Genomic DNA, 44,639 nt, shown 5'->3' on the forward strand with positions numbered 1-44,639 from the left:
TTGACGGAGAAAGGCCAGAAGTTCTCTTGTTCACTGATGACCGCTTCAGCCCTTGATATTAAAGCACTTACGGAAATGGCGGCATGAAAAACACGCATAAAAAACAAGAAATTGATGGATAGTAGTACAAAGAACACGAAGGAAAACTTACAAAAAAAGAAGTTTTTACAGGGTAATACTATAGGGAACGGGAAGCCAAAAAGTAAGACATTAAGCATTGGTTTATAAAGAGTTATATCACCTCAAAACACATATATCAACAAGAAACCATGAAAAGGGTCAAGTCTTTACTCCTGGCATCGGCCTGCATATGATTGACAGTGAGACAGGTCGCTCCTGCGGAGCCTATCGGTAATATGTTTTTCGAAAGACCAAAGTGTTGCAAGAAGTTTTTTATCTGCGCGACTCTACCTATATCTGCGGATAAAAGGTATTTTCAGGTGTGTGAAATCGACTTTTCATCCTCATGCAGTATCGGGCAATCCATCCTTGACCTTTTTTTATTCTGCGATATAATCCACGGGTGAAAATTAATCCCTTATTTTTTTCTCCAGATAGCGGGAATAAAACAATCTCCTCAAACACACTAAGGTGTTTCAAAAATTAAATTATTCAGGAAATGCGTAATGTTAAAAGAAAAGTTCGGCTTTATCGGCGGCGGTAAGATGGCGGAGGCGCTTTGCAAAGGCATTATCAGGGCAGGCCTTAGCGCCGGCAGCAACATTATTGTTAGCGATGTCCTTGCAGAGCGATGCCGTTTATTAAAAGAAGAAATTGGCGTCCAAACTACACAAGACAATCATGATATTGCCGCCTTTGCAGACGTTATTATCCTCGCGGTGAAACCGCAAATTATCGGTGAAGCGCTTGAGAATATAAAAAACGACATAACTCCCCGTCATTTAATCATATCCATCGCTGCAGGCATTCCCCTGCATTTTATTGAATCAAAACTCAGAGAAAACGTTCGTGTTATCAGGGTCATGCCTAATACACCATGCCTGATTGCCTCTTCGGCGACGGCCTTTGCACCAGGGAAACATACAACGGAAGGTGATAAGAAATTGGCGCACGCGATATTTAATGCCGTCGGAAAGGTTTTTCAACTTGAGGAAAAATATTTGGATGCAGTTACAGGGGTAAGCGGGAGCGGGCCTGCCTATGTGTATATGTTTATTGAGGCATTATCAGACGGCGGGGTAAAAATGGGACTTCCAAGAGAAATAGCAACGGCCCTTGCGGCGCAGACAGCATTGGGCGCAGCAAAAATGGTGCTGGAAACCGGGCAACATCCCGCACAGTTAAAGGACGCCGTCACCTCGCCTGCAGGAACAACTATTGAAGGTGTGAGCAAATTAGAAGATGGCGGATTACGTGCCGCTGTCATAAATGCAGTAGAAGCCGCCGCTTTAAAATCTAAAAAATTGGGAGAATTATTATAACATGAAAATAAGCGCCATACAAAAAGAAACAGCAGAACTTGCAGTCAATACATTAAAAATGCTTTCCGCCGACGCAGTTGAAAAGGCGCAATCAGGGCATCCGGGATTGCCTATGGGGTGTGCGGATGTTGCGTTTGTTCTTTGGACACAGTTTTTACAATTTAATCCGGAAGACCCGAATTGGCCCAACCGGGACCGGTTTATCCTTTCCGCAGGCCATGGTTCTATGCTGCTCTATTCCTTATTGCACCTCTATGGATATGACCTGTCGCTGGATGAAATAAAACAATTCCGGCAGCTTAACAGTAAAACACCGGGACATCCGGAATACGGCCATACCCCTGGCGTGGAAGTCACTACAGGCCCTTTGGGGCAAGGATTTGCAAATGGCGTTGGAATGGCAATAGCAGAACGTTTGCTTGCGGCACGGTTTAATAAAGTTGGCAAAAAAATTATCGGTCACACCATTTACGGGGTTGTAAGCGATGGAGATCTGATGGAAGGAATTTCCTCCGAGGCTGCTTCCATTGCGGGGCATCTTGGGCTTTCCAACATTATCTACCTTTACGACAACAACCACATCACGATAGAGGGAAACACCTCACTTGCTTTTACAGAAGACGTGGCAAAACGTTTTGAAGCATACTCATGGAAGGTTTTTAAAATTGACGGGCACAATCATAATGAAATTGCGAATGCCATACAATCTGCTCAAAATGAAAAAGAAAGACCCTCTCTTATTATCGCGACAACCCATATTGGAAAAGGGAGTCCGAATAAGCAGAACAATGCGTCCGCTCACGGGGAGCCGCTTGGAGAAAAAGAACTTGCATTAACAAAGGAAAATATCGGCTGGTCAAAAAACCCGGCTTTTTACGTTCCTGATGAAGTAAGGCAACTATGCGCTAGCCGCGTAAAAGAGTTAAAAGATGTTTACGAAAACTGGCAAAATGCCTTTCATACCCGCTTAAAAGAGGATCCGGATTTTTCCGGAGAGTGGAATGCTTATATGAATAAAGCTATCCCGGACAACCTTGAATCTAAGCTGCTTGAGACCATCAAAAAAGATTCAGTCGCAACAAGGGCTGCTTCCGGAGATATGATGCAGATAATTGCACAGCAAATACCGTCCTTCATCGGCGGCTCTGCCGATCTTAACCCCTCCACTAAAACGTTTATTAAGGGGTCGCCTGCCATCAACAAAAATTCATTTATTGGAAAAAATATCCACTTCGGGGTTAGAGAACACGCCATGGGCGCTGTTCTCAACGGCATGGCGCTTTATGGCGGCATTATTCCCCATGGTTCCACGTTTCTGATATTTTCCGACTACATGAGACCTTCTATCCGGCTTGCTGCGTTGATGAAGCTTCAGGTAATTTATGTATTTACCCATGACAGCATATTTCTCGGAGAAGACGGCCCAACGCATCAGCCGATTGAACAGCTACCCTCCTTGAGGCTTATTCCAAACCTGTTGACAATAAGGCCTTCGGACGCAACCGAAACGGCTGCGGCCTGGATAACGGCGCTGAATCACAAAAACGGTCCAACAGCACTGATACTTACCCGCCAGAATATTCCGGTTATTGACCGCTCTGTGTATCCTTCGTCAGAGGGATTAAAACACGGCGCCTACATACTAAAGGATTCCATGGGTACTCCGGATATAATCCTCATGGCGTCTGGGTCCGAGGTATCAATCGCCCTTGAAGCAACACTAAAACTGCAGGAAAAGGGCGTTGCTGCACGTCTCGTAAGCTTTCCTTGTTTAGAATTATTCAGGAACAACCCGGAGGCATATAAAGACAATATCCTTCCACCGTCATGTACAAGGCGTGTCTCCATTGAAGCAGCGGCAAAAGGAATCTGGCATGAATTTACTGGCATCAATGGCCTTATCATCGGAATTGACCACTTTGGTGCATCTGCTCCCGCAAAGGCCCTGGCAGAACACTTTGGATTTACCACAAAAAATATTTTAAATGAGATTGAAAAAAAGTGGGGTATATAAACATTGACGAACTTTGTGTACGCGCGTGTGCTTTGCGGTTAAAATCCCATTGATTGCGGCGTTATCGCTCTATGTATAATTTAAACTGGCAGAGACTTTTTGTAATAGTGTTTTTTGGTTAATTGTTCATGACTACTGAAAATGTAAAAATTTGCCCAAAATGCGAATCCGAGTATTATGCGCATATTTCTTTATGCGCCGACTGCGGAGTTCTCCTGATAATGCCGGAAGAGGTTGAAAAAGAAAGAAAGAAAAAGCCGGACATTCCCGCGTCTCACCACGATGAATTGGTCACCATCAGGGAAGAAGGGAGAGAAAGCGTTCGTGAGTTATCGGATTTACTTTTAAGAAAAGGGCTTTTTTCTAAAATTGTCTTAGCCCCTGGCTGTAGTACGGGAAAGTGTGGATGCCGGTATCTTCTCTTGACAACAAAAGGGAATGCTCTCGCCGCACATAACTGTATTGAGGAATTCCATACACAAAAGTATCCTGAAATCAAGGCCTCTCAAGACTGGGAATCGCAGGGAAGATGCCCTGCTTGCGGTTATAGTATTCGTGCTGATACGAAAGAATGCCCTGACTGCGGATTGTTACTCATCATTGAAAAGTGATTGCTTATCGGGTATAGGTTAATTGCGATTTGTCAATGAAAGGCGCTGGATTGGATCGATGACCTGGGGAAGGGTTCCTCTTATAAAATTTCCATATGCACGTTTATTAGCGTTCATTGGCGGTTATTTTATTAACCGCGATACACGCAAATAGAAGCTAATGAATAACGAATATCGAAGTATAAGAAAACTTCATAATTCGATATTCCTTGTTCGATATTAGTTATTGGAGTCCATTTAAAAAATATCAAAAACAACTTAATGCTTATGGGAAGGTGCCTCCGTATTGCACTTGATACATTAAGCGCAATACGGAGTCTCCGAAATCCATTTATATTTGTATTTACTCGTGCTTGTGGTCCTTACTTACTTCCTTTTCGCATTCAAAACAAAAATACGTTACACCGCACTTGTGACCCTCGCCCACCTCCTCCTTGCAGGCATAGCAGAAATGGGTAAGGCCGCAAATGTGTTCATCCCCGACTTCTTTTTCACACTCGTAACAATAATACGTTAAATCACAAATATGTCCAGCGCCTACTTCCTCCTCGCAGTTCAGACAAAGTGTTGTTACGTTGCAAATATGCCCATCTCCCACCTCTTTTTTGCAATCGGGACAAAAAAATGTCAAATCACAGATATGATTAGGTCCAACTTCTTCGACGCATTCATGGCAAAATTGCGTTGTGCCGCAAATATGCCCGGAACCTGCTTCCCTTCCGCATTGACTGCAATAGGTAGTAATGCCGCATATATGATTTTCTCCCACGACTTTGCCACATATGGAACAGGTGCTTGTTTTTGCAGCAGACACCTCCGTTTTTGCGGCAGAAGGTGTTTCTGTCACGACTTCTTCTTTCTTCTCCTCTGTCACAACATCTTCTTCCGGTACTTTAACCCCTAAAGGTTCTGCCGCTTCTTCTATTGTTTCTGCTTCTACCGGTTCCGGAACAGCTTCTACTGTTTCTTCCGCAGGAGCCACTTCCGTTATTTCTTCCTCTTCAACGATCCCTTCTATTTCCACTGGTTCAGCAACAGGTTCCGCCGTTTCTACCGCAGGAGCGTCATAAGGCACAACTTCTATCTTTACTTCCGGCGCCTCTTCTTCCACCTGTGTTTGCGTGGAAACGCAAGATGCGAGGGAAAACGACATGCCTATTAACGCGGCAACCACTAAATAGCCCTTTTTCATTCCTTTTTTTCTCCTTTTTAACAAATTAAAGATAACTAATCTTTCACGCTATAATTCATTATCGATTCCAGATCATCCGGTATTTCTCTCTTCTCTATATCCACTCCGGCGGCAGAGAAAAACTTCTTTCTGACAGCATCAAAAGTGATTTTCGAAAGCGATCTTTTATCTGTAACATCTCCAAATATGCCAAGTTCAATACAGCCTGCAGCCATGGTAGCATGCCCACCCGCGTTCATAAAGCCAAATGCTTTTTGCAATAATGACGCGAGATTAATCCTGGAATCTACACTCCTCGCCGATAACTGGACCTTGTCTTTGTCAATGCCGAAGACGAGCACCGTAGAAATACCTTCCATTTGCAGCATCAGTTCGGCTGCCTGCGGTAGCGCATCGCGGTCGGTTATGAATTCTACGAATGAGGTTAAGTATGCCCCTCGTACTTCACGGTTTCTTATTGCTCTTCCAATGATATCCATCGTTTCTGCGCTCATGGGGGGATTTTCAATTTGGTTTAAGAGCCCCACATCTACCAATGGAGAAAGATAGGCTGCCGCGTCAAGGTCTTCAGTGGTTGTGTTCCTTGTAAATCCACTGGTATCTACTCTTATACCATAGCGAAGTGCGGTCGCAAGCGGAACGTCCGGCGCTATTCCCAGATACCTTAAATACCTTGTCATAATGGAAGAATTGGCGCCAATACCAGGCATTATTTCAACAAATTCCCCTTTTACAAGGCTAATATCCGTTTGGTGATGATCTATAATGACATGAACGTTCGTATCGGGCGGCAATATATTATTTTTCGAAGGTATAGAGGCTTCTATTAACGCTATTTTATCAACAGAGTTAATAATACTTAGCGATTCGTCGGGAGTATTGAGTCTGATAAGGTCTGTTTGCAACAAATTGACCAGCGCCTTATTTTCCTGATGGCCAATGTTCCCCCCATAATAAATCTTTGATTTAATGCCGTATTCCCCGGCAATACGTTTGAGCGCAAGCCCGGAGGCAATAGCATCGGGGTCGGGATTGTTCTGTAAAAAAATAGCCAATCCGTTATTCGTTGCCTCCCGGAGAACTTTAACCAGTTTCGAGGCAGACCTTCTTAGTTTTGCAGATTCCAGTTCATTGAGAATCGCATCCGAAAGTATCCTGACGGATTCAACAGCACGGTCGGCTCCGGCAGCCATTGATTCAGAGGATTCTTTATCGTCTGTCACTTGCGTTAAAACAAATTTATCAGGGAATAATTCCTTGATGCGTTTTATTAAGGCAAGGTTTTCTTTAGGATTTTTTTGTAAAATAATAAAGGCTACGGGGTCTTTCCCCGGCAAAGAACTGAAGTTGTAGTCATAAATATCTGCGGTTATCGTGGTGATATTAAATTCTTTTAAGGCATTTAAGGCCTGTTCATCCTTGTCTATTACAAGTATTTCCTCTTCACCGGATTTGCTTAAATTTTTAACCAACGCCCTAGCAACACAATCGCAACCAAGGATTATATACATAATTTTATTTCCTTAAAAGATTGAATCCTATTTCATAACGCAACGCAGTAAGCAAGCAGCAAAATCCCTCGTAAGAAAACCTGCCTCTATCCATGCCGGGCATGGCAGACGTGAGTGAACAAGGGGGAGGAACAAGGGGATTGTAAAAAAAGCGAGTCCGGTAAAAAATTTTTTTACCGGACACTATCCTGATAATTCAACAAAACGTTAGCCAATTATACGAATATGTTTTTTTCAAGTCAACATTAAAAACAACGGACAATAAATTTAACCTTTTACAAATATTGAGGTTACAATAAAAACAAGGGGGCAAAATACTTGTTTTGCTGAAATTATACACTAGTTTTGCCTTGAATAAAAGGCTTGGTGTTAAGTAACATCATGTATCGAATATTTTCAAGGTCTTTTTATCAGACAGAGGCTTCATTCCGCCGCTATTTTTAACCCCTTTTTTTTCGGATATTTCACTATGTCATTAACCGAAGTCATCAAAAAAGCAGGCATTTCTGAAGACCGGTGGCAGGAATCTATTGACAAACATGATGTTGCCAGAGAAGAGTATGAGGGCATCTCCTATTACCGGATAATGAGAAAGGTCGGCCCTTTGGGAAAATGCTCAATCGTTACCTGTGCGGGCATTATTTTTGACTTTCCAAGGATTGCAAGAATATTGCATCTGGAGAACGGATTAAAGAATGCGTATGCGCAACCTTTTTATGTTGAAGAAAAGGTTGATGGTTATAATGTGAGAATTGTTTGTATCCGGGGAAAAGTACTCGTCTTTTCACGAGGTGGATATGTTTGCCCCTTTTCTACAGACAGGATAGCTGATTTTCTGGATATACAAAAAATATTTGCCGATCACCCCGACCTAATTGTTTGCGGGGAATTTGCGGGTCCCGATAATCCTTACAATATTGAATGTCCCCCTTACGTTAAGGAAGATATACGCTTTTTTGCCTTTGATTTAATGCTGAAAAATACTTCTCGAAACCTTCCTGTTGAAGAGCGGTTACGAATCTTCGATAAATATGGCATGCCTACCGTAAGGCGATTCGGGCGTTTTTCTTCTGCAGATATCCTTGCCCTAAAAGAGATTGTTAAAGAATTAGATGATGCAGGCAGCGAGGGTATTGTTTTCAAACCAACGTGTAAAGAAGAAAAGACCCTGAAATATGTTACTTTCGGGTCATGCCTGCGCGATATACGCTGCAACGCTCCACTCATGGCGGAAATAGCGTCAGAATACTTTACTCATCGTATAATCCGGGCAGCTATGTATCGTTATGAGCAATCCCATGAATTAAACCCTAAAGATTTTACTGCCCTGGGTGAAGCATTATTAAAACCCATTTACGAAAGTGTGAAAAAGGCTGCGGACGGAGAACTTATCAGGGAAGAGTTTCTTCTCCGTTTTCGTGAAGAGGAAAACATTCAACGGATGATGGATCATTTGCAGAAACGCAAGGTACATTTTGAAATACTATCGAAGGAAAAGGCAGGCTTTTATTGGCAGGTACGTTTCGCCAGGAAATGTTACGCGTCGTATGACACCCTGCAAAGCCATTTAGGTGGAATGGCACATGTAGACTGATTTTTTGCAAGCCAGCATAGCATGAGATAAAAAATACGAAGCACGAAATACGAAACAAATTCAAGAAAGCAAAATCCCAATGGAAAACCCTTGGAGCTATTCAGCATAAACATTACACGACTCCCTGCGGGTTCAGGGTTACAATCCATGGCAGACATCAGAAACTTTTTAATTGAAACAAGAGACAACCCCGAAATCTGGAGAGATAAACGCAGGCGGAACTGTGAAATAAAAGAAAACTTTTGGGGTCCTTACAAATTTGAAACACGAGTTGAAATTTTAAAACGAATTTTAAAAGCACAGCGAACAATACAGGCTACCGAATGCATTGAATTAATCACACATCAGGAAATGGTGCTGATTCAATACTATTGGTTCAGAGATAGTTTTTTCAAAACCAAAGTATCCCAAATTTATAATCACATATTCAAAACTCAAATTGAAGTGCGCAAACAAGAAGAAAAATTCAAACAAGAGGCAGGCCTGCTTAAAAAGTCCTGCAAGCAGGAGCCAAAGGATGTGGAGTTAATCCAAGACCTGTTAGCGCTGCAAAAAGGATTTCCGCTACAATCCCTAACGCAAATAACAACATAACAAGTGTGCAAGAAACATTACAGAAATATCTCAGAGCATTTGAAAAACTAAGAATAGATAGAGCACACGGCATTGCTCCGCATAAACCCATTCTTCTACTTTCTATATTACAAACATTTCAGATCGGAATAAACAACTCCCAAAGAATTTACATCAGTCCCGAATTAGTTGCTTTATTCAAATCCAATTGGAGTTTATTGGTTATTTCAAATCACGATTGCCGATTTGCATTACCATTTTATCATTTAACAAGCGATAAGTTTTGGAAACTAATTCCAAAACCGGGCTTTGAAAATATTCTTCAACTCTCTGCATCCCTGCGAAGTTTTGCAAACCTAAATGCAGCAGTTGATTTTGCTGTTACAGATGAAGATTTACTTGCTTTAATGAATGATAAAAAAAGTAATGGAATATTACAGCAGTTTTTATTGGATAAATACTTCCCTGAAACTTAATGCAATTTTGGTAATTCGTCAGGTGGGCATCAAAAACTATTTAATGATATTGAGAATAAAATTTTAAACGAACCATCGGAAGAATACAGGCAAGAAATAAAGAACTTAATGGAGCAAAAGAATGAGGAAGGGATTTTTTTAAGATGTTGTTTGTTTAAAAGAGAAATACCAAAAATCTACAACAACACTTGTTGTATTTCTGGAATGAGAATAGATGCTACCATTTCTGTATCAATGGTGGATGCTTGCCACATCGTTCCATTTAGTGCGAGTTATGATGATACAGTAACTAGATGTCATGCTATTCATAAGCTGACGGACAAACGCCTTTCGCCCTGTGTCATAATTTCCGGGCGCTCAAGAAGTTTTCCAGGCCAATATTTTTCACCCTTCCAATAAACCATGGTCATCTTTGTTTTCATGGTACGCTCCTACATTGCGCCAATAGGTTAATTTACCGTAATATTATTGCAAATAGCCTGTGATTTCAAAAACGGATGGAGAGATATACAAAACCGCTGGCTCAGCAGCTTTTTTTCGTATATTTTCTGCGCGAGCGCATTGTTTTGAAGAACTGCCGCCCTTCCCTTAATCTTCTTTTCCGTTCCACGGGGTCCTGAAGCATTTTTTTTACTATTCTCAGAATAATGCGTGGTCTGAAGTAGAATTTTTTATAGAATTTTTCCGTCCAGAGGATGATTTCTTCTGCAGGGAGGTCCGGATACTCTATGTTGCATAGCTGATGTCCGGAAGAACTTAACATAGTGCCGGTCTTTAAGTATCCGTTCTTTTCGCAATAATCATAAAATTCAGTGCCCGGATAAGGCGATGCTATAGATACCTGCATCGTGTCAGGGTCCATCTCTATGGCAAATCGGATGGTGTCTTCCATTGAAGACCTGTTCTCCCCCGGCAATCCCAGCATAAAAGTGCCATGAATTTGTATGCCGAGACTTTTACATTCGCCGGTAAACCGTTTGGCCTGATCAATCGTAATCCCTTTTTTAACGTTTTTCAGAATTTCATCATTGCCGGATTCATAGCCTACTACGAGCAATCTGAGGCCGCCTTCCTTCATCTGTTGTAACGTTTCGCGGTCGAGGTTTGCCCTTGATGTGGCAGACCATGTAATTCCAAGGTCCTTTACCTTCCGGCTAAACTCCTGCACCCTTTTTCTGTTTGCGGTAAATGTGTCGTCGTCAAAAAAAATCTCTTTCACTTCGGGAAACCGTTCCTTGCAATACATCAGCTCCCTGATAACATTATCAACGCTCCTTACGCGATACTGATGTCCCATCATCGTTTGTGGCCAAAGACAGTAAATACATTGTGAGGGACAACCCCGTCCGGAATAAATCGACAGGTACGGATAGCGCAAATAAGGGATTTCGTAATCTTTATAGTTCAAATCACGCTCATAGATTTTCGTAACAAAGGGAAGGGAGTCCAGATCGGTAGTAAATCCACGGTCAGCATTATGAACAACGCCCGAACCATTCAGGTAACTTATCCCTTTCACCTCTTGCAACGCTTTGCCTTCCGCAAGTTCCTTAACGGTAATGTCGAACTCCCCCCTTGCAACAATGTCCACAATCCTGTCCTCACGCAACGCATCTTCCGGCTGTATAGTAACGTGCGGACCAACAAAACAAATGACCGATTCCGGATTGGCAGCCTTTATCTTTTTGGCAGTTTCTCTGTCAATGGATAATGTGGGGGTATTTGTGTACATCACAACCAGCTCATAGTCCCCTGCAAGGGAAACGACCTCATCAATCTGCAGCCCTTGCGCTGGTGCGTCAACGACTTTGCTTCCAGGGATGAGTCCCGCGGTATAACACAGCCACGTGGGATACCAGAAGGAACGCACTTCCCTGCGAGCCTGATAGCGGGAGCCGGCGCCGCCGTCAAATTGGTCGAAACAGGGTGGATTTAATAAAAGTGTCTTTTTTATCATGTTTAAAATTAACGCATTTTTTTATTTGATTTGCAATCTTTTTTTTGTATTATCAACGCTTTGCAAAAATAAACATACAACCACGTGCAAGGTCTATAATAACAAATAGTTAGAAACCGGAGAGGTTTTTGCCAAACATTGTTGTTCAGGAAGTGCTTGTAAAATGTAATTATTTTACCTTCCGTATTGCAAACGATCTCCGTCGTGTGTAATTTTATCCTTTTGTTGCTTATAATGATGCATCGTTAATCAACCATGGCCGTATATTGCTTCTCCATACTCACATTCTTATCGTTTACCTATTATATTGCTGCGTTTTTATGTACTTTGACGGTATTCAGAGAGAAGGGAGAGGAAACAGAGATGCCTCATTTCGAGGGGATCAGTTTTTTAAAACCCATTACCGGCGAGGTATACAATTTATACAACAATATCAAATCCTTCCTTGATTTAAGAGCCATTCCCATAGAAATTCTGTTTGGTGTCAGTTCAAAAGACGATCCCGCCTATGGCATTTTAACAAAGCTGGAAAATGAATTTCCCGGCATCTGCAAAATAATCCTGTGCAGCAACCATAAGAAATATTCAAACGAAAAGGTGGGGAAACTCATTACCCTTACGGAACATGCACGGTATGATATCATTAATATTTCCGACGCCGATGTATTAGTACCACAGGACTTCCTGCAATCGTTGACCCACATAAAGAACGCCGGCATGGTCACCAATTTGTATCGGGGAATACACAACGAAGGGATCGGGGGGCACCTCGAGGTTATCACCATACTCTCTGATATATTCCAGGGCGTGTGTATGGCAAAAATTTTTCATGGGATAAATTACGGTTTTGGGGCTTCAATGTTTCTTACAAAACAGTCGCTGGAATCGATTGGCGGGTACGAAGCGTTAGGCAATATGCTGGCGGATGATTACCATCTCGGAAACAAAATCAGTAAAAACGGAAATCCCGTTACGCTCTCAACAATTCTGGTAAATACCGTTGTCGGGAAATCGAATTTTAAGAATTATTTTGTACGTCAATTACGATTATGCAAGACGTACAGGGTCTCAGAACCTGTCGGATATTTTTTATTTGGCATATCTTTTGGTTCTGTCTGGTCGCTGCTATTGTGTTTTTTTACCTCTTTTTCTCTCCCCGCTATCTCTCTTTTTGGCACGGCAATCATTCTGCGTTTTCTTAGCATTACCCTAACAGGAACCCTGCTGAGCAAGATTCCATTTTCATGGGTGTATTTGCTCGTTCCTATACAGGAATTTTTGGGATTTTATACATGGTTATTGAGTTTTTGCGGCAACAAAATTACCTGGAAAAATAAAAAATTTGTCCTTGGCAAAGACGGAACGATTGCTCAAATCAACCCTGAGTAACAAGGTAAACGCCAAATACTATCACTGCGGTCCCTGCCCACCTGAGAGGGCTAACCTCTTCTCCGAGCATGAATGTAGCTAAAAAGGCGGTCATTATATAACAGAGAGACGTCAGTGGAAGCACCAGGCTTAATTTCGAGAAAGAAAGAATATACATCCATGAAAAAAATCCGATCGCATGAAAAAATATCCCGAAAACGATCCACGGATTTCTCATGACAACCAGGGCGTAAAAAAGTATTTCCCTTACACTGTACGCGGTAAGTTCTCCTATCCCAACCATCCCTTTGCTCAAGAAGGCGTGCCCGAAGGCTTGCGCTATGAGCATGAAAAACAGGAACCCGAACGTTTTTATCATTGTTGCCCCTTTATTTCTCTATAAGTAATAATCCTGATACCATTTTCCACAAGACATTTTTTTACATCCTTATCCATAAGTGCCCGAAAGTCGGCATTATTCTGCTCCGGATGACAATATATTTCAAAAGGCGTCTTATCAATTCCCGGAAGGGTCTTCTTCAGGTAATCAGCCGTAATATTCCCCGATTCCAGAAGGCCTATTACCAGGGGAATATGTCCGATGCCGTATTCTTTTAGTAACGGCATTGCCCTGCAGGCGAGTATTTCAAAAATAATTTTATGGCTTATTTTATACAACAACTTCTTCCCCGATACGAACAAATTCTTAAATAGAGGCTCACGGGGTATCCTGATATAGGGGATGTTATATACCTTGCATAATTCCACTGCATGCCATATTACCGATGGATGAAGATGTATGTTTAAGTGACCGTCCAAATGCCCCAGAGATATTCCCGACTCTAAGGCCTTTTCTGTTTGAGCCCTGATTTCGCTTCGTATCTGATTCGCAATTCCCCTTTTAAAGAAAAGATTCATCCCTGCAAAGAAAGGGTTTTCGCAAAAATTTCCCTTAACATCCGCAAGTCCGGGAATATCCTTATGCTTTAACACCGAATGCCCTTGGAGCAGTGTAAGATGAATACCTACGCCAAGTCCGGGGTTCCCCTTAATAATGCTGCAGGCTCCGGGAAACGCCAGCCCCCCAGCCATTATGCTGGCACTGGATAAAACACCTTCCCTGAACGCTGTTTCCACGCATACATTCACGGCATCAGATTTTCCAAAATCATCGGCATTAATAACGCACTTTTTCATATCGGAACAAAGATACTATAAATACCCTGCTCTTACAATTATTTTTGTAATAGTTCATATATATGTGTTTTATGGCAGCCCCCCTAAAATGGACAAGCCGGAACCAAACAGACAAAAAATAAAAAATTCGTAACATTTTAGCTTTTTAAAAAATTCACGGTGTAGAAAAAATACCATGTAACCCCGTTAGGGGCGGTCTGTTTGTAGCACAATAAAATTCAATAGAGTAAATAGCTCCGTAGGAGCGGCCTGTCCGTATTCCGGCAGACCTGTTTAATATGGATCTACAAGAGACAAGTCGCTCCTAACGGAGCTAATATCTGTTATAATATTCTATTTTGCTATAAACAGGCCGCTCCTACGGAGCTTATAGGTAATACATTTTTCAAAAAACTAAATTGTTACAAAAATCCGGAATTCACCATTAAATATTTTTCCAAAAAATGCAAAGAAATTACCGGTTGTTATTCTGCATGTATTTCGGGCAGACGGCATTGTTACTCATTTTTAAGTTGAAGTTATTCATTATTATAGGGTAGAAATATACAATACGTATTTGTATGGGTATTTCATAGATAAGGCATTGTGTAATAATATAGCCCTTATAAAACAAATGTTGTACTGAATATTTCCCGCACTAACTGAAAAAGAGAAAAAAATGTTAAACACCTTCTATAAAAATAGTTCAATTTATTTTGCTGCACCTTCTTTTCAAAGCACTGACTTGTCCACTGCAGTGTTGTTCTACATCGGAAGCGCTGTTTCGTCATTGATGGTTAAGATACGGAGATTGCAAGGTGTTTGAAATCATTGCCAGAAAAATCGCTGCCATTGCGTGCTCCCGTCCTAAAATAGTATTATTCGTTGCCCTCCTGCTTACGCTCATTTCTTCGCTCTATACGGTGAAGTATTTAACATTTAACCCTGACCGAAACTCCCTTATCTCAAAAGAAAAGGAATATAATAAAAGATTCCTGAAACTAATGGACGAATTTGGCCAGGTTGATAACCATATCATCGTAATGGAATCAGATAATACGGATGCTCTTATTAACGCTGCGGAACAAATTGCAAAAAGGCTAAAGAACAGTCCACGCCTTATTAAAAACATTTTCTATAAAGTGAACAAAACAGATTTTGAGAAAAAGGGGCTCTTTTATCTTGATGTTGAAGAACTTCTCAAAATAAAAACAGATTTGTTACATACCATGGAAAACAGGGCGCAACTACCCCAAGCATACCAATACGAAGATATTTTCGCCCAATTTGAGCATTCACTGACGCAGAAAACCCATGCACAAACAACAGACGACAGCAACATCACGGAAGACATCGACAGGCTTATCGCCCTTCTTCAGGACATGAATAACAACCTCCGTGAAAACAATGTCATGCCGGAATCTCCATTGCAAACAGCGATGCAAGCTCACGGCGGAATACCTTTTTCCCCCGCTGCTATGGCTTTCGGCGATTCGCCGGATACCGCATATTATAATCTCTTTGACAACGGACGCATTCTCTTGATGGAGATAACGGTTAATGATATTGACGGATTGTTGACGGGTACGGATTCCACCCGTTTTATCAGAAAACAAGTTGCAGCAGCAAAAGAAATGTGTCCCGGAGTCGATATCGGCCTTACAGGAACCGTTGCTATGGAAGCCGACGAAATGGAAATTTCTCAGAAAGAAATGTTATACATTTCCATTGCCGCACTTGTGGGAGTTGCTATACTCTTTATCATTTCGTTCAATTCAATCGTAATGCCGTTACTCGGCATGCTCACCCTTTTGTGTTCGATAAGCTGGACGTTTGGCTTTACAACATTGGCAATAGGGTACTTAAATCTCTTTTCCATTGTATTTGCCGTTGTTTTAATCGGTCTGGGAATAGATTTTAGCATCCACCTCATGTTACGTTACACAGAATACAGGAAGCTCGGTCATGAGAAAAGGGACGCATTATGTAAATCAATGGAAAATACCGGAAAAGGCATCATCCTGGGCGCTGTTACCACGGCAATATCGTTTTACTCCACTCTGTTAATCGATTTTAAAGGATTAAGCGAGCTAGGGCTAATCGCGGGAACGGGCATTTTGCTCGCATTGATCTCCACGCTGTTTTTGCTTTCCTCGCTTATCATCTTATTTGACAAATTCATTAATGCAGAAAAAAAAATGTTTCCGGCGGCTTCATTATGTACACCGGTAAAAAACTGGATGTTCAGTATAGTAGTTTCATGCAAAGTCCCCCTGACGATTGTTTCCATATTGTTTGCAATTGGTTCATGCTTCTTTGTAAGGCACATAAAATTTGACGACAATCTGCTGAACCTCCTGCCACCCAACCTGGAATCGACCCGATACGCAATAAAAATTATTCAATCAACCGGCACTGCCACATGGTTTGGGGCGATTGTCGCAGATACTCCTGAAGAAGCGGAGAGGGTGTCCGAACAGCTCCTGCGGCTCAAAAGCGTGGGAAAGGTAGAAAGCATTGCTTCGGTGCTTCCCGACGAGCAGGAAAAAAAGGTGGGCATTATAAAAGAGTTGAAAGCCCTCGCACAAACTATACCCATTCCCGGGAATGCCGGCGATGCGATACGATATCAGGAATTGAAAACCATTCTTGAACGGCTGCGATTCCGGCTCACTTTCGGCAAAAATATGGGGCTGCTGAAAGAGGGTAGCGGTCCCCTTGCCGACCGCCTCCTCATCCTTAACAACAAAATAGATACCTTTTTGCGGAATGCAGAAACTTTGCCGGAAGCAGAAATTGTGGAAAGATTATCCAAAGGACAACGGACTATTCGCAAACATCTTGAATACCTGAAGCATGGAATGGTTCCCGAACCCATGACCATAGACGATTTGCCCTACGGCCTGAAAGAACGATTTGTCGGGAAAACGGGGAAAAACATGGTATATATCTTTCCCAAAGAAGACATCTGGACGGAAGGAAAACTGGGCGAGTTTGTATCTGAAATACGGAGTATACAGCCTGAAGCTACTGGTGCGCCATTTCAGATTTATGATACAAACAGATTAATCAAGCGGGGGTTTTTGATCGCCGGAGGCTACACACTGGCTATTATTTTTTCGATCCTCCTCTTAACCTATAGAAATATAATACTTACCCTGACCACCCTTTATCCCCTGCTTCTGACGATTTTATGGACAATCGGATTTATGAAATTGTTCCGTATTCAGCCAAACCCGGCAAATGTAATCGCATTTCCACTAATACTGGGCATCAGCATTGATAACAGCATCCACACCATGATGCGGTTAAATGAAAAGGAAGGCCTTTGGATACATCAAACCAGCACGGGAAAGGCTATCATCATATCTTCACTCACAACCATAATAGGATTTGGGTCTTTGGCGTTAGCCTCACACCGGGGGGTCTCAAGCCTTGGATTGATCCTCGCAATCAGCCTCTCATGCAGCCTTGTGACGTCCATATTCGTCCTGCCTTTCACCCTTTCACTCATACATGAATACAGAAAAAAATGCACGCGCCGCCTTTATGGTGAAAAAGCTGCCTAAGGGCAGGCAACCACATTTTGTAAGGGAATGCATTAGTAACTTATCGCAACATCTTTGTCTTTTGAAACTGGAAATTTTCAAGTAGTGCGACGAACCTCGCCGCACTACTTGAAAATTTATTGGAATTAGCTATTACGTGAATAGCGAGCAGCAACCGTTTGTCGCAAATGCTTCGTCACTACGGTTTCAAAGAATTAAAGCTTTGTAATGTTTTGAATAGGATTTGAATCTTATGCTTTGTAATTAGAATGTGCTTCGTCATTGGCCAATTATAGGTACGCAGCGCTCCGCAGGATCATACGAGTTTTTTAATCCTCGCAATCAGCCTCTCTCTCGCAAGGGAGCCGATGCCCCTCTTTCTTTGCTACCTTACGGCGCGAACGTGGTATTTGATGTTGGCATCTGTATAGGTGTAGTCGCAATATCCCGAATCAAACCTGACAACCCATGCCGTCCCTTCTTTTCTTATATCTGAAGTCCAGGCTCTTTCCTGGAGGGGATCAAATACCTCATCGATGTTTAATCCGCACTTTTTCTTTACTGATTGCATTAGCGACATGGCTTCCTCGGTGGTTGGCAAACGCCAGTCGTTATAACCCGCAAATTGGTCACTGTTTCGTTTAGAAATATAGTGTTTTGCCCCTGCGTAATTCATTTTTTTTTGTGAACCGGATTGCTGCCATATAATATGAACAACCCGGTCATGCACAACTTTTCCCGCTTTTTGTATTTCATACGCGTGGGTAATTCCTTTTCCTAAAGGATTTCTTCGCGAATCAAATAGTCCTTTTTCTTTCAATACGGATTGTATCTTTTCCGGTGATAAGCCATTTTCCGGGGTATTGCGAAGGAATATTGCCGTAACTACACTGCCCGTTGATTTAATAGCATAAGTCTCCATTGCCGCAGACACAATGCTATTAGCAGGTACTATTGCAATTAACACAAGAATGATTAGTAAGGCAAGACTGCCTGAATAAAGAGCATGGCTTCTTTTCATATCTTTTCCGTCTGTGCTTATATAGGTTCTTTTCAAACGAAGTGCTTCATAACCACTAAGGCGCAGATGGCGCGACTGTGTAAAAAATGCGCGGCAAACATCGCTATTATTGGAATTTTTGCAACAGATTAGATTTTTGAAAAGGTAAAAACGCTCGTTCCCAAACCGGACATACTTGGCCAAATGGGTAATTTTGCTTTGTTTTATGGGTCTAATCTCCCCACTTTGTTGATGAAAAACGGTAAAATATGAGTAAAAACGGGGGTTTATAGTAGTTCATCCCCACTTTTGAGACAAACAAAGTTAATTTTGACCCCGTCTGCAGAGCTTGGTAGCGAGAACGAAAAATTCATGTAGTGCGACGAACCTCGTCGCACTACATGAATTTTTCAAAAGGCTAAAGTGTTGCCTAAAATCGGATTTGTTTGACTATATCTTTGTATTGGACAAAGATAAAAATCCTTCCTCACTTGAAATGAGGAAGGACGGTTATCTCTTAATAAAATACTGATTAAAAACGTGGAAAAACAATTCACCGACAACGAACTGTTATTCGGCACTTTTATTTATAGAAAGTAGTGGCCTCTGTTTCTTCTACTGGCCTGTCAAGGCGATCATCCTGCATCGAAACTTTAAACCGTACATCCCCTTCGCTTAGTGCTTTTACAACAACCTTCCATGTTGCCTTTGCCTTTGGAGCCAAACTTGGTAGCGGATCAAAGCTGAAAACCTTGCCATCATCTGAAAGACTACCACCGGTTGCGCCCGATGATGACACATACTCCATCTCGTCCTCAAGCGTACATGACATTTTAACATTCTTGCTATGGGAAGATCCCTGGTTCGTTACCGTAATAATATAAGTTTCGTCCTCCCCAACCTCAACCGGGTCATGTACATCAACTACTTCCAGCAATATAGCAGCAATACCTAAGACATCAGTCGCTGCTGTTACCGATACGGCATCCGCACAGACTGCCTCGGCAGTGGCCCTGTTTAATACAGACCCAAGTCCGTTAGGACGCAAGGTAATACTTAGCTTTCTCGTATCTTTTGAATACAATGTACCCAGGTTCCAAACGACAGAGCCGTCAGACAGTACACCGCCGGAACTTGCGTTTAAAAATGTTGCATTTGCGGGTATTGTATCCTCCACTACCGTTGTTCCGGCATTACCATCTCCTACATTTTTCACTGCTATGTCGTATGTTATATCACGTCCGATGTATATCTTGCCAGGCCCTTTCTTTGTAATCTGCAATTCCGGTTTTTGCACAACAGTGGTTGTTTTGTTAGATTCAGCGCTTAATCCAGTGTCGGCAACTACCGTTGCAACGTTACGGTACTCTCCTGTTTTATCGGCGGTTACGTCCAATGTAACCGTCCTTGATTCACCTGGAGCAAGAGTACCAATTTTCAATACAACATTGGAAAGCCCATCGTGCGTTTTGAGACCTTCAGGCAAAGATTCTTTTATCTCGACATTTTTGGCATATCCGGTTCCTGAATTCTGCACAACAAACGTAAAAGGTATCACATCACAAATCAATACCGCCGGTGGCGCATTTTTGGTAAGCAGCAACTTTGGCTGTACTGCATTTGCAATGGAACAGAATGGAGGCAGATTATAGGTGACATCCGTACAGAAAGATATGGATCCCTCTTTCACCGGAATACCAAATACCCGAAATGATTTGTTTTCATCCGGAGACAATTCTCCCATGTTCCATTGTATAACATTTTCCTTTGTTATATCAGCTTTTGGAGTGGCGTTTTTCATTTCAAAATTATTTGAAAGCGTTTCGATTACCTTTACATCCATCAGCTTCTGGCCTGAAACATTGGTTATCGTGATAACATAGTCGAATAATTGCCCTACCTGAGGTTCCGAAGGAAGGTTTTTATCGATAAGAACAAGCCCATGCTGTTTATCCGACATATGAAGTCTTTTATATTCGGCTGCGGCTTCCGATTTTGTTTCTTTTTTTACGGAAGATTTTTTTTCCGATGCTGCCTGGGTTTCATCGTATCCTCGCGCGGAAACAACTTCCTTCTCATTCGAAAAATACCTGTTTGTATAACTACACCCGTATAAAAATGGTAAAGTTGCGAAAAGAATATAAAGCAAAAATACGGCTCTTTTAAATTTATTCATATATAGTATCTCCATTAAATGCATGCTATTTAAACAATTTTATAGAAAGCAAAAAAGCCAGCAAAAAGAGCTGGCTTTTTTGCTTCTATTTATGAGTACCCATAAATATCATACTAACCACATTAACCGACCAATAAATAACTCCCGGCTTTTATAAGAAATTATTCATAGAAATGGGTGGCCTCGGTTTCTTCTACCGGCCTTGTCAAACGATCATCGGTCATATTAACTTTAAACCTCGCGTCGCCGTCGCTCAAGGCCTTTACTTCAACCTTCCATGTTGCCGTTGCTTTTGGAGCCAGGCTTGGCAATGGACTAAATGTTACAGTCCTGCCTTCACCATCGATTGTCCCGCTAGTTGCACCGCCGGAGGATATATATTCCATACTATCTTCCAGTGTACAGGTTATCCTGATATTTCTGCTGTGGTCAGTTCCCTGGTTGGTAACGGTAATAATGTATATCTCATCATGTCCCACCTCAATTGGATCATGTACGTCAACAACCTCAAGCAATATAGCGGAAATACCAGCAACATCTGTAGTTACGGTTGCAAATACCGCTTCTGCACATACCGCCTCGGCAGTAGCCTTGTTCTCAACGGTACCAATACCATTTGGCTGTACGGTAATACTTAATTTTTTTGAATCGTTTGGCTGTAAAGTACCCAGATTCCATTTTACACCACCTGCCGACATTGCTCCGCCATTGGTCGCATTCAAAAATGTAGCATTCGCAAGGATGGTATCTGTTACTACTGTTGCCGATGCCGGACCATTTCCTATGTTACTTACCGATATATCATAGGTAATGTTACGTCCAAGATAGATGTTGTCAGGTCCTGTGTTTACAATCTCCAACTTGGGCTGTAATACAACCGTGCTTGTTTTGTTTGACTCAATGCTTAATCCGCCATCCGCAACTGCTGTTGCAATGTTATGATATTCACCAATTCTTTCTGCTGTAACATTTAGTGTCGCCGTTCTCGACTCTCCAGGCGCAAGGGTGCCGATCTTCATGATCACACTGGCATGTCCGTCCTGGGTAGTTAATCCGTCAGGCAATGATTCTTTTATCTGAACATCCCTGGCCATTCCCGTTCCGCTGTTCTGTACTACAAAAGTCAATGGTATGGTATCGCAAAGCAATACAGATTCCGGAGCCTTTTTGGAAAGCAACAACTTTGGCTGCAATATTTCCGGTTCGAGGCAAATATCCGGCAATTGGTATTCAAGGTCGGTACAAAACGGCATCTTACCCTCTTTGGTAGGGGTACCTGCTAACCGGATAATTTTAGTTTCATGAGGCTGCAGTGTGCCTAGTTCCCATACAGCAATACCTTCTTTCATGCTGTCGTTTATACTTTTTAACATATCAGGGTCTGACCCTGTTATGTTAAAATTGCCTGGCAGGCTATGAATAACCTCTACATCATCAATCTTGCTGTCAATAAGGTTTGTTACTTTTATAACATATTCATAAGGAACGCCCACTGCGCCTGTCCTGGGTGCTATTTTTTCCATATAAATAACGCTGCAACAGTCCTTATTGCCTGTTGGGTATGCCATAGAGGTTATTAACATGTCAGATTTAGGCTCAGGTTTGGGTTTGGGTTTTTCTTTTTCGCTATGTATCGTTTCATAATGCCTGGGACCTGGTTCATCGTTAATATGACCGTGGTAATGTTTTCCTTTTTCGTCAGGATCGTGTTTAATACCACTTCCCCATGAATTGCTTCCAATAACAGCCCACAATATAAAAAGCGGTACAACCAAGAACATCTTTCTTAAATGGTTAATTTTCAAAGTGATGCCTCCTTTCAATAAAGGTAAAATCGTCTGGACTAAAATACTTAACCCCCCACAAAATCAGAACCGGTTTTAATGCCCCTTCCAGCATGGTAAAAAATTATTTTTTTGATTTAATCTAAACAAATGATTTCTATATTTCTCCGCAAACGTAACTATTCAGCGTAAAACAATATATGCTTCCTTCCCAAGCAGATACTTCACTATGTTCAGCACAAGGTTTGGAAACAGGTTCGCTTTACACTCCGGTAGTTTGGCAAATTACTTAGTTTTCTCAATTTATACTGTGCAGCAGAGGCTTTTTCTCTATATTCAAATATAAACAGTTTTTTTTTCCTGTCAATACCTGAAAATGGGGGTATTCAAAACATATCCATACTGCTTTTTACTCGCAGGACATTCCAAATGAATGGTTCTCGTTTTTTAAAAATCAATTGCAGGGGGTTACATATTTATTTATATTTTCAGCAATAGTATTCCACGTCCATTTTCGTTTTTCATCATCGGCTTCCAGTAGCGTGATGCGGAATCCCTTCCTTGTGCAGCAAAAGCCTGTTAATGGCACAACACATATCCCCGTTGCCCCGAGAAGATAATAAACAAACCTTTTATCTACCTCCACACCACTTACCTTATCCAGGATGTATTTTTTAACAGCAATGTTTTCGATCGGCAGGGTTTGTTGGGCATTTAAAACACCATCCTTAAATACGATGGACATATAGAATGCCCCCTGGGGTTTTACCACTCGTATGCCATCTACCTTTGAAAAGATTTCGCATGCCTCATACGCACGGTATTCATACTTCTCCCTACGCATTTTCAGATGTGCCGGATAATTGGGATTACCCATTATCAGCGGAATAGCATATTGGGGCAGGCTGGTGGAACATACTTCAAGCATTTTTGCGTTAATTAAACTTTTGATATAGTTCTTGAATTCCGGATTTGATTCCTGGTTGAATACCTCAATCCATCCGCACCTGGAACCAGGCCATGGAAATTCTTTGGAAATGCCGCGCATTGCCATGCCGGGCACTCCGCCGATTATTTCGCTGAGATTTGCCGTTTCCGCGCCGTTATAAACGATATTTGCATATATTTCGTCACAGATGAGAAACAACTCATACCTTTTTGCGATTTCAACTATCTTTTCAAGGAAGGAGCGCGGGTATACCGATCCTGTAGGATTGTCGGGATTGATGATAAGCATGCCGGCAATGGAATCGTTATACTTTATTTTATTTTCAATATCATTAAGATCCGGCAGCCAATTGTTTTCAGGGTCAAGATCATACGTAAGGTGATCATACCCGGAGTGGGCTGCCTCTGCTGATGAGTGTGTGGAATATGCAGGCGAAGGTCCAATTACACGTGCTTCCCTCTTCAAAAGACTGAAGATGGTGGAAACGGCATCGCCTAATCCGTTGAAAAAGATAATATCGTCCGGCGAAATTTGATACCCGCCGCGTTTGTTTACCAGATCGGCAAGGAATTTTCTCGTTTCCGGAACGCCCTGTGTTGCTACGTATCCATATGTCTTATCTTCTGATACCAATTGAATAACAATGTCTTTTATCCATTGAGGGATTTTCTCTCCTTTTTGAACAGGATCCCCTATGTTCTCCCAGGTTATTTCAACGCCTAATTTTTTTAATTCATTTGCTACCGCTACGATAGCTCTAATTTCATATGTAAGATGTCTCCAACCTTCATGTTCAATGCCTCTGCGCATAATCCCGCGTACCCTTCAAAAAAAGAATGATTTTACTAATTAAACAAAATATATGATTACGTATTTCCTGATAAAGTATTTTACAGGAAATAGTTACCATGTGAAAAAAGGATTTAAAAAACAAAAAAATGATTCTACAAATGTATTCTTGTACATGCAAGAAATATGTTTATGAAGAGTGTTCGACAAACGGGTATTTTAAATGGTAAACTAGGTCTTTTACTAAGACCATAAAAGAGTAGAGCTTATTTTGAAAGCATAGATTCTTTGACTACATTATATATCTTGCAGACACCTTTTTAAGATGAATGGGAGGGTGCAGTCAATAATGAAAAGATGTGTACTGGGAATTGATGGCGGGGGTACAAAAACCACGTGCCTCCTTTCTGATGATACAGGAAAGATAATCGGGCAGGGAAGGGGAGGCCCTGCGAATCCCAATCTGGTTAATACTGACGATATAAGAGCCGCAATGCAGGAGTCCATTTCCGGTGCCATCCACTCTTCGTCCGTTCCCGAATTCAGGATAGAGGCCTTGTGTGCAGGCATAGCCGGGGGTGGAGAGGAAGAGACAAGGCATACAATGAGAAAGGTAATTTGTCAGGTAACAGACCGTTATGGTGCGGATTCACGGTATAAACATTTATTTGCCGGAGATATGCAGATTGAGGTGTATACGGATGCAATTATTTCTCTTGTTGCCGGGGCTGGCAAACGGCATGGAGTTGTTGTAATTTCCGGCACTGGTTCCATCGTGTATGGAGAACGTTTTGACGGGAAAACGGCAAGGGCAGGGGGTTGGGGCAATTTTCTGGATAATGAAGGGAGCGGTTACGAAATAGGGAAGATGGCTCTGCGGGCAATCATGAGGGCATACGACGGAAGGGATCGCCAAACCCATCTTGCGGAATATATCCTTAAGGAATTACACTTTAGCACGCCAGCGGAAATGGCAGCGCATATTTTGAAAAAACCTCCGGAATACGCCGGTGTTGCCGGTATTGCAAAACTGGCACATAAGGCGGCAAAATCGGGCGATACCGTTGCACTGCATATTTTAACAAATGCGGCCGTTGAACTATGCCACGGAGTACTGGCGGTGGCAAAAGCACTTTCTTTTACGAAAGAAAATTTTCCACTGGTACTAGCGGGTGGTGTATTGCGCAATAGCGATTTTGTAGAAAAGCCCCTTGTGCATAAAGTAAGGCAGTCTGCGCCTGGGGCAATGCCGGTATTGCTTGCGGAAGAACAGGCAAAAGGCGCGGTAATCCTGGCATTGAAGCTTGCCGGCATGGAAAAATCACAGGGGAATGGTACCGGCGGGAATAGTGAAAGGAACGGCGGTGGCGGCATTTAAATTGTATCGGCCAAGGGTACGGGAAAGCAAGACACAGAATACGGTGATATTGTGGGGGAAATCGCTGTTGAATGCCTTCTTGTTCATTGCAGTATTCATGGTTGTTTTGCCATGTGCGGCGCAGCGTATAATTACGGTAAAGGCGCCGATTCCTCCGGCAATTGGCATGTGGGGCGGAGGGCTTCTTGTATGTGCCGGTATGGTTATGTGGATACACTGTCTTTGGGTTTTCAGCCATAAAGGCAGGGGGACTCCTCTCATGTTGGATGCGCCGAAAAATCTTGTTACCGATGGGTTTTTCCGTATTATGCGCAATCCGATTATGTTGGCGGAACTCATGATAATCTGGGGAGAAGTTCTCTTCTTTGCTAATCTGGGTATACTTATTTATGCGATTGTGATTAGTATAATAGCGCATATATTGGTTGTTTATTTTGAAGAGCCTGAGCTGAAAGGACGTTTTGGCAAGCAATACGAAGAGTATTGCCGGCAGGTTCCAAGATGGCTTCCCGGAATTAAAAGTAAACAAAGAAGAGAATAATGCGATGATGGGTTGTTGATGTGTCGATACTGAACAGTCAAAGAATTCCTGTTGCAACACAACGGTCAAGTGAGTTAAACTAAAAAAACGCTACATTTTAGCTGTACAGTAGAAGGCAATCGTGCGGGAATTACACGTTTATATCAATTCATTTTCCCTGTTAATTCGTGACGTAAAAGATTTACAGCATGTCTGAATGTCCTTTAATATGACAAAGAGAAAAGATCACTGGGAACGGGTGTATTCGGATAAATCGCCTTTTGAGGTTAGTTGGTATCAAAATGAACCATCCGTTTCCTTGCGCTTGATTGAAAATTGCCAGTTGGAAAAAAATGAACCCGTTATCGACGTGGGAGGCGGTGCGTCTGTATTGGTAGACCGTCTTTTAGAGAAAGGATACACGCGGCTGGCGGCGCTGGATATCTCATCAAAAGCACTTGATTTCGCCAGGAACAGATTAGGGAATAAAGCGCAATATGTCGAATGGTTTGAAACCGACATAACAGAGTTTTCTTCTTGCCGGCAATTTTCGCTGTGGCACGACCGGGCTGTTTTTCATTTTCTGACAGATCCGGGAGACCGGGAAAAATATGTTGAGATTTTAGGAAAAACGTTGAGGCCTGGTGGATATTGTATTATTGCCGCTTTTGCGGTTGGCGGCCCAATGAAGTGCAGCGGCCTGAACGTTGTCCAATACAACGCGGAGAAAATTTCAGATGCATTCGGCGGTCAATTCGAACTTATCGGGGAAACGGGAGAAACACATATTACCCCTGCCAAAAAAGAACAACTGTTTTCCTATTTCAGCCTGTTGCGAAAGTGAAACACATGGGGAGCGGGATATGGTGCATCAATCACCCCTGATTTTAAGACCTCTCTACAGTATTAACCAGGCAAACCCATAGCATTACTATAAATTTTACCTTTTATTTTCGGGATATCGTTTTTTTGATTACGTATCCTTTTTGTTTATCCTTGTATTTTTTCGGAGTTACGCATTGTGTTTGTAGATGAAGCCGTTATTTATGTAAAAGGCGGGGATGGGGGAAACGGCTGCGTCAGTTTCCGCAGGGAAAAATATGTTCCACATGGCGGCCCAAACGGAGGCGATGGCGGGAAAGGGGGTGATATTATCTTGTTGGCAAGCGAAAAGATAGAAACCCTTTTAGACATTACCTCCAGAGTCAAACACATTGCAGATAATGGCATCCACGGAAAAGGATCGAACAAAAACGGCAAGGACGGAAAAGATATCGTCCTCTTATTGCCGCGAGGCACCTTAATAAAAGACAAAGAGAGCGACCGTATCCTGAAGGACATGAGCACTGCCGGAGAAAGCATAGTCATCGCCAGAGGCGGAAAGGGCGGTAGGGGGAACAAGCATTTTGCCACCGCAACGAACCGCGTCCCCCGTGAGGCAGAAGATGGGCAGCCCGGCGAGGCACGATGGCTGATTTTAGAGCTAAAACTTTTTGCGGACGCCGGTCTTATTGGTATGCCAAACGCGGGAAAATCTACATTGCTCTCCCGTATTTCCAAGGCAAGGCCCAAAATAGCAGATTATCCCTTTACCACATTACAGCCACAACTGGGTGTTGTAGAAATAGAAAACTTCCGGCGCTTTATCGTCGCAGATATCCCCGGCCTCATAGAAGGCGCACATAAAGGCATAGGGCTTGGAGACGAATTTTTACGGCATATTGAAAGAACAAAGGTGCTGGTACACATGCTGGACGCCTCTGTTTTCCCGGAAAAAGACCCGTTAGAGGCATACCGTATCATCCGTAATGAATTAAAACAGTACAATCCAAAACTCACGGAAAAAACCGAAATTGTTGTTGCGAATAAAATGGACCTCCTTGACGAAGAAACTGGCGCTGCATGCATTAAAAAGCTTGAAGAAAATATTTCCCACCCTGTCTGCCCCGTCTCAACAATAACTGGAAAAAATTTGAGTAGCCTGATTTATTTGTTGTCCAAAACATTACAAAAAGACACTGCTTAATCGGGAGCGGCGCCATGTGGCTGGCAATTGATATTGGCAATACGAACATCCACGCCGGAGTTTTTGAGGGGGATGTTTTACGCTCATCCTTTTCCCTCAGCAGCAGCGAGCCGCATATGCTGCATGATAGCCTCGCAAAAGCAATATCCACTTGTTCTCTCAAAAACAGTGTTTCTGCCGTGATTATTTCCTCCGTAAACCCAAAACCAGAAGAGGTTCTCTTCGAATGCATAAAAACCCGGTTACATGTGTCACCCCAAAAAATCGGAAAAGATATTCCCGTTCCTTTGTCTGTTTTTGCAGAGTACCCGGAAAAAATTGGCGCCGACAGATTGCTGAATGCGGTTGCCGCATATGAACGATTCCATGATTCGGCAATAATAATTGACGCCGGCACTGCAATTACCGTTGATGTTATAAATAATCACGGCGCCTTTCTCGGCGGTATTATTGCTCCCGGCATGGCTATTTCTTCAAAGGCATTACACCATGCTACTGCTCTGCTGCCAGAAGTATCCATCACGAAAAAACCTGATACTATTTTAGGCAGAAACACCGTCGAAGCGATACGGTCAGGAATTTACTGGGGCGCAATCGGAATGGTAAAACAATACATTGAACTCATTTGCAAGGAACTCCGCGATACACCGGCGATCATTGCAACAGGGGGAAGCGCACCTATACTGGCGCGGGAGATACCGTCAATCGCTTCCATAACACCGCACCTTACGCTGGAAGGTATTCAATGTGCGTACAAGGCCTGGCGGGAGAGGGAATAAGGAGCAGGAACGGGCCACTCATGCGGTACGGATAAATTTTTATGGTAACCAATCCTGCCTTCATAGCTTGAAAATAAAAAAAACAACCCTGACAGGGTTCCGAACCCTGTCAGGGTTAATCAAGCAAGATGCTTCTAATACAATATCTGTCAACCGACAGATATTCGCAAATATTTACAAAAAATCGGGAATGCACCCTAAAAAACTACTTTGATACTACTTTTCCTGTTCTTGAAACTATGCCTTTTTTGAGATTTTTTTTAACAGGTTTTTATACCGAAGGTCTTTTCTGAGAACCGCAAGGTCTTTGTCGTTTTTAATATAGTAAATATCGTTGTAGCCCAAATCTATTGCCTTTTCCAGTGCAATAAACGCTTCTTCTGTATTTTTAAGCAACGCATAACTGCATGCCAGATTGTAATGCACAAACGGGTCATCTTTTCGCAGGCGGCACAGTTTCAGGTCAATCAGAAGACCCTTTTCGTACCTGCCCGTTTCAGTGTAAGCATTGCCTAAATACATAAGACACTCAACATAATCCGGTACCTTTTCAATGATCCCTTCGAAAAACCAGACAATAAACTCTTCCCCCTCCCTCTGAAATTCAGGAGCACGGAGGGTGAAGTTATATTTGGGCAGTTTTATTGGTGAAAGCGCCCTTTTTTTTGATTCTGTTTTCATTTGAACAATCCACCCTGTATTATGTGTACTCTGTTAAAGAAACATTGCGTCAATCCCTATGCAACCGTTTCGTTTTCTAAAACACCAACTACCTTTGTACGGTATGTATTAATGTGGCAAATTACGCAATTAACCGTACCCCTTTCTTTTATTTTGCCAATTTTATTGTTGCCACATTTGTTCCAATATTTTAAAACATATCCTTATCTTGTCCAAGTACAAAATTATCCGTTTTCTTTCTCAAAGGAAAATACATGACCATCGATAAACAATTGCTTAAAAATGCTCTTTCCGGCAAAAAAGATGTTGCGCTCAAAAAAATAACGGAACTCGTGGCATACAAAATATATGAGAGCCAGGAAAATCTTGGGGAAAAAGCGAACTACATTGCCGCGATTGATGCTATCGTCCAATACATATCAGAAAATTTTCCCGACATTCCTTCCTTCCGGGAAAGGCTGTCACATCTTAGCAAAGGAATATTGTCTGTTCATCAGTTCGCAGATATAATTTATGAATATTACAGGGAGAATCATTTCCTTGACTTTGAGGTGGTAAAAAATCTTATCTCTACGGCAAAAGACACCGACTTAAAAAAAATTACCGATATTGTGGCGTTTAAAATCTATCAGAGCCCCGAAGATAAGGGGCCTGAACTAAACTTTCTTTCCGCAGAAACATTTGTGGCGCATTATGTGTCAGAAAATTTTAAAAATATACCCGCCTTTAAAGAATATCTTACTACCCTTGGAAAAGGAGCTGCCACTTTAGAGACGTTTGCACAAATAGTGTACTATTATTATTATCGAAATGAAAACGAGCAGTCTTGCGCAAATGAATGAAACCATACTGATCGTAGATGATGAACGGGATATTGTAAACCTTATTATGTACCATCTGGAAAAGGATGGTTACAAAACGATTACCGCCTTGGATGGCGAGGCAGCGCTTGAGTTGTCGAAATCGGAACGGCCGGCGCTTATCATCCTGGATATTATGCTTCCCGGAATGAACGGTCTGGAAGTATGCAAGCGTTTAAAGTCAGATGAAGCATTGTCCGATGCTGCCATAATCATGTTGACCGCCAGGGGAGAAGAAGACGATATAACACGCGGCCTCAAACTCGGAGCAGACGATTATGTTACAAAGCCATTCAGCCCGAAGGAACTCGTAGCGCGGGTACATTCCGTACTAAGACGCACAAAGAATGCTTCCTTTAAAAAGGAATTGTTAGAAATAGGCGATCTGAAAATTAACATGGACAACTATGAAGTAAAAATCGGACACGATGTCATCCCCCTGACACTTACCGAATTCAAACTATTGTGTCAATTGGCAGGCAAACCGGGCCGCGTATTTACCAGGGACCAATTGATTGATGCAATCGCCGGAGTGGAAACAATTATTATTGACAGGACGATTGATGTTCATATAGCGTCCCTGCGAAAAAAACTGAAGTCGTTTAAAAACCACATCATAACGATACGAGGCATTGGATACAAATTCATGGAATGGCAAGCATGTTGAAACACAAGCCGGTTTTTAAAGCATGTTTCCTCCTTTTTTTACTGTTATCCGTTTGTTTCTTCTCCGCCTTTTATTACGTTCACAGAACACTGAAATCGCATCATGTAACCCTTCTCGACGAAAATATTCTTTCAAAATCATCTGCAGTATATAATTCTTTGAAAAACGTGCTGCAGGGAAACGACAGGGGAAAGATTGTTTCTGCCTGTGAAGATATCGGTAATTTACTCAAGGTCGGCATTGTTATCACGGATGCTGCCGGAAGTGTTGCCTATACTTCCTTAAATAAAAATATACCGGAAACATTCACGGAGGATAACGTTCTCGCACGCCTGCTTAGCGGCGGGGAAAACACTATATTTCACGATAAATTACACCGGGTATCACGCATATCTTTACCTATTGCTATTCCTGATGTGGATATAAAACTCCTTGTCGTTATTTCCCCTTTTGAACACGCTCACGCCGCGATCTCCGCTGTTTCAAAAAAAATTACCGTGTGCCTTTTAATTCTTTTTGCTGTTAGTGCTGCCATAGGATTCATCATTATCGAACGAATCCTTTCCCCGGTAGCAGAAATTACCGGAATTGCCAGGAATTTTCTCCGGGGCGATTTTACGATGCGGGCGGATATTTCTTCCCGGAATGGTACGAAGGAGCTTGCCAAAGCAGTTAATACGATGGGAAACCGTTTGCAGGCGCAACAACAAATAATTTCCGATAGTGAAAAAAGGTTGACGGCTATCATAAATAATATGAACGACGCCATCATGGTGGTGGATTTACAGGAAAGGATTCTGCTTATAAACAATACGGCAATGACATTTTTTGGCATAGCAGAGATAACGCCTGGCAGGGATTATTTGTGGGAAAGGATAAGAAACGAAACGCTGCAAATACTGGTAAAACAGACAATGAAAACCAATACCGGATTTACGACAGAAATAGAATACGCTTCCCCAAAGAAAAAGCTGCTTCAGACGCAGTTTTCCCTGCTTCAAAAAGACAATAATACCATAGGAATTCTCATTGTATTCCACGACATTACTGATTTAAGAAAATTGGAAAACACCAGGAAGGAGTTTGTCGCCAATGTTTCCCACGAATTAAGGACACCTCTTACCTCAATCAGGGGATATGTGGAAACGCTGTTGGAAAACTATGCCGCTGGGGGCGGGCATACGTATAACAGTTTGAAAGTTATTATGAAACATACACAAAGACTTGATAATTTGATTAAAGATATTTTGGAACTCTCAAAGCTGGAAACGAACGAATTGAAAATGGAGCTTCATGAATTAAACATATATGAGTGTATTGAGGATATATTGCCCACCTACAAGGAACACTGCGAGGAAAAGAAACAATCGTTTCGCCTGCACATCTCACAAAACCTCCCCACTGTAGAATCAAATGAATACCTTTTAAGGCAGCTACTGACAAACCTTCTTGACAATGCAATAAAATATACGCACGAGAGCGGGGACATCAGGCTTTCAATCTCTCCGGCGGAGGAAACAATACAAATTGAAGTTTCAGATACGGGTATCGGAATACCACACGAGCATATTCCCCGTATTTTTGAGAGGTTTTACCGGATAGACCCGGCACGTTCAAGGGAAATGGGCGGAACAGGGTTAGGTCTTTCTATCGTCAAACATATAGTAAACCTTCATAATGGCGCCATTAAACTGAAAAGTACGGTCGGCAAGGGGAGTACCTTTACGGTCATATTGCCGCAAAAACAAGAAAAACCGTCAGCCGCTTTTGATGGCAAATAACGTTGGCAAGGGGAGGTGGTTTTCTTAGCCAAAAACCTTCCATACAAAAATAACGATCATTGTCGTTCCAATAATCCCTTTCATCAGAGTTCCGCCAACAAAACCGATAAAATTACCCAGGCCTGATTTCATAGCGCCTGCGTAATTTTTCCCGCCAATTATTTCAAAAATAATGGTGCCGATAACAGGCCCTACAATTAATCCAATTGCCCCTGCCCAGAAAAACCCTGCAACGCTGCCCATGATCGACCCTGCAATCCCCCATTTCGTAGCGCCGAATCTCCTGGCGCCGTACACATTGCCTATGTTTTCGATAACTATGGAAAATACCGTTAACAGAGCAAATAGCAACAACAGTTTCCACGTTATTTCGCTGAAACCCGTGAAGACGGCATAAAAAAAAGCCCCGAACCAAATTAACGGGATACTGGGGAGTATTGGAAGCACAATACCCAGCATGCCCGCAATCATGATAACCATTGATACGGCAAATAGTATTATTTCCCAAATATTCATTTTGCAAAACTGTTTAATAGTAACATTGATATACGGTCAAAACGTATGACCGACATAGTATTTTACCTGGAATATCTGAAAAAATCTGGAATTTTATCTATCGTTAATTTATTGTTATTACAGATTTCACAGAATACTCATGCCCATACACCTTTTTTCATTCATTAATTACCTTGAACTCTGTAAATAAAACACTTTTAACTGTTATAATAGCGATAATTACGTTTTTGATTGCTATGGGGTTGCTTTCCTTTAAAATCCTTGGGTCTGGGCTTCGAAAACAGGTTCAGAACCACCTCTTTTCCGTTCGGGAAATTAAAAAAACACAGATACAGAGCTTTTTCCGTGAACGGTACGGTGACATTAATATCCTCTCCAAAAATCCGCTCATTATGCAGAGTTTACCGGTTTTTGCCGCCGCGTTTAAGGAAGGCGGTTTTGGTGATCCCCGTTATAAACAAGCAGAAAGGGATTATGGATACCTTTTTATGCATTTTTTGACGCAGCATGGCCTCCAAAACATATACCTCGTGGATGCAGAGGGATTTGTTGTCTATGGAGTAAAAGGCGAATCGTTTCGTGGAGAAAATTTAAAAAGCAGTCATTTTGTTTCAACGACACTCAATGAAGTCTTCACTGAAGGGTTAACACGCCTTCATTTTTCAGATATAACCTTTAACGAGAAAACGAGAGACTTCATGTGCATTGGCGCCTGCCCTGTTTTTGATAATGCCACTACATTTTTAGGGGTAATTATTGTTGAAATACCCTATTCGAAACTTGACGCTATTGTGTCACAATCGGAAGGATTAGGAAAAACAGGAGAGATTTATATTATTGGCGAAGACAAATTAATGAGAACAAAGTCAAGATTTCTCAGGGAAAATACTATTTTAAAAATGAAAATAGACACAAAATCTTCGCGGGATGTCATTCTTGGCAATACCTATATACAACGAGTGAAGGATTATCGCAACCTTCCCGTGATCAGCGCATATACACCCCTTGACGGTTTAAGGGATGTGAAATGGTTTCTCCTTGTGGAAATGGATGAAAAAGAAGTATTGCATCCCTTTGTTGTGCTGGAAGCGTACCTTGTAGTTGTTGCAACTGTTATCTTCACTATTTCTATTGTATTTCACCGGTTTATCAGAAAAAAAGCCCTGTTATAAATATCCTTCCGTCGTCCTCTTCAAATTTCAATTAATCCCTGGAAAACATGCCTGCCGGCAACGATTTTCACCCTATTTGTTTTCAGGTGACTCAGAGAAGAAAATTACCGTGACACAAAAAGTGCCACGGTAATTTTTGGCAATCACATTTATCCTATTTTTGCGGATTTCTTTCATAAGGCAACACCATTTCGACATCTTCGATGCTGACAATTGTATCGGGGTGCTTTGGTAATATTTCCTCACGTAAATACTCAAAAAGCTCATCGGCTTTTTCATTTTGCAGCAGTGCTTCAATACGCACTAAAGAATATGCTGCATTTGGTGTGTCCGTCAGCTTTTTGACCGGTTCTATGCTTGCAAACCTGGCAATATCAAGGTTCATAAAGCCTTTCCTTACCAACGCCTGGGCTCCCGTTTCAGCAACAATGCTTACATGTTTTCTTACGATCAATTCCCTGTTATGTTTCATGGCAGAAAGTTTATGTCCCGACAGCTTTTGATGTGCCTCTAAACCAACTACTTCCAGGGTAAGATTTTTACGCTCGAATTCATGCTCGAACTCGTTTAGCTTTCCCATAACACTATGATCAATAAGCTTTGTTTTTGACATGTTCAATATTACATTTTTACCTTCTTTAAGGAAGTATTCTACCTGTTTTCTGAACGGAATCCAGTTGCTGAAAACAGCCGAATCGCTTGCGAAAATTACTACCGTCTTATCGTCCTTTATCTTAACATCCAGATACGGCCTGAATAATGACCGAAGGGGTACGCCGTTTATGATATGTACGAAAAATTTTGCTCCTATGCCTATGGCGATTCCGATGACCAGGTCCGTTGCCAATACTGCTACTAATGTAGTGACAAATATGACCAACTGCTCCACGCCAATTTTGTAAGTATGAACAAATTCCTTTGGCGCGGTTAACTGAAACCCTGTGTATACAAGCATTGCGGCTAGCGCCGCCAGGGGTATTTTGCAAAGTAAAAAAGGCACAAGCGCGACAAAAAGCAGCAACAATAGACCGTGGTACATGTTTGCAAAACGTGTGCGCGCACCATTGTCTATATTTGCCTTACTACGCACAATTTCAGATATCATAGGCAGTCCGCCGATAAATGCACACAGTGTGTTTCCTATTCCAACAGCAAACAAATCCCTGTCAAGGTTTGTTTTCCTTTTCCATGGATCAAGAATATCTATCGCCTTTGCGCTAAGAAGGGATTCGATGCTTCCTATCAGTGCAAACATTATTACCCATTTCCATCCTGCAATGTATTTTAATGAAGAAAAATCCGGGAAGGCGATTGCCTTGAACATATTGCCTGGAATATTTACCATGAATTCTTTTCCGAGGTTATATTCATATCCTTCAAAGACATAAATGCCTTCATTTGGCACTCCAAGAGATAAACAAAGCGGTATTGCAAAAAATAGCACAAACATTGGAGGAGGAATCTTTTGCAGTATTTTATACTTATGCTTTATCTTTGGGATACCAAACATGATAATTAAACTGCCGATGCCTATTGCCGCAATGTAAGGATTCATATCAATGATAACCCTGGGTATCTCTGCCATTAATTCAAAAGGTTCACCTGCCGCAGTACCGCCTAATACTATGGGAAATTGTTTGAGAATGACAATAATGCCAATAGCGGCTAACATGCCATGTACAGCACATAAGGGGAAAAAATCCCCAAGTGAGCCTACCCGGAGAAGACCAAATATAATCTGTAAGCAGCCGGCGGCGACACCTACCCCCAGCGCCATTCTGTAGGCTTGAATATCTGCGGCGATGTCTCTTCCCCCGGTATACCCGAAATCGGTAACTGCACCAATTGCAATAACAATTAACCCCGCGGCCGGCCCTTTTATTGTTAACTGTGAATTACTAATAAACGTTGTAACGACTGCGCCTACAACCGCAGTGAATATGCCTGCTATTGCCGGATAACCACAGGCAAGAGAAATCCCCAGACACAACGGAAGTGCAATTAAAAAAACCAGAAATCCCGCATTAAAGTCTTTTTTAAAATTTTGTCCCATTCCGGAAAAGCCGGCATTCGGAACGGGCTCTTGAGCACCGTTTAATTTCGACACACTCATTTACCTCCTTAATTGTAAATCTTAAGAATATTTTTATACGATAGTACCTTCTTGTCACACCACTTCTTTTAAAAAGAAGTAGTCACAAGTCAAGCAAATTGCGCTCCCAAAACAATACACCTTTTATACACATGAATATGTCATATATACTTAATCATACTCAGGATATTTACAAAATGTGCTTTTTATGCTGTGCGGCAGGGGCAAATTATGTTTGTCTTAGTTGAACTTGCACAGTGTTGTCCATGGACGTCTATGCTAAAATTTTGATATACAGCACAAGCCTATAGTGCAAGGAGTCTCACGCAGGCATTTTGCTAAAGCATTCTGCTGAATGATATAACCACTATTCAATGCATAGCTTATGTGACAAATTATACTATTGCAGGGATCTGATTTTAAGCTCTTAACAGGTATGGGTTATTTATAATATCTACCTTGCGCTATGTTTTATTTCGGACGAGAAACAAGCATTTCATTTTGCAAGGATACTTTGTTTGTGCATTTATGGTTTTAGAGACGTATAAAATGATCAACTTTTTTCGCGAGAAGCGGGGCTTGTCGGCAGGGGTAGGCATGTGTGGTTTTTCGAAAAAGGCTGCAATGCCAACCTTCTCTGTCTCTTTTCTTCCTGTTTTATGCTTATTTGGATCCGGCTTATCCTTGTTAAGGATGATTTGGTTGAAAGAATGAGGCGATAAATGGCTGAGTAACGCAAAAAAGCCAGCTACCGAAATAAGCAAAACAAATAAGCGTAATCCAAAAGATTTTCAGAAAATTTGTGTAAAGAGGATTTTTTTTATATATTTCAAGCCAAATGGTGGCTAATGTGAGCAGTACAGGATTTATAAAAAGATCGTTTGTGCCGGGCGAGGTAGTAGCCCCGATATAATTAAAGAGAAGGCCTACCACTACGCTAATAAACAGAGAGAGATAGTAGGTGTTTTTCGCAATAATAATGCTGAAAATAGCCAGGGAATGTGAAAGTATGGATGCTATTGCGAATTCCAAACCGCGGTAAAACTCGTAAGATATTATAAAATAGGGCGTAAGAAACGCAAAGAGGATGGCATTTCTCTCTTCCCCATTTGTATTATAAAAAAAATATAATGAAGCCGGGGCGATAAATTTGAGAATGTCATTATCACTCCAGTATTCATTGTCGCCAAAATAAACACATGCAATGCCAATGCAAGCGGAAAGATAGAGGAGAAATTCTATTTTTTGCTTTCTTCGCAAAATCCATAATACAAGGAGAAAAACAAGTGCCGATTGCAATAGGGTAAGGCACTCTTTAAGCCAGAAAATATGTTCATAGATATAAATAAGATTTTCGAAGTTAGTTGTGATAAATTCCATAGGATTATTGCATTTTCAAATGATAAAAAACAAAAAAAGTGTTACATGGAAGCTTATTATACAAAAACGAAACAAGCCTGGAAATCTGTGGTTTCAACCTCTTTTTACCTTTGCTACTGAAACTTTGTCCCGCCGGATGTTTTCCACTTATATCATTTTTTCAAAGCCATGGGGAAATGAAAAAATTCTAAATGAAATTTTTTTAGGAACTAATCTTATAATTTAGGAGTGTTTAAAAGTTCATTTTCCCTTAAAATCATAAGTAATTATTTATATATATGTTGTAACGTTTCAGGCGGAAAATTTAGTTGAATTTAAAGTTTAAGTTTGTTAAACTCAATCCCTTAAATACCTTAAAAGAACGTCTTTTAAGTAATTGCATTTTAGTAAAACAGATGGAGATTCGGTAATATGGCAGATACGGTATCTGAGTTAGATATCAACAAACTCCTTGACGCTGAAACAATTTCAAGAGAGACTGTTGCTGAGATAAAACAAAAAGTTTTAGGCTTTTTAGAAAACAGGAAGATCTTTGATAAAAAAATAGAGTCATTAAGGGAAGGAATAAGGAAGGAAACTGATAACGCTAAACTGAAAGACAAAAAGCTGTTGCTGGGAATATGTTTGTGGATCATTGGAGAAACGAAAGAAGCTATGGGCTTATTGAATGAAGTAAAGACAAGGAAAATAGGCTCGTATTACCTGGGGAAATGTTATCAGGAATTGGGTGATTATAAAAATGCGTTAGAGTGTTTTGAACGGGCGAAAAAATCAGATGATGAAGAATTTGATATCTGCATGGATATTGCCGAGACAAAAAGAATGGCGGGCGACAGCAATGAGGCATTAAAGGTAATAAAGAATTTTTCACAGTCACACAACGACAACGCTGAACTGCATTATCAATGGGGACATTGCCTGGAGTCCTTGGGGATGTACGAAGAGGCCTTCGTGCATTACGACAAGGCGCTTCAGATCGAACCAAATCATACGAAATCTCTTTTTCAAATGGCATTTAATTACGATATCGCCGGGGAAGACGACCTTGCGATTGAATATTATGAACGATGCACCAACCTCCGTCCTGCCCATAAAAATGCATACATGAATTTAGGGATATTATACGAAGACAATGGAAAATATGATGACGCAATTTTTTGTTATGAAGCCGTTTTGGATGTAGAGCCTATGCACGAAAGGGCCTCATTTTGCCTGAAGAGTGCAAAGGCTTCTTCGGAAATGGTTTTTGATGAGGAGGCGTCGAAAAAACAGGGACATGAAGGTGACGTGTTAAATATTCCCATTTCCGACTTCGAACTTTCCGTTCGGAGCAGAAATTGCCTTGAAAAAATGAATATTCATACCTTAAGAGATCTGACAAGAATTTCAGAACCAGATTTGTTGACATTTAAAAATTTTGGGGAAACCTCTCTTAACGAAATAAAGGCAATATTGATACAAAAAGGATTACAATTGGGACAATCCTATGATGGGCACAATATCGAGAAATCCACTGGCAAAAAGACTGGTTCCCTGAAGAGGGCAAAAGGTTGATTTGGCAGTTTGCTTTGCCATGGTCGGTTTAGGCAGATTGCAATCTGAAGGTCAGCATTTTTTCGTGTTCCACAAGTAAGTTTTTCTTGGAAATCAACAAAATAGAAACCCCTTTCAGACAGATATAAATGTTGGCGGTATAAAGTGGCAGGAGGCGTGTTTGCGGAAAGGCCTCAAAGAAAATGGCAGGAATGGCGCTGGATGTTATATAGCAGTGTGTTGCGGAAGGTATTCTTATGTTAGATTACATCCGGGGGCAAGTGATTAGCAAATCTCCCACCAAGTTGGTCTTGGAAGTTGCAGGCGTTGGTTATTTATTACACATTCCAATCTCTACTTTTGAAAAAATTCCCAGCCGTGGCGAAGTTACAATTCATACTCAGTTGTTTTTGAGAGAAGATGGCATAAAACTGTTTGGATTTGCCTCAGATGAAGAAAGGGGCTTATTCCAGCTATTGCTATCGGTAAATGGTGTTGGGCCAACTATGGCAATTGCCATACTATCCGGCAGTACGGCAAACGATATTAAGTGTGCAATAGCCAGAGAAGACACAAAGGCATTAATGCGAATCAAAGGAGTGGGAAAAAAAACAGCGGAACGAATTGTGTTGGAACTAAAGGAAAGCGTTAAAGGGGCAAAAGCATCCATAGATATAGAAATGGATGGCAGACAAAGGGCATTTGCCGACGATGCAATTATGGCGTTAATTTCTTTAGGATATGGCAGGCCTGTGGCGGAAAACGCAGTAAAAGAGGCCGTAAAAAAATTGAATTCGGTGGACAATATAGAAGTTCTTGTGCGGGAAGCCTTGAAGTTTAAAACATAATAGAGTGCTGTAATGGTTCTTAATTTACTAAGTAAGGAATCGGGCATGTTAAATGAAGGGGTATTGTCTTCTTCCGCGGCAATTGAAGATAGTAATCTTGATCTTACGCTTAGGCCGAAAAGATTTAATGATTTCATAGGACAAGATCGTATAAAAGAAAACCTGCATATCTATATAAAAGCGGCAAAAAAAAGGGGTGAACCAATTGATCACGTCTTGTTTTCCGGCCCGCCTGGTTTGGGGAAAACGACGTTATCCCAAATCATTGCGAGTGAAACAAATACCGCTATAAGGACGACTTCCGGTCCCATATTGGATAAACCGGCAGACCTTGCGGGCATTTTAACCAATTTACAGCAAGGTGAAATTCTTTTCATTGATGAGATTCATCGATTAAATACTAATGTAGAAGAATATTTGTATTCTGCAATGGAAGATTTCTCCATCGATATAATTATTGACCAGGGGCAAAAAGCGAGGTCGGTAAAAATAAACCTGCAAAGGTTTACACTTATTGGAGCCACTACCCGTGAGGGGTTGCTTACTGCACCGTTACGGTCACGGTTTGGGGTACTTGAGAAACTGGAATTTTATCCATGGGAAGATCTGTATAAAATTGTGTGTAATTCTGCGCGTAAGCTTGCGATACCAATTGAGGTAAAGGGTGCAGAAGCAATAGCAAAGCGGTCGCGTGGCACCCCGAGGATTGCAAACAGGTTTTTAAGGAGAATTCGGGATGTGGCCCAGGTGTTAGGAGAAGACGGGAAGGATGTGATAGACGAGAAAATAGCACTCAGGGGGCTGGAGATGTTGGGCGTAGACGAAAATGGTTTATGCGAAATGGACCGCAAGATTTTGCAGACGGTAGTAAAAAGCGGAGGAGGCCCTATCGGATTAAAAACGATAGCAGTATCGGTAAATGAACAAGAAGATACTATAGAAGAAGTGTATGAATCCTTCCTTATCCAAAGAGGTTATTTGGAAAAAACGCCGCGGGGGAGAATTGCCACAAAACAAACATACGAGCATCTCGGTGTTCACAAACAAATGCCGGCGCAAAAAAAGATATTTCAATAGCAAAGGAATTTTCAAACAAATATGCAGCTATTATTACATATCTGTTGCGCATGTTGTTTATGTGCGCCACTCAATGAATTGAAAAAAGAAGGTTTTGCCGTTACCGGGTTTTTTTATAATCCGAATATACATCCATTGCTTGAGTTTCGCCGTAGAATAAAAGCATTGCGGGTTTTTCAGGAAAAAAATCCAGTAAAAATTATTTTTAACGAAGAATATGGATTAAGAGATTTTTTGAAAAATGTGAATTATGAGGGAGGCAACCGTTGCGCAGATTGCTATGCCATGAGGCTTGATTGTGCCGCATCGTATGCAAAAAAACATACGTATGACGCCTTCACCTCTACAATGTTATTCAGCAGGTACCAGGACCATGTACAATTAAAAGAAATTTCCGAAAGGCTATCAAAAGAAAAAGAGATACCTTTTTTGTATCGTGATTATCGTTATTTATCTGAGCATAGCAATGAAATTGCACGAAAAAACATGATTTACCGGCAGGGCTATTGTGGTTGTGTCTTCAGTGAATATGAAAGATACAAAGATACGACCCGGGAATTATATAAGGGAAATAGCCTTCAGTACAAGGAGAATGAAGATACTTCCGGGGGGTTGCCGGCAAAAAGCGGTGGCGAAATATGCCATTGTTCAAGATGACATGTTCCCCCTTACCGTGGTTTTTCAAAAACTAAATTGTTGCCATTTTTTTGGTATAAAATCATGCACAAAACATTCTATATAGCAATAATGTTCATTGTGCCGTTTCTTGTTGCAGTCACTCATCTGTCATGCAAGAGGGATATTACAAAAATAGAAGAAGGGGGGCGGGACTATGCTTCCCGTGATGAAAGTGCTCTCAACGTCAGGATACTCCTTCTGGATAGGGTTAAAAAAGCTGAATTGTCGGTTGATGGGCGATATCAGATTTTGGGGGGTTTGTCCAATGTGGTAGATGAAGGTGTGAAGTTGGATAAAGCGAATGTTTTTATCGAAAATGGCTGGATTAACCTAGGCGGCAAGAGGCATTACAATAGCGAGTTACGGATCAAAGATTTAGGGGGTAGCGGTATTGTATTGGATTCAATCCCCTATCGCGGCGAAATACGGATATTACCGCAAACAGACAAAGAATTTTCGGTTATCGAAGAAATTAATATTGAGAATTTTGTGGTAGGCGTACTTGGGTGCGAAATGCCGAATTCATGGGAAGAAGACGCTTTACGTTCCCAGGCAGTCGCCATAAGAACTTATGTGGAAAACAGAAGGAAGGCCAAAAAAAACGAACCGTTCCACCTGGATAAGTCTGAGCTTGCATACAGGGGCATGCTTGGAGAAACTGCGAAAAGCGTAAAAATTGTACAGGATACGGCGGGCATTGTTATGGCATATCATGGAGAGATATTTTCTGCCTATTTTCACAGCACCTGCGGCGGACATACCGAGGACGTCAATTTGGTATTTGGCAAAGAAAAGCTTCCTCCGCTGTCTGGGGTAAAATGCGGGTACTGCGAAAATTCCAAATATTACACATGGAGCGTTAATATTGAGAAATCCTCAATACTACAGAAATTACAAAAAGCGAAGGTTAACGTTTCAAATATCGTTTCTGTTAAAACGGTAAATCATGGCCCTGGGGAGCATGGTTCTGAGGTTGAAATTATTGCTGTAAAAGGGAAGGAACTTATGAATGCAAACAGATTCAGGCTGCTGGTAGGGCCAAATAATTTATATAGCACCGCATTTACCGCCAGGAATAATGGCAAGAATATTACCTTTTCCGGCAAAGGCTGGGGGCATGGCGTCGGGCTTTGCCAGTATGGCGTACAGGGCATGGCGAAAAAAGGGTTTAACTGGAGAGAGATTTTGGGACATTATTATCCAAAAAGTGAGTTAAGGCGAATATATTAATCACCCATTCTTTTGGGGGAAATAATTGTTTTTCAAGGTTTTGGCAACAGATAAACAAACAAAAGCAAGGCGTGGCGAATTACATTTGGCCGGTCAGATTATCCCTACCCCGGTTTTTATGCCGGTTGGAACGCAAGGTACGGTTAAAACGCTAACCCCGCTGCAGATCAAAGAAACAGGAGCGGAAATAATTTTATGTAACGCGTATCATTTATGTCTGCGGCCAGGCGCTGAAATTATTAAACAACTTGGCGGACTTCACCGGTTTATGGGATGGAAGGGCGCTATTATAACGGATAGCGGAGGATTCCAGGTTTTTTCGCTAAGCAAATTGACAAAAATATCAAGCAATGGCGTGGAATTTCAATCTCCTATCGATGGTTCAAAATTGTTCCTTACCCCTGAGAAGGTGATAAAAATACAGAATGACATCGGGGCAAATATTATTATGGCATTTGATGAATGCGTTCCGTATCCCTGTGAAAAAGACATGGCAAGTGTTGCAGTTGAGAGAACGCTTAATTGGGCTGCGCGGTGTTTGGATTCCCATAATAATGAAGACCAGGCGCTTTTTGGCATAGTTCAGGGAAGCGTTTTCGAGGAACTTCGCATTGAATGCGCAAAACATCTTGAAAAAATGAATTTTCAGGGCTATGCCATAGGCGGATTAAGCGTTGGCGAGGGAAGCTTATTGATGAACGAGGTCATGGATTATACAGTTGAGTATTTGCCTCCGGGAAAGCCAAGATATTTAATGGGCGTTGGCTTCCCTGAAGATATTCTTCACGCGGTAGAACGGGGGGTTGATATGTTTGACTGCGTTATTCCGACTCGCAACGGTAGAAACGGCTGTGCTTTTACTCATTTGGGAAAGGTGAAAATACTCAATAGCCGATACAAAGAAGATACAGGGCCGTTGGATGAAATGTGTGATTGTTATACGTGTAAAAATTTTTCAAGGGCGTATTTGAGACACCTCTTTGTCGCAAAAGAAACATTGGGGCTAACGTTGCTCTCATTGCATAATATTTTTTATTTTCAACGGTTAATGCAACAGATAAGGGACTCTATTGAAAGGGGAGAGTTCCGAAGCTTTAAGGAACAGTTTTTTTCAGCGTACAAAAATAATTGAAACCTAAATCCTGCAAACAAGGCAAAGCCTTGTTGCAGGAATAGGATTGAAATGGTAGGATTTCCAAGGTATTCGGCGGTATATTGATAACAAAAAACACCTGAAAGGAGATTCACCATTTCGATGAAG

36 protein-coding genes are annotated in these 44,639 nt (G+C 41.6%); 23 read left to right on the forward strand and 13 right to left on the reverse strand.

Features of this window, described 5'->3' with window-relative positions; genetic code table 11:
• Positions 1–626 precede the first annotated feature (626 nt).
• From proC to QZT26_RS04405, 3 genes are all read left to right on the forward strand, one after another.
• A complete protein-coding gene (proC, locus tag QZT26_RS04395) occupies positions 627–1,442 on the forward strand; it encodes a pyrroline-5-carboxylate reductase (RefSeq protein ID WP_099324977.1) in 816 nt (271 codons plus the stop codon).
• Position 1,443: 1 nt separating this feature from the next.
• On the forward strand, positions 1,444–3,456 hold the full coding sequence (tkt, locus tag QZT26_RS04400; RefSeq protein WP_099324976.1) for a transketolase: 2,013 nt from the start codon (positions 1,444–1,446) through the stop codon (positions 3,454–3,456).
• 128 nt (positions 3,457–3,584) lie between these two features.
• Positions 3,585–4,067 carry a hypothetical protein gene (locus tag QZT26_RS04405; protein WP_295100932.1) on the forward strand — a complete coding sequence of 161 codons (483 nt, stop codon included), beginning with the start codon at positions 3,585–3,587 and terminating at the stop codon, positions 4,065–4,067.
• Positions 4,068–4,410: 343 nt separating this feature from the next.
• On the opposite strand, the gene QZT26_RS04410 is transcribed toward QZT26_RS04405, so the two are convergent.
• Together QZT26_RS04410 and QZT26_RS04415 are read right to left on the reverse strand one after the other, a co-directional pair.
• Positions 4,411–5,259, reverse strand: coding sequence for a hypothetical protein (locus QZT26_RS04410; RefSeq protein ID WP_099324974.1), 849 nt, complete (start codon positions 5,257–5,259; stop codon positions 4,411–4,413).
• Positions 5,260–5,294: 35 nt separating this feature from the next.
• Positions 5,295–6,770: a DHH family phosphoesterase gene (locus QZT26_RS04415; protein ID WP_099324973.1), complete on the reverse strand. Its 1,476-nt coding sequence runs from the start codon at positions 6,768–6,770 to the stop codon at positions 5,295–5,297.
• A gap of 469 nt (positions 6,771–7,239) precedes the next feature.
• On the opposite strand from QZT26_RS04415, the gene QZT26_RS04420 reads away from it, so the two are divergent.
• The 3 genes from QZT26_RS04420 (at position 7,240) to QZT26_RS04430 (ending at position 9,413) form a co-directional block, all read left to right on the forward strand.
• Positions 7,240–8,364: an RNA ligase gene (locus tag QZT26_RS04420; RefSeq protein ID WP_099324972.1), complete on the forward strand. Its 1,125-nt coding sequence runs from the start codon at positions 7,240–7,242 to the stop codon at positions 8,362–8,364.
• A gap of 147 nt (positions 8,365–8,511) precedes the next feature.
• Positions 8,512–8,958 (forward strand): hypothetical protein, encoded by a 447-nt coding sequence (locus QZT26_RS04425; protein ID WP_295100937.1) that lies wholly within the window; start codon positions 8,512–8,514, stop codon positions 8,956–8,958.
• A gap of 5 nt (positions 8,959–8,963) precedes the next feature.
• A complete protein-coding gene (locus QZT26_RS04430; RefSeq protein WP_099324970.1) occupies positions 8,964–9,413 on the forward strand; it encodes a hypothetical protein in 450 nt (149 codons plus the stop codon).
• Between the two features lie 523 nt (positions 9,414–9,936).
• Here QZT26_RS04430 and hpnJ read toward each other — a convergent pair.
• Positions 9,937–11,370, reverse strand: a complete 1,434-nt coding sequence (gene hpnJ, locus QZT26_RS04435; protein ID WP_295100940.1) for a hopanoid biosynthesis associated radical SAM protein HpnJ — start codon at positions 11,368–11,370, stop codon at positions 9,937–9,939.
• A 363-nt stretch (positions 11,371–11,733) separates the two neighbouring features.
• Between hpnJ and QZT26_RS04440 the strand changes: the two genes are divergently transcribed.
• Positions 11,734–12,759, forward strand: coding sequence for a ceramide glucosyltransferase (locus QZT26_RS04440; RefSeq protein ID WP_157820492.1), 1,026 nt, complete (start codon positions 11,734–11,736; stop codon positions 12,757–12,759).
• Here QZT26_RS04440 and QZT26_RS04445 read toward each other — a convergent pair.
• Together QZT26_RS04445 and QZT26_RS04450 are read right to left on the reverse strand one after the other, a co-directional pair.
• Positions 12,746–13,117: an EamA family transporter gene (locus QZT26_RS04445; protein ID WP_295100944.1), complete on the reverse strand. Its 372-nt coding sequence runs from the start codon at positions 13,115–13,117 to the stop codon at positions 12,746–12,748. The two genes, QZT26_RS04440 and QZT26_RS04445, sit on opposite strands and share 14 nt — an antisense overlap.
• Positions 13,114–13,935 (reverse strand): ChbG/HpnK family deacetylase, encoded by an 822-nt coding sequence (locus QZT26_RS04450; protein WP_295100946.1) that lies wholly within the window; start codon positions 13,933–13,935, stop codon positions 13,114–13,116. The genes QZT26_RS04445 and QZT26_RS04450 overlap by 4 nt, the downstream gene beginning before the upstream one ends.
• A 797-nt stretch (positions 13,936–14,732) precedes the next feature.
• Between QZT26_RS04450 and QZT26_RS04455 the strand changes: the two genes are divergently transcribed.
• A complete protein-coding gene (locus tag QZT26_RS04455) occupies positions 14,733–17,483 on the forward strand; it encodes an MMPL family transporter (RefSeq protein ID WP_295100949.1) in 2,751 nt (916 codons plus the stop codon).
• Positions 17,484–17,847: 364 nt separating this feature from the next.
• Here QZT26_RS04455 and QZT26_RS04460 read toward each other — a convergent pair whose 3' ends face one another.
• The 4 genes from QZT26_RS04460 to QZT26_RS04475 all read right to left on the reverse strand — a co-directional run bounded on the left by QZT26_RS04460 (position 17,848) and on the right by QZT26_RS04475 (position 24,181).
• The gene (locus QZT26_RS04460) at positions 17,848–18,519 is read right to left on the reverse strand and encodes a DUF1566 domain-containing protein (RefSeq protein ID WP_164994427.1); all 672 of its coding nucleotides are present in this window, start codon (positions 18,517–18,519) and stop codon (positions 17,848–17,850) included.
• 526 nt (positions 18,520–19,045) lie between these two features.
• Complete coding sequence (locus QZT26_RS04465) at positions 19,046–20,638, reverse strand: DUF11 domain-containing protein (protein ID WP_230405722.1); 1,593 nt, start codon at positions 20,636–20,638, stop codon at positions 19,046–19,048.
• Between the two features lie 161 nt (positions 20,639–20,799).
• Positions 20,800–22,443: a CARDB domain-containing protein gene (locus QZT26_RS04470; RefSeq protein WP_164994428.1), complete on the reverse strand. Its 1,644-nt coding sequence runs from the start codon at positions 22,441–22,443 to the stop codon at positions 20,800–20,802.
• Positions 22,444–22,876: 433 nt separating this feature from the next.
• A complete protein-coding gene (locus QZT26_RS04475; RefSeq protein WP_099324961.1) occupies positions 22,877–24,181 on the reverse strand; it encodes a pyridoxal phosphate-dependent aminotransferase in 1,305 nt (434 codons plus the stop codon).
• 328 nt (positions 24,182–24,509) lie between these two features.
• On the opposite strand from QZT26_RS04475, the gene QZT26_RS04480 reads away from it, so the two are divergent.
• The 5 genes from QZT26_RS04480 (at position 24,510) to QZT26_RS04500 (ending at position 28,863) form a co-directional block, all read left to right on the forward strand.
• On the forward strand, positions 24,510–25,538 hold the full coding sequence (locus tag QZT26_RS04480) for a BadF/BadG/BcrA/BcrD ATPase family protein (protein WP_295100955.1): 1,029 nt from the start codon (positions 24,510–24,512) through the stop codon (positions 25,536–25,538).
• Positions 25,492–26,079, forward strand: a complete 588-nt coding sequence (locus tag QZT26_RS04485) for an isoprenylcysteine carboxylmethyltransferase family protein (protein WP_099324958.1) — start codon at positions 25,492–25,494, stop codon at positions 26,077–26,079. Before QZT26_RS04480 ends, QZT26_RS04485 begins: the two co-directional genes overlap by 47 nt.
• Positions 26,080–26,287: 208 nt before the next feature.
• On the forward strand, positions 26,288–26,902 hold the full coding sequence (locus tag QZT26_RS04490) for a class I SAM-dependent methyltransferase (RefSeq protein WP_295100960.1): 615 nt from the start codon (positions 26,288–26,290) through the stop codon (positions 26,900–26,902).
• A gap of 177 nt (positions 26,903–27,079) precedes the next feature.
• Positions 27,080–28,084 (forward strand): GTPase ObgE, encoded by a 1,005-nt coding sequence (obgE, locus tag QZT26_RS04495; protein WP_099324956.1) that lies wholly within the window; start codon positions 27,080–27,082, stop codon positions 28,082–28,084.
• A 14-nt stretch (positions 28,085–28,098) separates the two neighbouring features.
• Entirely contained in the window at positions 28,099–28,863 is a 765-nt protein-coding gene (locus QZT26_RS04500) for a type III pantothenate kinase (RefSeq protein ID WP_099324955.1), read from the forward strand.
• A gap of 237 nt (positions 28,864–29,100) precedes the next feature.
• Here the strand turns inward: QZT26_RS04500 and QZT26_RS04505 are convergent, their stop codons facing one another.
• Positions 29,101–29,544 carry a hypothetical protein gene (locus QZT26_RS04505; protein ID WP_099324954.1) on the reverse strand — a complete coding sequence of 148 codons (444 nt, stop codon included), beginning with the start codon at positions 29,542–29,544 and terminating at the stop codon, positions 29,101–29,103.
• 254 nt (positions 29,545–29,798) lie between these two features.
• Here QZT26_RS04505 and QZT26_RS04510 point away from each other — a divergent pair, with 254 nt between their 5' ends.
• From QZT26_RS04510 to QZT26_RS04520, 3 genes are read left to right on the forward strand one after another with little or no spacing between them, the layout of a single operon-like run.
• Entirely contained in the window at positions 29,799–30,386 is a 588-nt protein-coding gene (locus QZT26_RS04510) for a hypothetical protein (protein WP_099324953.1), read from the forward strand.
• A complete protein-coding gene (locus tag QZT26_RS04515) occupies positions 30,379–31,071 on the forward strand; it encodes a response regulator transcription factor (RefSeq protein ID WP_099324952.1) in 693 nt (230 codons plus the stop codon). Before QZT26_RS04510 ends, QZT26_RS04515 begins: the two co-directional genes overlap by 8 nt.
• Positions 31,065–32,852 carry an ATP-binding protein gene (locus tag QZT26_RS04520; protein WP_295100968.1) on the forward strand — a complete coding sequence of 596 codons (1,788 nt, stop codon included), beginning with the start codon at positions 31,065–31,067 and terminating at the stop codon, positions 32,850–32,852. The genes QZT26_RS04515 and QZT26_RS04520 overlap by 7 nt, the downstream gene beginning before the upstream one ends.
• 24 nt (positions 32,853–32,876) lie before the next feature.
• Here the strand turns inward: QZT26_RS04520 and QZT26_RS04525 are convergent, their stop codons facing one another.
• Complete coding sequence (locus QZT26_RS04525; protein ID WP_099324950.1) at positions 32,877–33,368, reverse strand: DUF456 domain-containing protein; 492 nt, start codon at positions 33,366–33,368, stop codon at positions 32,877–32,879.
• A gap of 173 nt (positions 33,369–33,541) precedes the next feature.
• On the opposite strand from QZT26_RS04525, the gene QZT26_RS04530 reads away from it, so the two are divergent.
• Complete coding sequence (locus tag QZT26_RS04530; RefSeq protein ID WP_157820487.1) at positions 33,542–34,540, forward strand: cache domain-containing protein; 999 nt, start codon at positions 33,542–33,544, stop codon at positions 34,538–34,540.
• A gap of 154 nt (positions 34,541–34,694) precedes the next feature.
• Here QZT26_RS04530 and QZT26_RS04535 read toward each other — a convergent pair whose 3' ends face one another.
• On the reverse strand, positions 34,695–36,647 hold the full coding sequence (locus QZT26_RS04535) for a SulP family inorganic anion transporter (protein ID WP_205713359.1): 1,953 nt from the start codon (positions 36,645–36,647) through the stop codon (positions 34,695–34,697).
• 672 nt (positions 36,648–37,319) lie between these two features.
• Positions 37,320–38,012, reverse strand: coding sequence for a hypothetical protein (locus QZT26_RS04540; protein WP_295100973.1), 693 nt, complete (start codon positions 38,010–38,012; stop codon positions 37,320–37,322).
• A gap of 411 nt (positions 38,013–38,423) precedes the next feature.
• On the opposite strand from QZT26_RS04540, the gene QZT26_RS04545 reads away from it, so the two are divergent.
• From QZT26_RS04545 to tgt, 6 genes are all read left to right on the forward strand, one after another.
• The gene (locus QZT26_RS04545) at positions 38,424–39,566 is read left to right on the forward strand and encodes a tetratricopeptide repeat protein (protein WP_099324945.1); all 1,143 of its coding nucleotides are present in this window, start codon (positions 38,424–38,426) and stop codon (positions 39,564–39,566) included.
• A gap of 236 nt (positions 39,567–39,802) precedes the next feature.
• Positions 39,803–40,393, forward strand: a complete 591-nt coding sequence (ruvA, locus tag QZT26_RS04550) for a Holliday junction branch migration protein RuvA (protein WP_164994434.1) — start codon at positions 39,803–39,805, stop codon at positions 40,391–40,393.
• A gap of 45 nt (positions 40,394–40,438) precedes the next feature.
• Positions 40,439–41,470, forward strand: a complete 1,032-nt coding sequence (gene ruvB / locus QZT26_RS04555; RefSeq protein WP_099324943.1) for a Holliday junction branch migration DNA helicase RuvB — start codon at positions 40,439–40,441, stop codon at positions 41,468–41,470.
• Between the two features lie 21 nt (positions 41,471–41,491).
• Positions 41,492–42,127 carry an epoxyqueuosine reductase QueH gene (locus QZT26_RS04560; RefSeq protein ID WP_099324942.1) on the forward strand — a complete coding sequence of 212 codons (636 nt, stop codon included), beginning with the start codon at positions 41,492–41,494 and terminating at the stop codon, positions 42,125–42,127.
• Positions 42,128–42,190: 63 nt separating this feature from the next.
• On the forward strand, positions 42,191–43,378 hold the full coding sequence (locus QZT26_RS04565) for a SpoIID/LytB domain-containing protein (RefSeq protein WP_295100979.1): 1,188 nt from the start codon (positions 42,191–42,193) through the stop codon (positions 43,376–43,378).
• 25 nt (positions 43,379–43,403) lie between these two features.
• Entirely contained in the window at positions 43,404–44,510 is a 1,107-nt protein-coding gene (tgt, locus tag QZT26_RS04570) for a tRNA guanosine(34) transglycosylase Tgt (RefSeq protein WP_164994435.1), read from the forward strand.
• Positions 44,511–44,639: the final 129 nt, after the last annotated feature.

The organism is uncultured Candidatus Kuenenia sp., from assembly GCF_900696675.1.
GTDB classification, from domain to species: Bacteria; Planctomycetota; Brocadiia; order Brocadiales; family Brocadiaceae; genus Kuenenia; species Kuenenia stuttgartiensis_A.

Excerpts from the sequence above, each read along its gene's own strand:
- ruvA (WP_164994434.1), top strand. The coding sequence starts at position 39,803 with ATGTTAGATTACATCCGGGGGCAAGTGATTAGCAAATCTCCCACCAAG.
- QZT26_RS04485 (WP_099324958.1), top strand. The coding sequence starts at position 25,492 with ATGGTACCGGCGGGAATAGTGAAAGGAACGGCGGTGGCGGCATTTAAA.
- QZT26_RS04410 (WP_099324974.1), bottom strand. The coding sequence starts at position 5,259 with ATGAAAAAGGGCTATTTAGTGGTTGCCGCGTTAATAGGCATGTCGTTT.
- QZT26_RS04490 (WP_295100960.1), top strand. The coding sequence starts at position 26,288 with ATGACAAAGAGAAAAGATCACTGGGAACGGGTGTATTCGGATAAATCG.
- QZT26_RS04525 (WP_099324950.1), bottom strand. The coding sequence starts at position 33,368 with ATGAATATTTGGGAAATAATACTATTTGCCGTATCAATGGTTATCATG.
- QZT26_RS04565 (WP_295100979.1), top strand. The coding sequence starts at position 42,191 with ATGCACAAAACATTCTATATAGCAATAATGTTCATTGTGCCGTTTCTT.
- QZT26_RS04445 (WP_295100944.1), bottom strand. The coding sequence starts at position 13,117 with ATGATAAAAACGTTCGGGTTCCTGTTTTTCATGCTCATAGCGCAAGCC.
- QZT26_RS04500 (WP_099324955.1), top strand. The coding sequence starts at position 28,099 with ATGTGGCTGGCAATTGATATTGGCAATACGAACATCCACGCCGGAGTT.
- ruvB (WP_099324943.1), top strand. The coding sequence starts at position 40,439 with ATGTTAAATGAAGGGGTATTGTCTTCTTCCGCGGCAATTGAAGATAGT.
- QZT26_RS04405 (WP_295100932.1), top strand. The coding sequence starts at position 3,585 with ATGACTACTGAAAATGTAAAAATTTGCCCAAAATGCGAATCCGAGTAT.
- QZT26_RS04520 (WP_295100968.1), top strand. The coding sequence starts at position 31,065 with ATGTTGAAACACAAGCCGGTTTTTAAAGCATGTTTCCTCCTTTTTTTA.
- hpnJ (WP_295100940.1), bottom strand. The coding sequence starts at position 11,370 with ATGATAAAAAAGACACTTTTATTAAATCCACCCTGTTTCGACCAATTT.
- QZT26_RS04560 (WP_099324942.1), top strand. The coding sequence starts at position 41,492 with ATGCAGCTATTATTACATATCTGTTGCGCATGTTGTTTATGTGCGCCA.
- QZT26_RS04415 (WP_099324973.1), bottom strand. The coding sequence starts at position 6,770 with ATGTATATAATCCTTGGTTGCGATTGTGTTGCTAGGGCGTTGGTTAAA.
- QZT26_RS04515 (WP_099324952.1), top strand. The coding sequence starts at position 30,379 with ATGAATGAAACCATACTGATCGTAGATGATGAACGGGATATTGTAAAC.
- QZT26_RS04425 (WP_295100937.1), top strand. The coding sequence starts at position 8,512 with ATGGCAGACATCAGAAACTTTTTAATTGAAACAAGAGACAACCCCGAA.
- QZT26_RS04545 (WP_099324945.1), top strand. The coding sequence starts at position 38,424 with ATGGCAGATACGGTATCTGAGTTAGATATCAACAAACTCCTTGACGCT.
- QZT26_RS04450 (WP_295100946.1), bottom strand. The coding sequence starts at position 13,935 with ATGAAAAAGTGCGTTATTAATGCCGATGATTTTGGAAAATCTGATGCC.
- QZT26_RS04440 (WP_157820492.1), top strand. The coding sequence starts at position 11,734 with ATGCCTCATTTCGAGGGGATCAGTTTTTTAAAACCCATTACCGGCGAG.
- QZT26_RS04475 (WP_099324961.1), bottom strand. The coding sequence starts at position 24,181 with ATGCGCAGAGGCATTGAACATGAAGGTTGGAGACATCTTACATATGAA.
- QZT26_RS04480 (WP_295100955.1), top strand. The coding sequence starts at position 24,510 with ATGAAAAGATGTGTACTGGGAATTGATGGCGGGGGTACAAAAACCACG.
- QZT26_RS04505 (WP_099324954.1), bottom strand. The coding sequence starts at position 29,544 with ATGAAAACAGAATCAAAAAAAAGGGCGCTTTCACCAATAAAACTGCCC.
- QZT26_RS04510 (WP_099324953.1), top strand. The coding sequence starts at position 29,799 with ATGACCATCGATAAACAATTGCTTAAAAATGCTCTTTCCGGCAAAAAA.
- QZT26_RS04420 (WP_099324972.1), top strand. The coding sequence starts at position 7,240 with ATGTCATTAACCGAAGTCATCAAAAAAGCAGGCATTTCTGAAGACCGG.
- proC (WP_099324977.1), top strand. The coding sequence starts at position 627 with ATGTTAAAAGAAAAGTTCGGCTTTATCGGCGGCGGTAAGATGGCGGAG.
- QZT26_RS04540 (WP_295100973.1), bottom strand. The coding sequence starts at position 38,012 with ATGGAATTTATCACAACTAACTTCGAAAATCTTATTTATATCTATGAA.
- QZT26_RS04465 (WP_230405722.1), bottom strand. The coding sequence starts at position 20,638 with ATGAATAAATTTAAAAGAGCCGTATTTTTGCTTTATATTCTTTTCGCA.
- tkt (WP_099324976.1), top strand. The coding sequence starts at position 1,444 with ATGAAAATAAGCGCCATACAAAAAGAAACAGCAGAACTTGCAGTCAAT.